Below are 56,726 nucleotides of genomic sequence, written 5' to 3' on the forward strand. Positions count from 1 at the left end.
GCCTATGCGGACAACCCGGCGCACCGCCGCGCCAAGCTCCTGGCGATGACCGATGCGGGCCGGGCCGCGATCAGGGATATCGGCACGCGCCAGCATGTCTGGGTCAACCGCATCAGCGAGGGCATCGAGCCTCGCGTGCTTGAGACCGCGCTTGATCTGCTGCGTATGTTGACGAAGCGGGTCGAGGAGGGCGGGGTCTGATCGACCGAGCGATTGTTTTTTGCGGCGGACGAAAGAAATCGTAATTCTGACATGTCACACGTTTCTAGCTTGCGCTATGAAACGCTAGGAGTGCTGGAATGCGGATATCGGCGATATGGGGTGCGGTGTTGGTGGCGCTGGCCGGTCTCGGCCTAGCGCGTGCCGATGTGAAGATGAGCGGCTCCTTCGTGGCCGATGCCGCCTGTCCAGCAACGCAGGCGATCAAGAGCGGCAAGAACCCCGGCAATATCGCGACAACGGCTGGACAGAGCTACGATCTCCTGGCCGGCAACAAGGATGCGCCGACGCATTACCTCATCCGCGTGCCGGGCGCCGATCCTGAGCGCCGTTGGGTCAAGATCAGCTGCGGCCATGTCTCAGGCGGCAGCGCGTCGACTGAGCCGGCCGCGCCCGCCGATCAGGGCAAGCCTGCGGCGCCGGCTTCAGGAAAACCCGAATATGTTTTCGCGCTTAGCTGGCAGCCGGCCTTCTGCGAAACCAAGTCGAGCAAGCCCGAGTGCCAGGCGCAGACGGCGGGCGGCTTCGACGCGTCGCATTTCACGTTGCATGGGTTCTGGCCGCAGCCGAACGGCAATTTCTATTGCCAGGTGCCGGCGAGCGACAAGGCCAATGACAATCCGGCCCATTGGGCAGACCTGCCGCCGGTCAACCTCGATGCCAATACGCGCGCCGAACTCGACCAGGTGATGCCTGGCACCGCCTCCAAGCTCGAACGGCATGAATGGATCAAGCACGGCACCTGCTACGGCAAGAGCCAGCAGGAGTATTTTGCCGAGGCGCTGAACCTGATGCGGGCGGTGAATGCCTCGCCTGTGCGCGAGCTCTTCACCAGGAATGTCGGCAAGCAGCTGACTTCGGACCAGATCCGCAGCGCCTTCGACAGCGCCTTCGGCGCCGGGTCGGGCGCGCGGGTGCGTGTCTCCTGCCTGGTCGATCCGTCGAGCGGCAGGCGGCTGATCGGCGAGCTGACGCTCGGCCTGACCGGCCCGATCGGCCCCGACAGTTCGCTGAGCACTCTCATGCTCGCCTCGGCGCCGACGACCAAGGCGGGCTGTCCGAAGGGCTCGGTCGATGCGGCCGGGTTCCAGTAGGATATCCGTCTGTCGCTTGGCAGTGACGCGGTGATATGGTCTGGATGTGTTTCATTCGGCGGGGGTGGCGATGAGTGGCATGACATCAGGCGCGCTGGCGCGGCTGGCTTTCTGGGCCAGGGGGATGACCGCCATAAAAGACGGCCGCATGGAATGGCCGGGCTTTTCCTATACCGATGCCGAGTGGGCGCGCATGCGCGTGCTTGCCGCGCCGATCGGGGCAAGCCGCTACCAGCTGTTCACTTGGGTCAATGCCGCGATCTTCATCGCCATTGCCGCGCTCGGCATCGTCTGTGTCTTCCTGCCGCTGGCGACACTTTTGTTTCCGGTGCCGGCCGACACCAGCGCGCTCAAATTCTCGGCTCTGCTGGCGGCGTGTGCCTTCCTCATAATCGGGCTCGGCTTGCCGATCTCCATGCGCCTGTCGAGCGCGTTGGCCATCTCTCGGGAGATGCGCGCCGGTCTTGTCGGCGAAGCCGGTGACGAAGCGCTGGCAGCAAAAGTGTCTTGGCAGATCAACCGCATCATGCTGGTCATGTGCGGCCTGCTGGTGCCCGGCATTCTGTTGTTCATCGCTTATGACATCGATGCCAGTCCGATCATCACCGTGCTGAAATGGCTGGCCATCGCGCTGATAGCCGTTTCAGTTGCGGTCGGCGCGTTGCAGCAGCGCAAGCGGAGCTGACAGCCTTATCCGCTGACGCCACGCGTGGGCAATGTCCACGCAGTTAGGTCTTCGGCATCGTCATGCGCTTCGCCGACGACGCGGTCACGCCCGGTGGACTTGGCCCTGTAGAGACGCTCGTCGGCAAGGGCGAAGAGATCGGCAAGCGAGCCTACGGTCTCATCGACAGTGGCGATGCCGGCGCTGACGCTGATGTCGAACCGGTTTACGCACGCTTTGACGGCCTGGCGGAGGTTTTCTCCGAGCAACCTGGCGACCGCATGCGGCTGCGAGCAAAGGATGGCGAACTCCTCGCCGCCGATCCTGAAAACCTGATCGTGTGCGCCGGCCGCCTGGGTCAGCACCTGGGCGATCGATCTCAGCACCCTGTCGCCCTCGGCATGGCCGAAGCGATCGTTGATCGACTTGAAATGGTCGACGTCGACGATCAGCAGGCTGAGCGGTTGGGCCGTGCGCAGGCTGACGGCAACCAGACGTTCGCCGTCGCTGTCAAAGCGTCCCCTGTGCAACAGGCCGGTGAGGCCGTCGCGGCCGACATGTTCGACCAGGGCTTCGTAGCGCTCGCGATAGGTCAAGGTGTTGAAGACGTCGGACAGCCCGCGCGGTGCCACGACCTGACGCGTTTCGAACCATCTGAGGTAGGCGACAAGCATGGCGCTGTAGGCAAAAGCGGCACCCATCTTCGCGAACCAGCCGCCGAAGAAGACCGCGATCGGTGCGCCGGCGACGAAATGCAGGGCGGTGAAAAATCCGGCCTGGTCGAAGGTGAGCACGCAGGCGACGCAAATCAGGATGCGGGAGAACGGCGCCTTGCGCAGATAACGCCGGAGCTTTTCGTAAAGCAGGATGATCAGGATGGCGTCGATGAAGAGCAGCGTCGTGCCCCATACCATCAACCAGCCCATCTGGTCGATGAAGCCGATATCGGGAAGCTTGCCGTCGGAAAGAGCTGAAATATCGTGCAGGCGCAGGATCAGGACCAGCCCGATCATCAAGGCGTTGCCGAGCAGCAGGCCATAGATCGGCTGGCGCACCGTGGCCGCATCTTCCTTCATGTAGAGCAGAAGCAGCATCACCAGCTTGCCGGAGAACAGCACCGCCGAGCCTGGCGAGACCATGCCGAAGGGCAGGGCGACATAGAAGACGCTGGCGAGATAGGTTTCGAGGAAATGCATGGCGCCCAGCGCGCAGACGAAGACGCCGAGGCCGATGCGATCCCTGAAGCGGAACAGCGTGACCATGACGCTGAAGTAGACGACCGCTTCGGCAAGGAGCAGGAAACTGTTCAGCACTACCTTCGGTCCGATCTTTACTTTCGATCGCGACAGGCCAGCGATCAATCCTGTTTTGACGCTGAAGGGTTAACCGGGGATTTCAACGCTCCCTACAACCGGCGGAAAACTTAACGTGCGGTGTACACCCGGCTTGAAATGGCAAAAGCGATTGCCGTTCGGCCCGGCATCGCCTACATAGCGGCCAACCTCCATTCAATCCGACATTTCGGTCAATCATCAAGGAAAGCGCGCGTGGCACGCCAGTTCATCTATCACATGGCCGGCCTCAACAAGGCCTATGGTACCAAGAAGGTGCTTGAGAATGTTCATCTCTCCTTCTATCCCGACGCCAAGATCGGCATCCTCGGCCCCAACGGCTCGGGCAAGTCGACGATCCTCAAGATCATGGCCGGGCTCGACAAGGAGTGGAACGGCGAAGCCTGGCTCGCCGAAGGCGCCACCGTCGGCTATCTCGCGCAGGAGCCGGCGCTCGATGCCAACAAGACGGTGTTCGAGAACATCATGGAAGGTGTCGCCGCCAAGACCGCCATCATCGAGCGCTACAACGAATTGATGATGAATTATTCCGACGAGACAGCTGACGAGTCGGCCAAGCTCCAGGACGAGATGGACCGGCTGAACCTGTGGGATCTCGAACAGCAGGTCGAAATGGCGATGGAAGCTCTGGGCTGCCCGCCCAAGGATTCCGAGGTCACCAAGCTTTCAGGCGGCGAGCGCCGACGCGTCGCGCTCTGCCAGTTGCTGCTGCGTCAGCCCGACCTCTTGCTGCTCGACGAACCGACCAACCATCTCGACGCCGAAACCACGGCGTGGCTGGAAAAGCATCTGCGCGCTTATCCGGGCGCCGTGATGATCATCACCCACGATCGCTACTTCCTTGACAATGTCACCGGATGGATCCTCGAGCTCGATCGCGGCCGCGGCATTCCCTATGAAGGCAACTACACCAAATATCTCGAAGCCAAGGCCAAGCGCCTCAAGCAGGAAGGCCGCGAGGACGACGCCCGCCAGCGCGCCATCGGCCGCGAACGCGAGTGGATCCAGTCCAGCCCGAAAGCCCGCCAGACCAAGTCCAAGGCGCGTATCCAGGCGTTCCAGGACCTGCTGGATGCAGCCGACAAGCGGCGTCCGAGCGATACGCAGATCGTCATTCCGCATGGCGAGCGGCTCGGCAATGTGGTGATCGAGGCGGAAGGCCTGTCGAAGGGCTTTGGCGACACGCTTTTGATCGAAGGCCTGGAATTCAAGCTGCCGCCGGGCGGCATCGTCGGTGTCATCGGCCCGAACGGCGCCGGCAAGACGACGCTGTTCCGCATGATCACCGGCCAGGAAACGCCGGATGCCGGCTCTGTGCGCGTCGGCGAAACGGTGAAGCTCGGCTATGTCGACCAGAGCCGCGATGCGCTCGATCCGTCAAAGACGGTGTGGGAGGAGATTTCCGGCGGCGCAGAAGTGGTCAAGCTCGGCAAGTTCGAGGCCAACACGCGCGCCTATTGTGCGTCGTTCAACTTCCGTGGCGGCGACCAGCAGCAGAAGGTCGGCAACCTCTCCGGCGGCCAGCGCAACCGCGTGCATCTGGCAAAAATGCTGAAGACCGGCGGCAATGTGCTGCTGCTCGACGAACCGACCAACGATCTCGACACCGAAACGCTGGCGGCGCTCGAAGACGCGCTGGAAAATTTTGGTGGCTGCGCGGTCATCATCTCGCACGATCGTATGTTCCTCGACCGTCTGGCCACCCACATCCTCGCCTTCGAGGGCGACAGCCATGTCGAATGGTTCGAGGGCAATTTCGAGGACTACGAGCAGGACAAGATCCGTCGTCTCGGCCCCGAAGCCGTCAACCCGCACAGGATGACCTACAAGAGGCTGACGCGGTAGGGCTGCGGCGATCCGTTGCAGGCGGTGTGCGTTTGACCTAGATTGATCGGATGGAGTCGTCCATGATCACAGTCAAACTGCCGCAAAAAGCCGAGAAACTGCTGGCCGAAATGGCCAAGGCCAGCGGTCGCACCGCCGACCAGGTTGCAGCCGAAGCGATCCTCGAGGCCATCGAAGATTGGCACGACGCCGCAATTGCGGACGAACGCCTGAGAGATGATGACGGTGTGCGCATTCCGCTGGATGAAGTGATCCGGAAGCTCGAACGTCGTGAAGCCGAGGAGCGTCGCAAGAAGCCTGCCGCTGAATGACCTGGCGTGTCGAGTTCACGCCGCGCGCCGAGAAAGACATCGAACGGCTTTCGACGAAAGATCAACGGCGCATCCTGGAGTTCCTGAATCAGAGAGTTTCAGCGCATCCCAATCCGAGAGCCCTTGCCAAGCGCCTGACGGGCACAAAGGAAGAAGCTTGGCGGTTTCGTGTCGGTGACCACAGGATCATTACTCAGTTCCAGGACAGCCGGCTTGTCGTGCTGGTCGTGGAGGTTGGCAACCGTCGTGAGGTTTATCGATGAACAGCACAGCCGCAAAACGTGACTGGTCCGCCGCCCAATATCTGAAATTCGAGGATGAGCGGACGCGGCCCGCGCGCGATCTTGTTGCGCAGGTGCCGGTGGATTTCCCGCGCCGGGTGGTCGACATCGGCTGCGGCCCGGGTAATTCGACCGAGCTGCTGGTCGAGCGCTGGCCGGATGCTGATATCAGCGGCTTCGACACCTCTCCCGACATGATCGAGAAGGCGAAGGCGCGCCTGCCCAGCGTCAATTTCGACCTCGCCGATGCCTCGACATGGCGACCGGCCGAGCCGGTCAACGTCATCTTCGCCAATGCCGTGTTCCAGTGGCTGCCCACCCACCCGGTAGTGTTCCAGCGGCTGATGGGCTTTCTCGCCCCCGGTGGCGCGCTCGCCGTCCAGATGCCCGACAATCTGCTTGAGCCGTCGCATCAGGTGATGCGCGAGACGGCCGCCGAAATGCCGTTCGCCGCCAAGATGGCAGGTGCTGCGCGCGGACCGCTGCCGGCGGTGTCGTTCTATTATGATCTCTTGTCGCCGCTCTCCGACCGGGTGGATATCTGGCATACGGCCTACAATCATCCGCTGACCGACGCCGAGGCGATCGTCGAATGGGTGAAGTCGACGGGGCTGAAGCCTTTCCTCGATCCGCTGGACGCCGGCGAGCGCAAGACCTTCCTCGACAGCTACACGGCCAAGATCACCGAGGCCTATCCGAAGACCGCAAACGGCAAGGTGCTGCTGCGCTTTCCGCGTATCTTCATCGTCGCCAAGCGGGCCGGCTAGCACTCCCGATGACATCCGGCCACAGCCTATGGTTTAAGCCGGCGTAAACCGGTGGGGTGAGAAAAGTGTTGTGTCGCGCCCCTTCGTCGTTCACATGAGAACGACAACGCCTGCGCATGGACGGACTGGATATGCATCGCGTCATCATCAGCGGCATTGGCGTTGAAATCCCTGAAGCCAAGATCACCAATGAAGAACTGGTCGCCAGCTTCAATGCCTGGGTCGACACCGAGAATGCACGCCGGCAAGGCACGGATGAGACGCTGCTGCAGAAATCCGACAGCGCCTTCATCGTTCATGCCTCGGGCGTCCAGACCCGGCATGTGATCGAGCGCGAAGGCATTCTCGATCCGACCCGCATGGCGCCGCGCATTCCGGCGCGGCCCGACGATGCGCTGTCGCTGCAGGCCGAGTTCGGCGTCGCCGCAGCCAGGAAGGCGCTCGACCATGCCGGCCTGAAGCCGTCCGACATCGACCTGGTGATCTGCTCGGCCTCGCACCAGCAGCGGCCCTATCCGGCGATCGCCATCGAAATGCAGGAGGCGCTGGGCACCAAGGGCGCCGGCTTCGATATGGGGCTTGGTTGTTCATCGGCCGCGGCCGCCTTGCACATTGCGGCCAATCTGGTGCGGGCGGGCGCGCACAAACGCGTGCTGGTGGTCACGCCGGAGATCATCACCGGCCATCTCAATTTCCGCGACCGGCAGACGCATTTCATCTTCGGCGATGCATCGGTGGCGATGGTGGTCGAGGGGCTGGGCGAGGGCGAGAGGCGGCCGGGGCGTTTCGAGGTGCTGGACACGCGCACCTGGACGCAGATGTCGAACAATATCCGCACCAATCTGGGCTATCACACCCGCACCGCCCAGGACGATCCTTACATGATCAACCTCGAAGGCAATCTGATCAAACAGGTCGGCAACAAGGTGTTCAAGGAAGTCACCGTCGCCGGCCACAAATTCATTGTCGAATTCCTCGCCGAGCACGGGCTGACGCCGCAAGCCATCAGGCGATTCTGGCTGCATCAGGCCAATGCGCGAATGAACGCCATGATCCTGAAACTGGCCTTCGGCCACGAGGTCGACCATGACCGCGCGCCGATGGTGCTGGAGCGGCTCGGCAACACCGCCGGCGCTGGCGCCATCATCGCGCTGTCGGAAAACCACGCCGACATGAAGCCCGGCGATTTCGGCGTGCTGTGCGCCTTCGGCGCCGGCTATTCGATCGGCGGCGCGCTTTTGCGGATGCTGTAATCAGGCCGGCATGAACGGCACCAGCATCGGTACGCTGCGGGCATAATCGTCATAGGCGTTGCCGAGTTCTCCGCGCAGAAAGCGTTCCTCCAGCCTTGCCTTCATGACGATGCCGATGGTGAGAAGAATCGCGCCGGCGATTCCCCAGACCGTGCCTTTGGCCGCCATTGTGGCAAGCATCGCCAGAAGCAGTCCGGTATAGATCGGGTGGCGGACCATTCTGTAGGGACCGGTGTCGACGACACGGTGCTCGGCCTTGGCCGTCACCGAAGCCGACCAGAGACGGCCGAGATGCAACCGCGCCCACCAGGCGAACAACAGGCCAACGGCAACAAGCCCTGCGCAGATCCACGCTTCGGCAAGGGTCGGAAACCAGAATCGCAGCCGGCCGGCATAGCCATGCGCGGGAATGAACAGCAGCACCGCGCCGATCAACCACAAAGCGCGATAGCGAAGCTCCTCCTGGATGCCGGCACGCTTTTTCGCCGGGTCGGCCCAGAAGGCGGCTAGAAACCAGGACACGACCCAGATCAGCCAAAGCAGCGCGATTGCAGTCCCGGGACGCATGGAAACCTCCGCAGACTTGTCTCACCATGAGGCCGGTGCAGCACGGCGGCAATGCGGCGCAGTACGATAGGATATGCGATCCGCGGTAAGAAGATCGTGATCGGCTGCCATCAGCCCGCTTGATCGGATCATCATTGCTTTGGACTGGACCGGGCTCATGGCTATCGCTAATGCGACCTTGCACAAGGAGTAAGCCATGCTGGATCTTTTCCCTGAGGCTCCGATCGAGATCATTTCAGCGCGAAAACTCGTAGCCAGGGTGACGGCGCTCTACGCCGCACCGTCGAATCACTTCCAGACGCGCCCGGTGGAAGCATTGCAGCTCGGTTTCGAAGGCATCGACGGCGACTTCCACGCCGGCGCCACCCGTCGTTCCGGCGGTCGCGAACCCTGGTATCCGCGCGGCACCGAAATCCGCAACGAGCGGCAGATATCAATCGTAGCAGCGAATGAACTCGGCGTCGTTGCCGAGCGGATGGGGCTGGCCGAGATCAAGCCGGAATGGATCGGCGCCAATCTGCTGATCGAAGGCGTGCCGCATCTCTCGATGCTGCCGTCAGGCACGCTGCTGTTCTTCAGAGATGGCGTGACGATCAAGGTTGATGCGCAGAACGGACCTTGCCGGCTTGCCGGACGTTCGATTGCCGAAAACGCCGGGATGGCCGATCCGGAGGCCGGCGCGCTGGCCTTCCCGAAGGCGGCGAAACGGCTGCGCGGCCTCGTTGCCTGGGTCGAGAAACCGGGTCGTATGACAACAGGGGAAGAGATCTCGGTGCGCGTGCCCGAGCAGTGGATTTATCGATCCTAGCACCGGGCTAGGGCAAGGGCTGCGCCGCCGGGGCGACGCAGCCGGATTTCAAGACGCGCTCAGGCCGCCTTGCGGTTCTTCTTGGCGCCCTGCGCCTCGACGGAAACGTAGTCCCACTTTTCCCACAGCGCGATGCGGTTGGCGTATTCCTGCTTGATCATCGGCAGGCCGCCATCGCCGAAGAAGACGCGCAGCGGCGGCTCGGCCGCGTCGACGATTTCAAGCATCGCCGGTCCGGTGGCCTCGGGGTCGCCGGCGACCGAGTTGGCGCGGCGTTCCGCCATCTTGGCTCGGGCCGGCGCGTAAGCCTCGATCGCTTTGGAGACCTTGGCCGAGGCGCCGGACCAATCGGTGGAGAAGCCGCCCGGTTCGACAAGCGTCACATGGATGCCGAATTCGGCGACCTCGATGCTGAGCGACTGGCTGAAGGCTTCGAGCGCCCATTTCGAGGCATGGTAAAGGCCGAGCGACGCAAAGGCGTTGACGCCGCCGATCGACGAGATCTGGATGATATGGCCGGAGCCCTGCGCCCGCATGATCGGCAAAGCCGCCTGGGTGACCCAGAGCGCGCCGAACACATTGGTCTCGATCTGGTCGCGAGCTTCCTGTTCGCTGACTTCCTCGATGGCGCCGAAATGGCCATAGCCGGCATTGTTGATGACGACGTCGAGCCGGCCAAAGCGCTTGTGCGCCTCGGCGATGGCCGCATCGACAGCCTTCTTGTCGGTGACGTCGAGCTTGATCGCGGCGACATTATCGCCGTATTTCGCGACGAGATCGGCGAGCGTGCCGGCATCGCGCGCGGTTGCGGCGACACGGTCGCCGCGAGCGAGTGCGGCCTCGGCCCAGACTCGGCCAAAGCCTTTCGACGATCCGGTGATGAACCAAACCTTGCTTGTCATGACGTGGAATCCTTGCCCATGCGGGCCGTGAACTGGGAAGCGGAGGCTTCTCCGCTTCCGCGATATACGGTGCGTCGAGCGATTTTCCAGAGGCGAGGGGGAATCTTTTTGGTCACGTCATCGTGTGGAGCAGGACCTTCGCCGGTCAGGGATAGCGCACCGGGCTCGACCAGGCCGGGTCGTCATGCTTTTGCCAGTAGAGCGCCATCAAGCGCTTTGTGATCCCGCCTATCTTGCCGTCGGCGACAGCAGCGCCGTCGATCACTGTCACCGGCATGATGCCGCCGGCGGTGGAAGTGATGAAGACTTCGTCGGCAGCCTTCAGCGCGGCAACGCTGACGTCGACGGCCGTGGTGGGAAGCGCTGCCTCGGCGCAGAGGTCGAAGACGGTGCGCCTGGTGATGCCGGGCAGCACGCCGGCGGCTGGCGTCGACAGCCTGCCGTCCTTGACGCAGAACACGTTGAAGCCGGGGCCTTCGGCGACATTGCCGTTGAAGTCGAGAATCAATGCGGTTTCGGCCCCACGGTCATAAGCGTCGTAGAGGCCGCGCACGAGGTCGAGCCAGTGGTAGTTCTTGATCGCCGGATCGATCGAGACCGGCGGAATGCGCACCTTGTCGCTAATGGCGACATGCAGGCCGCGCCGCAACTGCTCGGCATTGGCGACCGAGCCGAAGGGAACTGCGAAGGCCATGAAGCGGTTGACCGCCTGGCGCGGATCGCGGCTGAAGGTCGGCGAGGCGCCGCGTGTGCACAGCATTTCGACATAGGCGGCGCGATGGCCCGACAGCGCCACGCAATTGTGCAGAATCTCGGCCACACCATCGCGGTCGGACGGGATCGTCATGCGCAGTTTTTGCAAGCCGGCGAAGAAGCGGTCGAGATGCAGGTCGAGTCGGAAGAAGCTCCCGTCCCAGACATGCACGGTGTCGTAGGTGGCGTCGGAATGCAGAAAGCCCCAATCCAGCACCGAGATCTTGGCTTGCGACATCGGCAGATACTGACCATCGAGAAAGGCGATGCCGTCGGGATAGGAATGCGGATCGATATGGCGATCCGACAAAGCCGGCAATGGCACAATGCTACCGGCTGCTGCGCTTCGGTTCATGGCGATTGGTCCCTTCGGCTTGATGCGGCAGATTCAAGCTAGTGGTCCCCTGCAGGCGGCATAGGGCCACCCAACCATCGCTGTTTGTCCTAGGTAGCACATTCGATATGCCCTATGGTCCGGCTTGAAAATATCCGGCCGGGAGGGGCAAAATGGGCAGATCTTTTCGGACCATCAGCTTTGCAATTTTCCTCGTCTTCGTCACTGGCCATACCTTCGCGCAATGCGCTCGCGAGGGCGAGGCGCTGTGCCAGAACGGCCAGACCTATCGTTGCGAGAAGACGGGCAGCGAGCTGACGCCGATCTTTCAGAACGTGCCTTGCGTGGTCAACGCGGCGGGGCTCAACGGCGTCTGGACCGGCAGCGGTCATCAAAGTCCGGCCGGTGCTGCCGGCGCCGATTGGGCGATCGCCATGACCATCGGCGATGGCGCCGCGTCGATCGACTATCCGTCGCTCGGCTGCGGCGGATCGTTGACCCAGATTTCTCGCGACGACAGTTCGGCGGAATACCGGGAAAACATCAGCTACGGCCAGGACAAGTGCATCGACGGTGGCGGCATCACCGTCCGATTTTTCAAAGGGAACCTGTCCTGGACCTGGGTTGGCCAGGCCGACGGCCAGCCCTACAATGCGGTTGCCGTATTGAAGCGACGGTAGCTGAAGTTATTCCTCTTCGTCCTCTGCATCGAGCAGGCGCGTGGCGCGCCAACGGGTCAGCACCATGTTTGTTTGCTCGATGACGAAGAACCGCGCCGAGTCGCGGTCATAGCCCTCGGCCAGCAGCTTTTCATAGTCGGTATGGCCGTGCCTGATATGGGCGATCGTCGCCAGCCAGACCGCGATGCCCGGCGGCAGCGTCTTCATGTGCACGGCGCCGGCCTCGGTGCGGATTTTCTCCATATCGGCATAGGGCGCCAGGGGCAGCAGTGCGGTCAGCGCCTTGGCGATGGCGCGGCGGCGGCCGGTGGGCGCGCTCATTTTTCGTCACGCCCGGCAATGGTCGCCTCGGGAAAGGCGTCGGTCGAGGCGAAATAGGGCTTGATGTCGATCACCGGGGTGCCGTCGAGCACATCGATGGCGTCGATGGCGATGCGGCCGTTGTCGATGTCGACGGCGATCAGGCCGGCGATATGCAGCCCGACTGGGTTCGGCCGGGCAGGGGAGCGCAGTGAGAAAACGCCTTTCGGCTCAGCCGCATGGCGGGGTCTCTGGACAATCAGTGCCCGCGGCGCGTGATGCAGCCAGGACAGGATGACGATGTGGCTGGCCCGCTCCAGCGCAAGCAGGCCGTCGCGATAGGGTGGGTCGATGAGAACGGTGGCCGCCTGTCCGGTCTCGCGGGCGGCGCGCATGTTCTTCGGGCAGCTTTCGCGCGTGGTCCATGGCGAGGCGATGCGGCCGATAAACACGATATGGCCATCCGCCGGCATGTCAGCCGGGTCAGTCTGCAGGAGCTTTTCGCCGTCGCGCGTCTCGAACATGGCTTTCGCCCTAGCACAAGTTTCTAGCCGATCGTCAGGGAAAAGCGGTTCTCTCAGGCGGGGACCATGTGTGCGGCATTTTCTTGTCAGGAAGCGACATAGGCCTTGCCATGCCGCCAAAGCTGACATAAACATATGTTTATATCTTTTCAACGAGAATACGCCAATGCATGTTTCGCTCGATACGATGGTTGATACGTTGAAGGCTGCGGCCGAATCGAGCCGGCTCCGCATCCTGGCGCTGCTGTCGCGCGGCGATCTCACCGTGTCCGACCTCACCGAGATCCTCAGCCAGTCGCAACCGCGGGTGTCGCGGCATTTGAAGCTGCTGCTGGAGGCCGGGTTGATCGGCCGCTACCAGGAGGGCTCGTGGGCCTTCTTCCGGCTGTCGGATACGGATTCCGCGCGCGACTTAGTGCTGCGGCTGGTCTCCGGCATTCATGGCGCCGATCCGCAGGTCGAGCGCGATCTAGAGCGGCTGGCGTCGGTCAAGCGCAAACGGCAGGACCGCGCCGCCGAATATTTCTCCGAGAACGCCGCCAGCTGGGACCATATCCGCTCGCTGCATGTGCCGGACCGCGCGGTGGAAGCCGCACTCCTCAAGCTGGTCGGCAAGCGGCCATTCCAGTCGATGCTGGACCTCGGCACTGGTACCGGGCGGCTGCTGGAGATATTCTCACCGCTCTACCGGCGCGGCGTCGGCATCGACATGTCGCGCGAGATGCTGACGGTGGCGCGCGCCAATCTCGACAAGGCAGGCATTGCCAATGCGCAGGTCCGCCAGGGCGACATTTTCGCGCCGCCGGTTGAGCGCGACGCCTTCGACCTCGTCACCATCCATCAGGTGCTGCACTATCTCGATGACCCGGCACGCGCCATTCGCGAGGCGGCGCGGCTGCTGCGTCCGGCGGGCCGGCTGGTGATCGTCGACTTCGCGCCGCATGCGCTGGAGTTCCTGCGCGACCAGCACGCGCATGTCAGGCTGGGCTTTTCCGACCGGCAGATCTCCGAATGGTTTGCCGAGGCCGGGCTCGATCTCGAGGATGCCCAGGAATTCGAGCCGCGCGGCGGCAACGAAGCCAGGCTCACCGTCAAGCTGTGGCTTGGCCGCGACCGCCGCATGCTGATGGCCGAGCCTTCCAATGATACCCAACCCACCAAAGCGTACCCTATGGGGGAAATCGCCTGATGAACCAGTTCCGCTTTTCCCGCCGTCCCGACATTGGCGACAAGGTCCGCGTCTCCTTCGAGTTCTTCCCGCCGAAGACCGATGAGATGGAAGCCAGGCTCTGGGACACCGTCACCAGGCTGGAGCCGCTGAGGCCGAGATTCGTCTCGGTGACCTATGGCGCCGGCGGTTCGACGCGTGAGCGCACGGCCCGCACGGTCAAGCGCATCCTGAACGAGACGACGCTGACGCCGGCGGCGCACATGACCTGCGTCGACGCTGCCCGCCATGAGGTCGACGCCGTCGTCCGCGAATTCGCCGATATGGGCGTGAAGCGCTTCGTCGCCTTGCGTGGCGATCCGGCGGCCGGCGTCGGCACCGCCTACCGGCCGCATCCCGATGGCTATGCCAATGGCGCCGAACTTGTCGGAGCGCTGAAGGACGCCGGCGATTTCGACATCTCGGTCTCGGCCTATCCCGAAAAGCATCCGGAAAGTCCGGACTTTGCCACCGACTTCGACATGCTGAAGCGCAAGGCCGACAATGGCGCGACGCGGGCGATCACCCAGTTCTTCTTCGACAACGATCTCTACGAGCGTTATGTCGAGAAGGCGCGCCGTGCCGGCATCTACATCCCGATCGTGCCTGGCATCCTGCCGGTGCACAATTTCACCCAGGTCGCCAATTTCTCGGCGCGCTGCGGCGCGCTGGTGCCGGCATGGCTGGCCGAGCGTTTCGAAGGGCTGCACAACGATCCGCAGACGCATGCGCTCGTGGCGTCTGCCGTGGCGGCCGAGCAGGTGCTCGATCTCGTCGAGCGCGGCGTCAGCGACTTCCATTTCTACACCATGAACCGGGCCGACCTGGTGTTTGCCATCTGCCATATGATCGGCATCCGCTCCCACGAAACAGAGGCAGCTGGATCCGCCGCCGCCTGAGCTTCATCGTGGTATGAAATCTGAAATGCAAAAGGCCGGGCGAAACACCCGGCCTTTCGAATTTGTGGGCTATTGCTGCTGTTCTTCCGCTCCGGCGGTTACGGAAGAACACCTATGATAAGGGCGCCAATGAAGGCAAATGCAGCACAGATCATCAATGCGTTGATTGGCCTCGTAAGTCCCATGTCATAGTCTCCTCTTCAAGAGCTATGGGTGGAGTCTAGGGGCATTTGTGCCACAGGCAAGCGGAAAATATGCTGCAATGCGACGCGATTGTGGAATTTGCGACCTGCCACCTGCCGTTAAGCGTTGAAACTCTTCGGCAAAAGCCGCTGGCAGCCTGTGAATAAATTGTGACGCGGCCGTGGCGAAAGCGAGGCATGGCAGCGCTACCAGACCTAAAGCGCGTCGTTGTCCCAAAACCGCTGCGCACTTTTGGTCGACAGGCATTAGCGCCGACCAAACAACCGCCCGTCGATCGTCAACAGGCCAAGCGCGATCAGTGCCATGCCGCAGAACTCAAACAGAGCGAGCCGCTCGCCGAGGAACAGGAGGCCGAGCAGGATGGCGCTGGCCGGGACGATGAGCGTGACCAGCGAGGCGTTGGTGGCGCCGGCCGAGGCGACGACGTTGAAATAGAGGATGTAGGCGAAGGCGGTGGAGAGCAGCGCCAGCGCCAGCACCGCCGTCCAGACCGGCGGCGAGGCCGAGAACAGGCCGGCCGGGCCATAGGTGAGCAGCACCACCGGGATCATGATGATGGTCGACGCCGTCAATTGTCCGGTGGCGATGACCGGCGAGGGCACGCCCTTGAAGCGGCGGGCAATCATCAGCGCGACGGCGTATGACAGCGAGGCGCCGATCAGCGCGAATTTCGCCCAGACCGGGCCGCCGAGCCCGGCCAGCAGGCCGGGGCCGATCATGACAGCGGTGCCGGCGATGCCGAGCCCGATGCCGGCAAGCTTGTTCCAGGAGAGCTTTTCGTCCGCTGTCAGCGCGTTGGCGAGGATCAGCGTCCAGAACGGCGTCGTCGCATTGAGCACCGAGGCGACGCCGGCGCCAAGCGCGGTCTGGCCGGCAAAGATCAGCGAGAACGGGACGACATTGTTGGCGAGCGCCAAAAGGAAAAACAGGCCGGCATGCGGGAAGGCGAGGCGGAAGGACGGACCGCGAATGCCGAGATAGAGCTGCAGTGCAATGGCCGCAATGGCAACGCGAAACAGCACCAGCACCAGCGGGTGCATTTCGGCAACGGCGATGCGGGCAAAGAAGAACGAGCCGCCCCAGATGGCGCCGAGCAGCAGAAGCTGTCCCCAGTCCCTCAGCGTCATCGGTCCGCGCTGCACGGCTGTCGTGGCTATTGCCATCGTGAACGTCCTTCCCCGCGGCATCAATGCCAGCCACTCAGGCAGAAGGCATATCGGGTCCGGCGACAAGAGCCACCCGAAACCTGATTGCTGGCAACAGTGCTGCCAGGAGGATGCGCCGCTGGGTCAGTGCCCGCCAGACACAGAATTGTTTTCTTTGGCCGCTAGCTTGGATTAATTGTGCGCAGCCGAGAAGTCAGGGGATTCGTCCATGCAGCGATTCGAGAATGCCCGCGAGGCGGCGCTGGCGCTTCGGCCGGACGATCCGGTCTACTGCTTTCGCCCGCAGGTGCTGAAGGCGGATGCCAAACAGTTCATGGGCATGTTTCCCGGCAAGACCGCCTACGCAGTCAAGACCAATGGCGAGCAGATCGTGCTCAAGGCGCTGGTCGAAGCCGGCGTCACCGCCTTCGATGTGGCCTCGCCCGGCGAGTTCGCCGCGGTGCGCGCCGTCTCACCCGACGCCGAGATGCTCTACATGCATCCGGTCAAGGCGCAGTCGGACATCAAGCTTGCGCTGGAAAAATACGCCATCCGGGTCATTTCGCTCGACCATGAGGACGAGATCACCAAGCTGACGCGGGTGGTGCGGGCGCTTGACATCGATCCGGGCTCCATCAGCGTGTTCGTGCGAATCCAGACCAAGGGTTCGGCGGCCTATGAACTGTCGAAGAAATTCGGCGCCGGGCCGGCCTATGCGGTGGAACTCGCCGAGCGGCTCAACCGCACCGGCTACAAGGTCGGCCTGTGCTTCCATGTCGGCAGCCAGATCGAGGATCCCGACACCTATGAACGGGCGCTGGCCTCCGCCGATTGGGTGCGCAACCGGCTGACCTTCGACATTGCGGGCCTCGATGTCGGCGGCGGCTTTCCCGCCGAGTACGGCCATGACCCCAATCGCAAGCAGATCGAGATGCCGTCGCTCGGCCAGATCATGTCGCGGCTGTCGGGCGACCTGAGGGAATACCAGTTCGACCAGATCCCGTTGGTGGCCGAGCCCGGCCGGGTGATCGTGGCGCGCTGCCTGTCGCTGATCGTGCGGGTGCTGCTGCGCAAGGGCAAGCGGCTCTACATCAATGACGGCATCTGGGCGTCGCTGTCGGATTCTTGGACCGGCAAGATCACACTGCCGGCCCGCTTCATCCCCGATCCGGCGATCCGCTCGCGCAATGGCGAGGAGAAGAACATCGTGCCGTTCAAGGTCTGCGGCGCGACCTGCGATTCCGTCGACATCCTGTCGCGGCCGTTCTGGCTGCCGGAAACCGTCGACACCGGCGACTGGATCGAGATCGGCCATATCGGCGCCTATTCGCTGTCGCTAAGAACCCGCTTCAACGGCTTTTATCCCGATACCTTCGTCGAGGTGACGACACCCTTCGATGAAGGCGATGCGCCGCAGGGATTCGCCAGCCTAGAGACGATGGCGGACTAAGCGACCCCGCCACCGGCCTGGATATTCTCGCCGGTCAGCCAGCGGGCCTCGTCGCTGGCCAGGAAGACCGCGACATCGGCAACGTCGCGGGGCGCGCCGATCCTGCCAAATGGAGACATGCCGGCCGCCACGGCGCGATCGCGCTCGGGAAGCAGGTCCGTGTCGGTGAAGCCAGGCGACAGCGCATTCACGGTGATGCCGCGCGGTCCGAGTTCACGCGAGAGCACACGGACGAATTGTTCGACGGCGCCCTTGCTGCCGAGATAGAGCGCCGTTTGCGTGAAGAACATCTTGGTGCCGCCGGTGGAGACCGCGATGATGCGGCCGCCGTTTCGCACACGGCGCGCTGCTTCCTGAAGCACGAAGAACGTGCCCTTGGCATTGGTGCCGAAGACATGGTCGAAATCGGCTTCGGTTGCCTCGGTCAGAGGCTTGATGACGGCGACGCCGACATTGGCAACCACGATGTCGATCGCGCCGAACTCACTCTCAGCCTCGTCAAACAGGCGATGAATATCCGAGACGCTTGATATGTCGGCCTGGACCGCCATCGCCTTTCCTCCCTTGCCGGCGATGGCGGCCACGACCTCGTCAGCGGCTTCGTGGTTGCCGACATAGTTGACGACGACGGCAGCGCCCTTGGAGGCGAGGCCTTCGGCGATGGCTCGCCCAATGCCGCGCGAACTGCCGGTGACGAGTGCGGTTTTGCCTTGCAAGGACTTGGGCATGATACGTTTCCTTCAATCATTCAGGCCCGTGCCGGTTTCATCCGACGGGTCCGCTAGTCGAGAAATAGGGCCATGCAACTGATCAGATAATGGCCTATTATCTGACTAGCTTGTTAATCTAGGGATACACAATGCGCGGTTCTGAATTCGCCGAGCTCAAGGCATTTGCCGCAATCGTGGAAGAGCGTAGTTTCGTCCGCGCCGCCGCCCGGCTGCGTGTTTCCCCGCCGGCGCTCAGCCAGTCGATCCGGCAACTGGAGGCTCGCATCGGCGTCAGGTTGCTGAATCGCACGACGCGTAGTGTTTCACCCACTGGTGCCGGCGAGACGCTGTTTGCGCGCCTTGCCGTTGCGTTCGAAGAGCTAGAGGGCGCCGTAGCGGACATTCATGCCGCGCGTGATCGACCGGCGGGTTCGCTACGAATAAACGTGCCGCGTGTTGCCGCGGTGCGGTTCATCGGCCCGATCCTTGGCGACTTCCAACGCGCCTATCCTGATATCGCGCTGACCGTCATCGTCGACGATACGCTGACCGACATTGTTCGAGGACGGTTCGATGCCGGAATCAGGCTTGGCGAGCGGCTGGAGAAGGACATGGTGGCAGTGAAACTGAGCGGGGATTTGCAGATGGCGGCGGTGGCCGCTCCCGTCTATCTCGAAAATCGGGCCATACCGCGCCATCCGCAGGAGTTGCATCAGCACCAATGCATAAAATTCCAGTGGCCTGGTGGCGGCAACCTCTATCGATGGGAGTTCGCGCGCGGCAAACGGTCTCTGGAAATCGCCGTCGAGGGCAGCCTGACTGTCAACGACACCGAGCTGATGCTGAACGCGGCGCTGGGTGGAGCAGGCGTTGCCTACATGATCGACTATCAGGTCCAGTCCTGGATCGATGCGGGCAGGCTGATGAGATTTCTAGAGCCCTGGTCGCCCAGCTTTCCAGGCTTCTTCCTGTATCACCCGAGTTCGAGGCACGTCCCCCCGGCTTTGCGGGCATTTATCGACTTCGTCCGGGCAAGGAGTAGGGAATAAGGAACCCAGCTTGGGCAGATTCTACTCACAGTTTCCCCAAAAGCTCCGGCGTCGGCCAGCCGTCTACCGGCATGCCGAGCCGCATCTGTTCCTTGCGGATGGCTTCGCGGGTGTTGGTGCCCAGAATGCCGTCGACGGTGCCGACGTCATAGCCCCTGGCTTCGAGCTTGGTCTGCAATTCCTTCATCTGGTCGCCATTGAGCCCGGTTTCGGGATTGCGCGGGTCGAACTGCTTTGCCCCGGCCAGCCGGCTGGCGAAGTTGGCGGCGGTCAGCGCGTAGGTGAAGGACTGGTTCCATTCGAGATAGACGTCGAAATTGTCGTAGGCGAGGAAGGCCGGACCTTTGCGGCCCATCGGCAGCGCCAGGCCGGCCTTCAGGCCATTGTCGATCAGCGGCGTGCCATCGGGATTGGTGACGCCCCAGGCGGCCCATTGCGACAGCGGCAACTTGTTGGTGCGGCCGGTCTGCTCCCAGGGCATGTCCTCGGGCACGCGCACTTCCTCGATCCAGGGCTGGTCGCGTTTCCAGCCGCGCGACAGCACCTTGTTGGCCGTGGTCATGATTACGTCGGGTACGCTGCGCCTGAGGTCGACGATGCCGTCGCCGTCGCCGTCGACTCCGCGCGCGAGATAATCGGAAGGCAGGATCTGCGTCTGGCCGATCTCGCCGGCCCAGGCGCCGGTGACGTCGGCCGGAACGACGCCGCGATCGATCAGCGTCAACAGCGGCACCAGTTGCGGCCGAAACAGCTGCGGGCGGCGGCAGTCATGCGACAGCGTCACCAAGGCGCTCAGCGTGTGGAAATCGCCCTGTACGGCGCCGAAATCGGTCTCCAGCCCCCAGAAGGCGGTGATGATCGGCGCCTGGACACCGAACTGCTGGTCGGCGCGCGCAAAGATTTCGGCGTATTTCTTCAGATTGGCCGCGCCCTGCTTCAGCCGGTAGGCCGAGATCATGCGGTTGGAGAACTGGATGAAGGTCTGGGCGAAGACGCCCTGGGCGCGGTCACGCGCCAGCACCTTGTCGTCGATGGTGGCGGCTTCCAGCGCGTCAAGGCCGACAGCGCCGACACCGGCTGCCTTGGCTTCCGCCGCCACGCCTTGCTTCCAGGTTTCGAAGTCGCCGCCGCATTCCTGCGCCGCCGCCGGCATCGCCGCAGCGCCGAGCAGCAGGGCCGCGAGCAGCCCGGAGCGCAGTCGGCTCCTCGACTGTTTCCGGCGTGGATATCCCAGTGGTTGCAGGTAGGTGCGCATGGGACGTCGAAAAGCAGGCGGCAGAGCCGGTGTCAACGGGTGTTCTGCCGCAGCCACTTTTTCCAGGCTGCCTCAGTGCCGTTGAAGACGTTGATATCGGACTTGCCGGTCATGCCGGGAACGATACCGGTTCCGGTGTATTGCCAGAAGGTGAAGGGGTGGCTGCCGTACTTCTGGCGGGGGTGGCCGGCGACCGAGCGCAGCCAGTAGGGATAGCCGCGGAAGGTCGAAAGGTCGTTATCGTCGAAGAAGTCGACCGAGGTGTAGATGATCGGCTTCTTGCCATAGTGCCGCTCGATCATCTCGAGAAAGGTGGTCATTTCGGCCCGCACCGTCGCTGAATCCGGGCGCAGCCGGCAGGTCGGCGATTGCGGGTTCCACTCCATGTCGAGCACCGGCGGCATGGCCGAGCGGTCGACGGGCACGTTCTGGATGAACCAGCGCGCCTGGGTGGCGGCAGGCGTGCAGAAATAGAAGAAATGGTAGGCCGCGCGCGGAATGCCATTGGCCTTGGTGCGCGACCAATGCTCGTTGAAATACTCGTCGAAACGGTCGCCGCCCTCGGTCGCCTTGATGAAGGCGAAGGAGATGCCGCTGGCCTTGGCCGTCGGCCAGTCGACCGAGGTCTGGTATTTGGAGACGTCGGTGCCGTGAACGGCATAGTTCCAAGGCGCGCCGCTATCCCATTCATGCGGCTTGGAGTCTTCGAAACGCGGTGCGCGCACGGCAACCGTCGGGCTGCTGGATGGCGACATCGAGGGCACGAGATCGCCGGCGGTCGAGCAGGCGGCCAGCAGCGTCAACGTGATGAGGGCCGCGAAACGGCGCATCGCATTTCCCGAGCCGGAATCAGCCGGTCGCTGTTGGGTTGTCGTTGCAGGTGCCCCTCAGGCGATCGCCCCACAGCATCGCCTGATACGCTATTTTCGTGCATGTCGTTGTTCCAAAACCGCTGCGCACTTTTGGGCGACATGCACCAGTGATCGCCGATCATGGTTGATAACAGGTTGACGGCGCTCGACAAGAACACCGATTTTGCGGAAGCAATGGCGGCAAATCGATGACATAAATCGGGCCGCAAGCCACGGGCAGCGGAAAAGCAGGGACGGAAAGATGCGGATCGCCGTGAAGATCATCAAATGGCTGCTCGGCCTGGTCGTGTTGGCCATAGCCGCCCTGTTTACCTGGCTCTACGTCGCGCCGCCCGAACTGATCCGCGTCGGTTCCGGCTATTCCGCCAAGATTGTCTGCTCGAATGTTTTTATCGCCGGCCGTGATCCCAATGAGGTGCTTGCCATCGACGTGCAGGCGCCCGGCCATCCGCTTCTCAGGCTGATGAAGGTGTCGGTCGACAAGAACAGGGGGACCGTCTCGGCCGGGCTGCTTGGCTTCCTCGGCAAGAGCGTTGCCGTTGCGCGCGCCGGCCTGGGTTGCGCCTCGGTTCCCGATGGCGACGTCGGCAAGGCACGGCGCACGTCAATCCCTGCCGAGGCGTCGGCGGCCACCAAGGGCGATCTGTGGCCCGGGGGAGATCGAGTCGACGCCTCGCAAAATCCCGAAATCAACAAGATCCTCGACGGTGCGGCGATGACCGGCATCGGCATGCGCGCCGTGGTGGTGGTCAAAAATGGCCGCATTGTTGCCGAGCGTTATGGCGAGGGCTTTTCGGCGAAAACGCCGCTGCTCGGCTGGTCGATGACCAAGACGGTCAACGCCGCGCTCGTCGGCACGCTGGTCAAGGACGGCAAGATGGCGGTGACCAATCAGGGTCTGTTCGGCTCATGGAAGGCGGACGGCCGCGCCGCCATCAGCCTTGCCGATATGATGGCGATGTCGAGCGGACTCGAGTTCAACGAGGATTATGGCGACGTCGCCGATGTGACGCGCATGCTCTATCTCGAACCCGATATGGCGGGCTTCGCCGAGGCCAAGCCGCTGACCGGCGACGTCGGCAAGGTCTTTTCCTATTCGAGCGGCACGGCGGTGATGCTGTCGCGGCTGTGGCAGGATGCTATCGGCGACAAGGACAAGGCGCTGATGTGGCCAAGGGCAGCGCTGTTCGGGCCGCTCGGCATGCAAAGCGCGGTGCTCGAAACCGACGAGGAGGGTACCTTTGTCGGCTCATCCTACCTCTATGCCACGGGGCATGACTGGGCGCGGTTCGGCCAATTCCTGCTGCAGGGCGGCGTCTGGAACGGCAACCAGATCCTGCCGGCCGGTTTCGTCGACTGGATGCGCGAACCGGCACCGGCCTCGAAAGTCTACGGCAAGGGGCAACTTTGGATCGAAGCCCCGGGGGACGAAGGAAATCCCGGCGCCGGCGTCGCCGCCGGCCTGCCCAACGATACCTACTGGATGGAGGGCCATGACGGCCAGACGGTCGCCATCATCCCGTCGGAGCAACTGGTGGTGGTGCGGCTGGGGTTGACGCCGGCCAAGCTCGGCTACCGGCCGCAGGTGATGGTCGGCGCGCTGATGAAGGCACTGCGCTAGCTCCCTTTACCCTCCCCTTGATGGAGAGGGTCGGCGCGTAGCGCCGGGGCGGGGTGCCTGGCACTTCACCCCCACCCGCGCCTTCGGCGCGACCTCCCCCATCGAGGGGGAGGTAAGAGTGCGCGATCTTGACGACCGCCAGCCAGGCATAGCCGCGATAAAGCGCGCGGAAACAGAAGCTTGCGCCGGTTCGCCGAGATTCCGATTCCAAGACTTCGCGCAATGATTCACGTGGCGTGACATGGAATTTCTTGAGCCAGCCGCGCAGCAATGTCCGGAACCAGTTGGGCAAGCCTTCCTGCTGGCCGAAATCGACGACATGCAGCGAGCCGCCGGGCGCGAGTGCCGCAAGGGCTGCTGAAACCGTCTTTTCCCAGCCGGGGATCATCGACAGCGAATAGGACACGAAGATGCGGTCGAAGCGCTCGATGCCGAACAGCGTCTTGGCGTCGAAATCGGTGGCGTCGCCGCGCGCCAGCACGATGCGGCCGGACAGGCCGTCGCGGCCGATCGCCTTGCCGGCGGTCTCCAGCATCTCAGCCGAGATGTCGAGGCCGTAGAGGCGGGCGTCGGGATAGTGGCGGGCTACAAGCGCGATGTTGCGGCCGGTGCCGCAGCCAAGTTCGAGCACTCTGCCATTCGCCGGCACATCCAGCCCGGATATCATCTGGTCGCGGCCAAGCAGATAGTATTTGCGGGTCAGGTCGTAGATGTGGCGCTGCCAGCGGTAGACGCCGTCCATCAGTTCGGCATGATCGGCCGGCAGCCGGCTCGCGCTCATGCCGCGCGCTTCACATAGAGGTGGAAGCCGCCATAGATGGCAGAGCGGTCGCGGGCCGAACAGTCGCGCGAGGCCTCGTCCTCGTAGGTCCACTGGTCGAGCAGCGAGATCGAGACGCGGCCCGGCAGCAGGCTGGGCTCGGCGGCGGTGCGGAAGATGACTCGGGCGCCGACCGAGGCGGTGCGGGTGATCTCCGACCAAAGGGCATTGAGCTGGTCGTCCGTCATCCAGTCCTGCGCGTCGAGCAGGACGAAACGGTCGACGGTGCCTGCGTCCTTGCCGGCCAGAAATTCGATCAGATTGGCGTGGTGGATGCCGACGCGATCGACATTGTTGCGGATCGCCTTGTAGTTGGCCTCTTCTAGATAGGCGGGCAGGGCGGCCTCGCCCGGATTGGGATAGCGACGGGCGAAGGCTTGCCAAGCGAAGTAGTTGTTCTTCAGCGGAAAATCGCAAGCGAGCTTTTCCAGCCGGGCCTTCAGCACGCTGGCCATCGAACCATCGCCCGAGGTGATCAGCGAATCGTACTGCGCCGGCGGAATGCCGAGGCCGAACAGCGAAGCCTTGCGCGAGGTAGCCCAGCGCAACAGCTTCTTGTCGAAGACCGGCGCCAGCTCTTCATTGAAGAAGCGGCGCTGGTCGGCGAGGCTCTTCGACGCCATGAGACCGGCGGGATCGACGCCGAAGAATTTGGCGATGCGGTGGCCCATGGCGATGAACAGGCCGAGCAGGCCGGTCTGGTAGAAATTGCGGTCGAAGACGGTGATGCGCCGGCGGCCGCGCCAGCTGCGACGCTCCCAATAGTGGCGGCTGACCGGGTCGAGATGCGGCGCGATGAAGCGGTCATAGGCTTGCGAATTGTGGTTGGTGCCGGCGGCGCCGAAGAAACGGAACAGATCGCCCTGCGAGGGCAGATGCCGCACCGCCTCCAGCTTCATCCGGTTCAAGGCGATGTGGGCGGCGTTGAGGTCGACCGCATCGACGCGTTCAGGCGAGCGGGTGAGGTAGGCGAGGATGTTGCAGCCGCCCGACGCTATGGTGACGACGCGGTGACCCTGGCCAAGCTGCATGGCCTCCATGTCGACTTCAGGGTCTTCCCAGATCTGCGGATAGACGAGACCGGAAAACAAGAGGGCGAACAGCCGCTCCGAGATGCCGGCCTTCGACAGCGGGCGGTTCTGGTAGACGGCTTTTCCAACTTCCTTGCCGCGGCGAAAAACGAGATCCGAGGAGACGTCCGTCATGGCAAAGTGATTCCCCATTTGCTTTGCCGCAAGCGGGTAACTCAGGGGCATGACAGGCGGGTGACAGCCTGTTGACGCGAGTTCAGGCCTTGCCAAATCCCCCGGGTGTCGGCGTCGTCAGGATGACGGCGTCGCCGGCGTCGAGCACGGTCTGGTCGCAGGCCTTCAGCGTCTCGACGCTGCCGTCCTGGCGGCGGACCTTGGTCGAGCCGACCTCGCCGTCACCGCCGCCGTCGAGGCCTTGCGGCGGGCGGTTGCGGTGCGAGGACAGGATGGCGCATTCCATCTTTTCGAGGAAACGGATCGTCCGCCTGGTGCCGTCACCGGCATCCCATTTGCCTTTGCCGCCGGAGCCTTCGCGGATGTGGAAATCCTCGAGCATGACGGGAAAGCGCAGTTCCAGCACCTCCGGATCGGTGAGGCGCGAATTGGTCATGTGGGTGTGGACGCCGGATGTGCCGGCAAAGCCGCGGCCGGAGTTCATCCGGCCTGCCGGCGAACCGGAGCAGATGGTCTCGTAATACTGGTACTGCTTGTTGCCGAAGGTCAGGTTGTTCATCGTGCCTTGCGCGTTGGCCATGGCACCCATGGCGCCGAACAGGGCGTTTGTGACATGCTGCGAGGTCTCGACATTGCCGGCGACGACGGCGGCGGGGTAGGCGGGCTTCAGCATCGAGCCGTCGGGAATGATGATGTTGATCGGCCGCAGGCAGCCGGCATTCATCGGGATCATGTCCTCGACCATGACACGGAAGGCATAGAGCACGGCGGCGCGGGCGACGGGCTCGGGCGCGTTGAAATTGTTCTTCTCGACCTTCGAGGTGCCGGTGAAGTCCACGGTCGCCTCGCGCTTTTGCCGATCGACGGTAATCTTCACCTTGATCACCTGGCCGGTGTCGGTCGGGTATTCGTACTCGGAACTATCGGGCAGCCGCTCCAGCACGCGGCGCACGCTTTCGGCGGCGTTGTCCTGGACATGGCCCATATAGGCTTCGACGACATCGAGGCCGAAATGGCCGACCATCTTGCGCAGTTCGGCCACGCCCTTTTCATTGGCGGCGATCTGCGCCTTTAGGTCGGCGATGTTCTGATGCGGGTTGCGGGCGGGGTAGGGATGGTCGGTGAGCAGCGTCTGCAGCTCCGCCTCGCGGAATTTTCCGCGATCGACGACGCGGAAATTGTCAAATAGCACGCCTTCCTCATCGACAGTGGTGGCGAGCGGCGTCATCGAGCCGGGCGCGGTGCCGCCAATATCGGCGTGATGGCCGCGTGAGGCTACGTAGAAGATTACTTCCTCCCCCCTTGAGGGGGAGGTGGCGGCGGAGCCGCCGGAGGGGGTTGTTGCGGCAGTGCTCGACGCTCTTGTGGTGCCTTCTGAGAGGACCCCACCCGGCCGCTGCGCGGCCACCCTCCCCTCAAGGGGGAGGGAAAACACCGGCGTCACCACGGTGATATCAGGCAAATGCGTGCCGCCATTGTAGGGGGCGTTCAGCGCAAAGACGTCGCCGGGATGGATGTCGCCGGAGTTCAGCCGGATGATGGTTTCGACCGAGCGGTCCATGGAGCCGAGATGCACCGGCATGTGCGGCGCGTTGGCGACCAGCGCTCCATGACGGTCGAAGACGGCGCAGGAAAAGTCCAGCCTTTCCTTGATGTTGACGGAATAGGCGGTGTTCTGCAGCGTGACGCCCATCTGCTCGGCGATCGACATGAAGAGGTTGTTGAAGACCTCCAGCATCACCGGATCGGCTTCGGTGCCGAGGGCAGCCGTGCGCACTTTCCGTTCGGTGCGGCGGATGACGACGTGATTGAGGTTGGTGATTTCGGCCCGCCAGCCCGGCTCGACGACGATGGTCTGNGGTGCGGCGGATGACGACGTGATTGAGGTTGGTGATTTCGGCCCGCCAGCCCGGCTCGACGACGATGGTCTGGTTCGGCTCGATGATCAAAGCGGGGCCTGCGACCAGGTTGGATGGGCGCAGATTTTCGCGACGATGGATGCCGGCTTCGTGCCACCGGCCCTCGGTGTAGATGCGCCGCGTTCCGGAAGCGCCGGCTTCAACCCGTGCCGGTCCGGCCGGCGCAACGGCCTCGGCCCTGGTCTCGGCGATTTCGCTGCCTTCGACACTGAGCGTCTCGACGATCATCGGCTTGTCGTCATAGACGAAACCGAACTGCGCCTTGTGGGCGATCTCGAAATCGCGCCTGGCCTGGAAGATCGAGTCCTGCTCAAAATTCACCGGCAGCGTGGTGTCGGTGCCGTCATAGCGGATGTGCAGCACCGGCTTTGCGGCAACCTTGTCCTGCGCAATGCCTTGCGCTGCCAATTCGGCGATGACGGCTTTTTTCAACGTGCCGATGAGGCTGGCGATCTCGGTCCTGGATTCTTCGGCAAGCGGCTTCAGGAGTGCCTGCTGGCGCGACGCGAAAACCGACGACAGCCCGATACCATAGGCTGAGAGCAGACCGGAAAAGGGGTGGATCAGTACCGCCTCCATGCCGAGCGCGTCGGCAACCAGGCAGGCATGCTGGCCGCCGGCGCCGCCAAAACAGTTCAAGAGATATTCGGTGACGTCGTAGCCGCGCTGCACGGAGATCTTCTTGATGGCATTGGCCATGTTTTCCACCGCGATGGTAACGAAGCCTTCGGCGACGGCTTCCGGCGTGCGGCCGTCGCCGATTTCGGCGGCGAGCGCAGCGAATTTTTTACGCACGGCGGCGACGTCCAGCGGCTGGTCCTGGCCGGGTCCGAAAATCGCCGGGAAGAAATCGGGCTGCAGCTTGCCCAGCATGACATTGGCGTCGGTGACGGCAAGCGGGCCGCCGCGCCGGTAGGCGGCGGGGCCGGGATTGGCGCCGGCGGAATCCGGCCCGGCGCGGAAGCGGCCGGCTTCGTAATGCAGGATCGAGCCGCCGCCGGCAGCGACGGTATGGATGCGCATCATCGGCGCACGGATGCGCACGCCGGCAACCTCGGTGTCGAAAGCGCGCTCATACTCGCCGTCAAAATGGGCGACATCGGTGGAGGTGCCGCCCATGTCGAAGCCGATGACTTTCTCGAAACCGGCGAGTTTCGCCGTTTCGACCATGCCGACGACACCGCCGGCCGGGCCGGACAGCAGCGCGTCCTTGCCCTGAAACATGTCGGCGGCGGTGAGCCCGCCCGACGACATCATGAACATCAGGCGAGGGTTTTCCCTCCCCCTCGAGGGGAGGGTGGCGGCGGAGCCGCCGGGTGGGGTCGCCGCGGCAGTGCTCGACGCTTTGGTGGTGCCTCCTGAGAGAACCCCCTCTGTCGGCTTTGCCGACTGCCCTTCGCTATGGCTCCGGGCGTTCGTCGCTGAAAAAGCCAAATCGTCGGCTTTTTCTCGGCCTTTGGCCGACCGCTCCTCACCCTCCACAAGTGGGGAGATTGGCATCGCGCCCAGTTCTCCCGCCACCCTTTGCACATAGCGCGACAGGATCGGCGACAGATAAGCATCGACCACGGTGGTGTCGCCGCGGCCGACCAGCTTGATCAGCGGCGAGACCTCATGGCTGACCGAGACTTGGCTGAACCCGATCTTGCGGCAGACTTTCGCCACCGCCTTCTCGTGGTCGGGATATTTCCAGGCATGCATGAAGACGATGGCCACCGCATCGATGCCGTCAGCCTTCGCCTGTTCGATGGCGGGGCGGCAGGCGGCGATGTCGAGCAAGCGCTCGACCTCGCCATTGGCGCGCACGCGTTCGTCGATCTCGATGACCCGCTCGTAGAGCTGTTCCGGAAGGATGATCTCCTTGGCGAAGATGTCCGGCCGGGCCTGATAGGCGATCTTCAGCGCATCGCGAAAGCCCTTGGTGATGAGCAAAAGCACACGGTCGCCCTTGCGCTCCAGCAGCGCATTCGTGGCAACGGTGGTACCCATCTTGACGTCACCGACCAGGCCCGGAGGAATAGCGGTGCCGGATTTCAGCCCCAAAAGCTCGCGGATGCCGGCTAGGGCCGCATCGGGATAGGCTTCGGGATTTTCCGACAGGAATTTCCTGGGATGCAAACCGCCTTGCGGATCACGTCCGATCACGTCGGTGAAGGTGCCGCCGCGGTCGATCCAAAAATCCCATTTCTTGTCCACGCAGAACTCCGGCATTGCATTTGGGTCCAGACTGTTAGTTCGGCATCGCCCGGCCCGCAATCGGTAGTGCGCGGATGTTACATCAGGAAACGCAACGTTACGAAACTCATGACCGTTTGATGCATTTTGCCTTCGACCGTTCACCGCAACGTGAGCGTGTGTTGAAGGAGAGATGTCATGAAAAAGCTGATTCTTGCTTCCGTTTCCGCCCTGGCCCTGTTCGGCGTTGCCGCCTGCAGCGACAGCGGTACGGATAACACCACCACCCAGAGCACCAATCCGCCAGCCGCCGAGCCCATGAAGCCGGCGACGCCGGATGCACCGAAGCCTGCAGAACCGGCTCCGGCAACACCTGCTCCTGCCCCCGCGCAGTAGCAGCAGTCTCGGTCACTTTGACGTGACGAGAGAGGAGGCCGGCTTCGCGCCGGCCTTCCTGCGTTTAGGCGATTCGGGGGCTCAAGGGCCTTGAACCGGCTCTTTCCTACGGTTTGGGATCTGGCGCGTCGGTTGCTTGCGTAAATCGATCCACTCTGCGGCGCTGTCTTGGCTTGATAGCAATGGCCGGCGGCCCTAATAAGCGCTCATGTCGATTTGGGATCGCCTCGGCGACTTCATCACCCGCGTTTCATCTTCAGCCACGTCCGGCGTAGCCGATGTGGTCGAGGCCGTGCGCACGGTTTTCTCCGGTGACGCTGATCTGCGCCGGCGTGTCGCCTTCTCTGTGGCGATGATTGCGCTGTCAGCCAAGATGGCCAAGGCCGATGGCATCGTCACCCAGGACGAGGTTCGCGCGTTCCAGGAAATATTCGAGGTGCCGCGAGAACAGACCCGCAATGTGGCGCGGCTTTACGATCTGGCCAAGCGCGACGTCGCCGGGTTCGAGACCTATGCCGAGAGTATGGCGCAGATGTGCGGCTCGGGCCATTCGAACTGCGTCATGCTGGAAGACATACTCGACGGTCTGTTCCATATCGCCAAGGCGGACGGGCTGGTGCATGAGCGCGAAGGGATTTTCCTGCACCGTATTGCCGAGATTTTCCGCATCGACGAGGTGCACTACGAGGCCATTATGGCCAGGCACGTCAATCTCGGGGCCGGCGATCCCTATATCGTGCTCGGCATTGAGCGCGGCAAGCCGTTCGAGGAGGTCAGGAAGCGGTACCGCAAGCTGGTCTCCGACAATCATCCGGACCGGCTGATCGCGCGCGGCCTGCCGCAGGAATTCATCAAGATTGCAACGACCAGAGTCGCGGCGATCAACGCGGCCTATGAAATGATCGAGCGGGGCCTCAGGCACGCATGACCGGCTTCTCGCCCGACGAGCCAAGCGCGGAGGTCAGGGTATCGCCGAATTTCGGCCCGCGGCGCGAAACGCTCAGGCCCGACATGATCGTGCTGCACTATACCGGCATGGCGACGGGTGCTGCCGCGGAAGCCTGGCTGTGCGACCCCGCAAGCGAAGTCTCGTCCCACTACCTCGTCCATGAGAACGGTCGCATCATCCAGATGGTGCGCGAAAGCGACCGCGCCTGGCACGCCGGTGCAAGTTCCTGGTTCGGTCGTCGCGACATCAACTCCTGTTCGGTCGGCATCGAAATCGTCAATCCCGGCCATTCGCTCGGCTATTCGGCCTTTCCCAAGCGGCAGGTGGAAGCGGTGATCGGTCTTTGCCTTGGTGTCATCGAACGCCATTCCATTACGGCGCAAAGGGTGCTTGCCCATTCCGACATCGCGCCGGGGCGCAAGATCGACCCGGGCGAGAAATTCCCCTGGAAGGCGCTGTTTGCGGCCGGGGTCGGCCATCTCGTGCCTGCGGCGCCGGTCCGGCGCGGCGCGGTGCTGAAAGCCGGCGATACCGGCGCCGAGGTCGAGGCACTGCAGTCGATGCTGGCGCTCTATGGCTATGGCGTCGAGATATCAGGTGTCTTCGACCGCCAGACCGAAATCGTCGTCGAAGCTTTTCAGCGGCATTTCCGACCACGCCTGGTGGATGGCGTCGCCGACGGCTCTACGTCTAGCACGCTGCAAAGCCTGCTGACTTCCCTTAGGTCAGTTGCGTCTAAATAATCTTTTCCTGATATCCAAGTTACAGCCTGTCACTGAAAGTGAATTGCCTCGCCTTGTTCGACACAAATTCCGCCCTCAAAGGCAGTTCGTGCAAGTTATCGGACCTCCAGCCCCCCGGATGCTCCGATATTGATTAGGCGTTGCTGCGTGAAGATCTTCGCGCGGCCAAACAGAACAGGACCACATGCAGAAATTGACCGTTGTAACGGCAGCTATTGCTGCCGGAGTAATGACTTTTGCCTTCAGCACGGCCGATGCCGCACCAGTGAGCCAGAGGGCAGACCAGGGCTTCATCGCCGCACCCGCCAAGGCCACCATGACGAAGGCAAACCCGAAAGCAAAAAGGGCAACCACCGCGAAAGTGCGCAAAGCAGCCGTGGTGAAGGCCAGAAAAGCCACGGCCAAGAGGCATTTTAAGCGCAACAGGAAGAGCGTCGACCTGACGACGACCGCATCGATCCGCCCAAGCACCGCTGCGGAGTCGACTGCGGCAGCCGCGCTTGGCGGCCAGTATTCGGCAATCATTGCCCGCTATGCTGCGGCCGAAGGCGTGCCGGTGTCGCTGGCCCAGGCGGTCATCAAGATCGAGAGCAACTACCGGCCGAACATCGTCGGCGGCGCGGGTGAAATCGGCCTGATGCAGATCAAGCCGGCAACGGCGCGGATGATGGGTTATAGCGGCTCCGCCAAGGGTCTGTTCGATCCCGACACCAACATCAAATACGGCATGAAGTACCTTGCCATGGCGCGCAATCTCGGCGGCGGCACCACCTGCGGCACGATCCTGAAATACAATGCCGGCCATGCCGCGACGAGGATGAACCCGGTGTCGGCGGCCTATTGCGGCAAGGTCAAGGTGCAGTTGGCGGCATTGGGATCGCCGGCATAAGTCTGCTTTTTCATTTGCGTTTTGGAACGTGAACCCCTTTATACGCTCTGCCAGCTGGCCGGGCGGCCGCACCCGCAAAGCCGAAAGGCTGCGGGTGAGGAAAGTCCGGGCTCCATGGAAACACGGTGCCGGTTAATGGCCGGCGGGGGCGACCCCAGGGAAAGTGCCACAGAAAGCAAACCGCCACGATTTATCGGGCAAGGGTGAAAGGGTGGGGTAAGAGCCCACCGCGCGACTGGCAACAGGAGCGGCACGGTAAACCCCACCGGGAGCAAAACCGAATAGGGACGGTGCGAGGGGAAACCTTCGAGGGCTGTTTCCGGCTCACCGTCCGGGTAGGTTGCGTGAGGCGCATGGCAACATGCGCCCAAGATGAATGGCCGCCACGTTCTCGCCCCGAAAGGGGCGAGGGCCATACAAAACCCGGCTTACAGGCCAGCTGGCAATTTCTCCCCCATATCGCGATTAATCCTTTGGATCAGCAGTCTGCGCCTTCGGGCGCAGCTGGCGATTCAGGTGCTTGAGCGATTGAATCAAGTACGCATGCTGGGGTCGAGACAAACGCATCCTTGAAGCTGGTACGATTTAATCGTACCATGATTGTCATGGTTTGATCAGGAGCGCATCATGGGTCACGTCGACAAACGCAGCATCACGCTTTCGCCGGAACTGGCGGCGGCGGTCGACGATGTCGTGGCCGCCGGCGAATATGCCTCGGCCAGCGAAGTCATCCGTGATGCGCTGCGGCAATGGAAAGACCGCCGCGATCTTCTCGGCTACACGGTCGAGGAATTGCGCAGGCTGGTTCAGGAGGGGATCGACAGCGGACCGGCGGTGGACGGCCAGCCCTTCATGGACCGGCTGCGAGCCAAATATCACAGGATGTCGGAAGCTGCAGGCTCGGAAGAGTGAAATATCGGCTGCTTCCTCAGGCGATATCAGATGTCGAAGGCATCGGTGACTACATTGCGGAACATAGCCCAAAGGGAGCCATGCGCCTTGTGGACGCTTTGGAGAGGCGCTGGACACTGCTCACCTTGCACCCGTTCTCAGGTGCGCCGCGCGATGATATCGCGCCCGGCATTCGTCATCTGATCGTCGGCGAATATGTCACTCTGTATCGCATGGGCGAAGACGCGATCGAGATCGTCCGCGTTTTGCACGGCAGGCGCGATATTGGCGCCGACGACTTGGTGACCTAACCGCCAGCTCAGATGCCGATCTTGTCCAGCGATGCCTCGATCGCCTGCCAGAGTTCTTCCACCGGCTCGCAGCCCACCGACAGGCGCACGAAGCCGGGCGGAACCGAATCTCCTCGCTTGGCCCGCCGCTCGGCGGAGGTGTGGACACCCCCGAACGACGTTGCCGCCTGCATCAGCGTGCAGTTGTTGATGAAATCCTCGGCCTTCTCCTGGGAAGCGAGTTCGAAGGACACGAGGAAGCCGAAGCGCTCCATCTGCGCCCGGGCGAGGTTGTGCGACGGGTCGCCCTCCAGCCCGGGGTAGCGCAAGCCGCTAACGGCGCGATGGTTTTTCAGGCGCTTCGCGATCACCTCGGCAGAAGAACACATGCGGTCGAAGCGTACCTCCAGCGTCTCCAGGCCGCGATGCACCAGCCAAGCCTCGAACGGGCCGGGAATGCCGCCCGCGGTCTCGCGCCAGCCGGTGACGTCCGCGATGATGTCTGGATTGCGGCTGGCGACGTGGCCGAACAGCACGTCGGAATGCCCGTTGGCCGCCTTGGTGTCGGCAGCAACGACGATGTCGGCGCCGAGATCGAGCGGACGCTGGCCGAACGGCGTCATCGTGGTGTTGTCGACGACGACGATCGCGCCCGCTTGGTGCGCGGCCTCGGCGACCGCTGTGATGTCGCAAATGTCCAATCGCGGATTTGACGGGGTTTCAACGGAGACAAGGCGGTAGCCCTCGAACCCGCCATCGAGAAAGGTCGATGTCGGCCGCAGATCATAGGCGACGCCGAAGGGCTTGAGGAAACGGTCGGCCAGCGCGCGTGTGGCATGGTAGCCGTCCGAAGGCAAAAGCACGCGGTCGCCGGATTTCAACAGGCCGAAAAACACCGCCGAGATTGCCGCCATTCCAGAGGGGAAGCCGACGCATGGCGCGTCTTCGAGATGCGCCAGCATGTGCTCGACCGCATCCCAGGTGGCGTTGCTGTAACGGCCGTACTGACTGTAGCCGGCGCCGTCGCCCGGGTTGTGGAAAATAGCGGCCATGGTCAGCGGCAATGGGATGGGGTCGCCTTTGGCAAGTCCGTCGCGACGCAGATGGGCAAGGGAGGCCGCGCGGAACCTGGCTGTTTCGGACATGGATTTCTGACCTTGTTGCTCAGCGAAAAGACTGACGACGCTATTCGCGGCAGTGATGCGCGGCAAGCCGCTTCCGCTTGGGCCAGCCCGCTCTAAACGGTTCGTTAGGCTTAATGGGAGATAAAGACGGGAGTGTTGTCAGAGCTGCTCTCACCGGTTGTGGCGCGCGTTTGTGAAGCCTGTTCCCGTTGACGCCCATAGTGCCCCATGATATCCCATTTCGATACCAAAGCCTTCGTTCCGCGTCAGGGTAAAGCGTACGCCAATCGGGCAGCCGCGGCGGCTGTGCGTTTGCGGGGTTTTGCCGCTGGGATCGAAGCGGATTTTCGGCAGGGGACGCGCTTCGGCGCGGACGAAAACATGGAGAGGGGTGCGGCGGCGGAAGCGGCTGCAGCGTGTCATGGACCGGTTTCTGTCAAGCGCGGTGAACAGGATCGATGCGAAGGGGCGGGTCTCCGTTCCGGCGCATTTCCGCGGGGTCGTGCAGAAACGCGGCTATTCGGAACTCTATGCGCTGCGCGGCCTGGACGTGCCTGCGATGGATGTCGGCGGGCTCGATCTGCTCGACCGCTACGAGCAGCGCATCGCGCTGGAAGACCCTTTTTTGCAGACGGCGGACGATATGTCGTTCTTCTGCCATGGCGACGGGACGTTCCTGAAGCTCGATCAGGATGGCCGCATCACGATGAGCGATTTCATCCGCGAGCATACGGGCATCACGAGCGAAGTGGCCTTTGTCGGCCGTGGCAATTTCTTTCAAGTTTGGGAGCCGGGACGGCTGGCCGCCTATGGGGCGCAGGCGCGCGCTCGGCTTTTGCAGCTTCGGCAGGGGACGAAGGCTCACGAGGCCAAGGCTGGGGAGCGGCCGGAATGATGGCGGATCACGGCGATGATCTCAGCGCCGTTGGCGGACCGGTCCGCCACATTCCGGTCCTCCTTGCCGAAGTGCTGGAAGCGCTCTCGCCCAAAGAAGGCGATGTGATCGTCGACGGCACGTTCGGCGCCGGCGGCTACACCAAGGCGATCCTGGCGAGCGGCGCCTCGGTGGTGGCGATCGATCGCGATCCCGATGCGATTGCCGCCGGGCGCGGCCTGGAACAGCAATCCGGCGGCAGGCTGAGGCTGGTGCAGGCGCCGTTCTCGACGCTGGACGAACAGGTCGAAAGCGCCGACGGCGTTGTCCTCGACATCGGCATTTCCTCCATGCAGGTCGACCAGCCCGAGCGCGGCTTTTCGTTCCGCACGGACGGGCCGCTCGACATGCGCATGGCGCAGGCGGGTTTGAGTGCTGCCGACGTCGTCAATTCGTTCAAGATAGGCGACCTTGCCCGCATCTTCGGCTTCCTCGGCGAAGAGCGGAATGCCGGGCGCATCGCCCGCATGATCGAGTCACGCCGCGAAAAACGGTTGTTTGAGCGTACGCTTGATCTCGCCGACGCCATCGAGACGCATATCGGCCGCGCGCCGAAAGACAAGATCCATCCGGCCACCCGCGTCTTCCAGGCGCTGCGCATTTTCGTCAATGACGAGCTGGGCGAATTGGCCAAAGCCCTAATGGCATCCGAGCGGGTATTGAAGCCCGGCGGGCGGCTTGCCGTGGTGACGTTCCACTCGCTGGAAGACCGCATCGTCAAGCGCTTCATCGCCGACCGCGCCGATGTCGCCACCGGCTCACGTCATTTGCCTGAGGCGCACGTGCGCACCGCGACCTTCAGCAAGGCCGGTGGCGGCGTGACGGCAGGCGATGCCGAAGTCGCTGCCAATCCGCGGGCGCGCTCGGCCAGGCTGCGTGCCGCCATCCGCACCGAGGCGCCGGCGCGCGCCGGTGATCTCACCGTTTTCGGACTTCCAAAACTTCCCGGCATCCAGGCGCCGCGAGAGAGGTGAATACGTGTTTCGAACCAGCGACATAGTCCTGATCGCCGTCATGGTCTCGGCCGCGGCCCTAACCTACAAGGCCAAGCGCGAGGCCGAGGAACAGCTGGCTTCGGTGCAGAAGATCGAGGCGCAGATCCGCTATGAGGAGGACACGATCGACCTGCTCAAGGCCGACTGGAGCCTGCTGACCCAGCCGTCGCGCCTGCAGAAGCTGGCTGAAATCTACAAAGCGCAGCTCGCACTCGAGCCGGTCAATGCGCGGCAGATCGTCGGGCTCGACGACCTGCCGGCAAAACCGCTCAACATCGAGGACTTGTCGTCGCAACGGCTTGGCGGCATGGCCGACAATTCCGGCAAAGGACCAGCCGATAAGGATCCCGTGGTCACCGGAGCCATCGTCCAATGATCGCTGGATTTCCAATGCGCGCCAAACTTCCGTCGGTCGGCAAATTGCTGAAGCGCCGCGCACGGACCGGCGAGGACGGCTCCATCGTGGTCGAAGGCGCGCGCAAGGCGACCGGCGGCAAGGCCAAGACCCGCATCGTGATGACGATGGCGGTGTTCTTCGGCATCTATTCGACCATCGCCGGGCGGCTGGTCTATCTCGGTTTCCAGTCCCCCGACATGTCGAATGGGCCGCAAAGCCGGGTGACGGCGTCGCGTCCCGACATCGTCGACCGCAACGGCGAGGTGCTGGCGACCGACATCAAGACGGCATCGCTGTTTGCCGAGCCGCGCCGCATCGTCGATGCCGACGAGGCGATCGAAAAGCTGTCGACCATTCTGCCAGATATCGACCCCGAGCAGACCTATCACAAGCTGAAGAGCGGCGCCGGCTTCGTCTGGCTGCAGCGGCAGCTGACGCCCAAGCAGCAGGCCGACATCATGCAGCTCGGCATTCCCGGAATCGGCTTTCGCACCGAAAAGCGCCGCTTCTATCCGGCCGGCGTGACCTCGTCCTACATTGTCGGCCTCACCAACATCGACAATCAGGGCATCTCCGGCATGGAGAAATACATTGACGAGCAGGGCTTAAGCGACCTGCAGGCCTCAGGCCTTGCGATCGCCAGGGATCTGAAGCCGGTTCAGCTGTCGATCGACCTGCGCGTCCAGCATGTGGTGCGCGACGAGATTGCCGCCGGCCTCGAGCGCTATCGCGCCATGGGCGCCGGCGCCGTCGTGCTCAACATCAAGACCGGCGAAGTGGTGGCGATGGCCTCGGTGCCGGATTTCGATCCGAACAATCCCTTCAATGCGCAGGACAAGGATCGGCTGAACCGCATGTCGGCCGGCCTCTACGAGATGGGCTCGACCTTCAAGAGCTTCACCTCGGCCATGGCGCTCGATTCCGGCAAGGCGAACATGAACAGCCGTTTCGACGCCTCGCACCCAATCCGGGTCGGCCATCAGGCGATCCACGATTTCCACGGCAAGAACCGCGTGCTGTCATTGCCGGAGGTGTTCCTTTACTCCTCCAACATCGGATCGGCGCGTGAGGCCGAAATGGTCGGCATCGAGGGGCACCGCGAATTCCTGCATCGCCTTGGCCTTCTGGACAGGATGCAGACCGAACTGCCTGAGGTCGCGCGCCCGACCGAACCGAAGGTCTGGAAACAGGTCAACTCCTTCACCATCGCCTTCGGCCATGGCGTGTCGACGACGCCGCTGCAGGCGGCCGTCGGCTGCGCGGCGCTGATGCAGGGCTACCTGATCCCGCCGACTTTCCTGGTCCGCAGCGAGCAGGATGCCATGGCGGTGGCCAAGAGAGTGGTCAGCGAAAAGACTGTGGAGGGCATGCGCTACCTCTACACGCTCAATGCTGAGAAAGGCTCGGCCAGAAACGCCAGGGCCCCCGGCTACCGCGTTGGCGGCAAGACCGGAACCGCCGAGAAGGTGATCAATGGCCGCTACTCGAAGGAACTGAATTTCAACACCTTCGTCGCTGCCTTCCCGATGGACGATCCGCAATATCTGGTGTTTACGATCGCTGACGCTCCGCACCCGGAAAAGCCCGGGATGACCGACGTCGCCGCCAACAATGCGGGTGTCATGGCCGGAAACATCATCAGGCGGGCAGCCGCCATGCTTGGCGTGAAGCCAGATTTCAGCCATGAAAATGGCGCAACGCTGGTTTCCTATCAGTGATTCTTAGGGCGCGCCGGCAACTGCGCGCCATTTTGTTGAGATAAACGGGGTTCGATGCACCTGAGAGATTTAGCCGGTATCCTGCCTGTCGAGGGAACATCTTCCCGCGATGTGGAGGTAACCGGGATTTCGTCGGATTCCCGCACGGTCAAGACCGGCGTGGTCTTTTTCGCGCTCGCCGGCAGCAAGGCGGATGGTTCGGCCTATGCCGCCGATGCGGCAAAGCGCGGCGCAGCGGCGGTTGTCGTGGGCAAGGCCAGCGCCGTTTCCGGCCTGTCCGTCCCGGTGCTCAGCGTCGACGACCCACGCCTGGCGCTGGCGCTGAGCGCGGCACGTTTCTTCGGCAGCCAGCCGGAGACCATGGTCGCGGTTACCGGCACCGCAGGCAAGACCTCGGTCGCCGCCTTCACCAGGCAGATCTGGGAGCAGGCCGGCTTTGCCGCCGCGTCCATCGGCACCACCGGCGTGGTGGCGCCGGGCCGCAACGATTACGGTTCGTTGACCACACCCGATCCAGTGGCTTTGCACCAGTTGCTCAAGGAATTGGCGGAGGCCGGCGTCACACACGCCTCGATGGAGGCTTCCAGCCATGGTCTCGACCAGCGCCGTCTCGATGGCGTCAAGCTCGCCGCTGGCGGTTTCACCAATCTCGGCCGCGACCATATGGACTATCATTCGACGGTCGAGGACTACCATCGCGCCAAATTGCGCCTGTTCGACACGCTGCTGCCGAAAGGCGCGCCGGCGGTCATCTTTGCCGACGATCCGTGGTCGGCGCCGACCATCCAGGCTGCGCAGGCCGCGGGGCTCAATGTGCTGACCGTCGGCCGCCATGGCGATTTCCTGCGCCTGAAGCGGGTCGAGCACGAGCGCCACCGCCAGCGCGCCGAGGTCGAAGCTGACGGCGTGCTCTACGAGATCGACCTGCCGCTCGCCGGCGACTTCCAGATCGCCAATGCCCTGGTTTCGGCCGGGCTGGCCATTTCCACCGGAACGCCGGTCGCCAAAGCTTTGATGGCGTTGGAGAAACTTCAGGGGGCACCGGGACGGCTCGACCTTGTCGGCGCCACCGCCAATGGCGCGCCCGTCTATGTCGACTATGCCCACAAGCCGGATGCGCTGGAAAATGTGCTGGCCGCGGTGCGCCCATTCACCACCGGCCGCGTCATCGTCGTGTTCGGCTGCGGCGGCAACCGCGACCGGGGCAAGCGGCCGATCATGGGCGAGATCGCCACGCGGCTCGCCGATGTCGTCATCGTCACCGACGACAATCCGCGCTCGGAAGTGCCGGAAACGATCCGTGCCGCGATCCTGGCGGCCGCGCCCGGCGCCATTGAAATCGGCGACCGCCGCAAGGCGATCCACGAAGCGGTCGCCATGCTGAAAGCGGGCGATACGCTGATCGTTGCCGGCAAGGGCCATGAAGAGGGCCAGACCATCGGCGCCGAGACTTTTCCGTTCTCCGACCAGGAAGAAGTCCGGTCGGCGCTGCGGGAGCGGGCCGCATGAGCGTGCTCTGGACTTCCGAGGCGCTGGTCGACGCCATGGGCGGTCGGCCGCTCGGGCCGATGCCGGAGGGAATTTCGGGGATCTCGATCGACAGCCGCAGCCTGCAGCCGGGCGACGCCTTCTTCGCCATCAAGGGCGAGGCGATGGACGGCCATGACTTCGCGACCGCGGCGATCAAGGCCGGCGCCGGCGTGCTGGTCGTTGCCGAAGGCAAGTTGCCGTCGCTCGGGCGGCTGACGGCGCCGATGATCGTCGTGCAGGATGTGCTGGCAGCACTGGAGAAACTCGGTGTTGCCGCCCGCGCCCGTTCCAACGCAAAAATCATCGCGGTGACCGGATCGGCCGGCAAGACCACCACCAAGGAGGCGCTGCGTCATGTGCTGTCGGCCGTCGGCACTGTGCATGCCTCGGCGCAGTCCTTCAACAATCATTGGGGCGTTCCGCTGACGCTGGCGCGCATGCCGGATGATTGCGACTATGCGGTGTTCGAGATCGGCATGAACCATCCCGGCGAGATCCGGCCGCTGGTCAAGATGGTCCGGCCACATGTGGCCATCGTCACGATGATCGCCGCGGCGCATCTCGGCTTCTTTAGAAATCTCGACGAGATCGCCAAGGCCAAGGCCGAGATTTTTGAAGGCATCGAGCCCGGCGGTGCGGCCTTGCTCAACCGCGACGATGCGCGATGGAAGCTGCTCGACAAGATGGCGCGAGCCGCCGGCGTCGAACATGTCTTTGGCTTCGGCGAGAATGCACGGTCGACCTACAAGCTGACCAAATGCGAGCTGCATGCCGATCATTCCGACATCACCGCCAGGATCGGCGGGCAGGATGTGACGGCGCGCATCGGCGCGCCCGGCCGCCACATGGTACAGAACGTCCTGGCGGTGCTCGGCGCCGCGCATTTGGTTGAAGCCGACATCGGCAAGGTGGCCTTGGCACTGGCCGATCTGTCGGCCGAGCGTGGCCGTGGGAAGCGCCATATGCTTCGCCACCCCAAGGGACCGATCACACTGATCGACGAGAGCTACAACGCCAATCCGGCCTCGATGGCTGCTGCCATGGCGCTGCTCAACGCGACGCCTGTCACGGGCGAGGGCCGGCGCATCGCCGTGCTCGGCGACATGCTCGAGCTCGGCGACCATTCGGCCAAGCTCCATGCAGCCCTTGCCGAGTTGATCGTCGGCACCGGCACAAACACGGTCTTTCTCGGCGGTCCGGAAATGCAGGCGCTGGCAGACATCCTGCCCGACGAGATCAAAACGGAATACCGCGCCGGCGCCGAGGAATTGAAGCCGCTGCTGTTGTCGACGCTGAAGGCCGGCGACGTGGTGATGATCAAATCGTCGAAAGGCATCGGCTTTTCAAAGCTGGTCAAGGCCTTGCTCGGCAAATATCCGGCGGAAGCCGCAGGCACGAAACAGAACTAGTCCGGGGAACGGAATCGTATGTTTACATTGCTCGTCGATTTTGCGGACAAGGTCTCGGTCTTCAATGTCTTCCGCTACATAACTTTCCGCACCGGCGGTGCGCTGATCACCTCGGCGCTGATCGTCTTCATCTTCGGGCCGACCATCATCAATTCGCTTAGGCTGCGGCAAGGCAAGGGCCAGCCGATCCGCGCCGATGGCCCGCAGACGCATTTCAAGAAGGCCGGCACGCCGACGATGGGCGGGCTGATGATCCTGTGCGGCATCGTCGGCTCGTCGCTTCTATGGGCGAACCTCTCCTCGATCTATGTCTGGGTGGTGCTCTTGGTGACGCTGGGCTTCGGTTCGATCGGCTTTTACGACGACTATCTCAAGGTAACCAAGCAGTCGCATCTCGGCTTTTCCGGCAAGGCGCGGCTGGCGCTGGAATTCGTCATCGCCGGCATCGCCGCCTGGGCGATCATGCATAATGGCCAGGCGCCGTTCTCGTCGTCGCTGACCTTCCCCTTCGCCAAGGAATTCATCATCAATCTCGGCTGGTTCTTCGTGCCGTTCTCCTGCTTCGTCATTGTCGGCGCCGGCAATGCGGTGAATTTGACCGATGGCCTCGACGGGCTGGCGATCGTGCCGATCATGATAGCGGCGGCATCCTTTGGCGTCATCGCCTACCTCTCCGGCAATGCGGTGTTCGCCGAATATCTGCAGATCCATTTCGTGCCCGGCACCGGCGAGCTGGCTGTCGTGCTTGGCGCCGTCATCGGCGCCGGCCTCGGCTTCCTCTGGTTCAACGCGCCACCGGCGGCGATCTTCATGGGCGACACCGGTTCGCTGGCCATGGGTGGCCTGATCGGTACGGTCGCGGTCGCCACCAAGCACGAGATCGTGCTGGTCATTGTCGGCGGATTGTTTGTCGTGGAAATCCTGTCGGTCATCATTCAGGTCGGCTACTTCAAGATGACCGGCAAGCGCGTGTTCCTGATGGCGCCGATCCATCATCATTTCGAAAAGCTCGGCTGGACCGAAAGCCAGGTGGTGATCCGCTTCTGGATCATCGCCGTCATCCTGGCGCTGGTCGGCCTGTCGACCCTCAAGCTGAGATAGGAACCCGCTTGATCCCCGCCGCATCCTTTTCGGGCAAACGCGTTTCGCTCTTCGGGCTCGGTGGCTCGGGGATCGCCACGGCGCGCGCGCTGATCGAGGGCGGCGCCGACGTGCTTGCCTGGGACGACAATCCCGATAGCGTCGCCAAGGCTGCTGACCAAGGCATTGCGACCGCCGATCTGCGCGGCGCCGACTGGTCGAAATTCTCGGCCTTCGTGCTCTCGCCCGGCGTGCCGCTGACGCATCCCAAGCCGCACTGGACGGTGGAGTTGGCGCGTGGCTCCGGCGTCGAGGTGATCGGCGATATCGAATTGTTCTGCCGCGAGCGGATTGCGCGCGCGCCTGATGCGCCGTTCATCGCTATCACCGGCACCAACGGCAAGTCGACGACCACGGCGCTGACCGCGCATATCCTCAAATCGGCAGCGCGCGACACGCAGATGGGCGGCAATATCGGCCGGGCCATCATGACGCTCGATCCACCGCAGGCTGACCGGGACTATGTCGTCGAGTGTTCGTCCTACCAGATCGATCTCGCGCCCTCGATCAACCCGACGGCCGGCATCCTGCTCAACCTGACGCCCGACCATCTCGACCGCCACGGCACCATGCAGCACTACGCTTCGATCAAGGAGCGGCTGGTTGCCGGCAGCGAGACGGCGATCGTCGGCGTTGACGATTCCTGGTGCGCGCAGATCGCTGACCGGCTGGAGAGGGCGGGCCGGGAGGTGATCCGCATCTCCAAGCGGCTGCCGCTGACCGATGGTTATTTCGCCGACGGCACCGATCTGATGGAAGCCGTGCATGGCCGCTACAGCCGCGTCGCCTTCCTCGAAGGCATCGGTTCGCTACGTGGCCAGCACAATGCGCAGAACGCGCTTGCCGCTGTCGCCGCCTGTCTCAAGGTGGGCTTGAGCCTGGGCGAGATCCAGGCAGGACTTGAGAGCTTCCCGGGCCTCGCGCATCGCATGGAGCAGGTCGGGCGGAAGGACCACGTGCTGTTCGTCAACGATTCCAAGGCGACCAATGCCGATGCGGCGGCACCGGCGCTGTCGAGTTTTTCGCGCATTTACTGGATCGCCGGCGGACTGCCCAAGGAAGGCGGGATCGAGCCGCTGCGCGGTTTCTTCCCGCGCATCGCCAAGGCCTATCTGATCGGCGAGGCGGCGCCCGCGTTCTCGGCGACGCTCGGCGAAGCCGTGCCCTATGAAATCTCGGGCACCCTGGCCGCCGCGGTCGACCATGCCGCGAAAGACGCGGCCAAGGATGACAGCGGCGAGGCGGTGGTGCTGCTGTCGCCGGCCTGCGCCAGTTTCGACCAGTTCAAGAATTTCGAAGTTCGCGGCGAAGCCTTCAGGCAAGCTGCGAATGCTATCGAGGGCGTGAAACCCATCGGAGGGGCACGATAATGCAAAGCCGTCTCGACAAAAGCCCGGTTGCAACCTGGTGGTGGACGATCGATCGCTGGTTCCTGGCGGCGTTCCTGTCGCTGATGGGGCTTGGCATCGTCTTGTCCTTTGCGGCAAGCCCGGCGGTGGCCGAACGCATCGGCCTCGACAGTTTCCACTTTGCCACCAGGCAGATCATCTTCACCGTGCCGGCGCTCGGCGTGATGCTGGCAGTGTCCTTCCTGGAATCGCGGCAGATCCGGCGCATGGCGCTGATCATCCTGGGCATCATGCTGGTGCTGATGGTCGCCGTGCTCTATATCGGCGTCGAGGTGAAGGGCGCGCGGCGCTGGGTGTCGTTTGTCGGCATGTCGATCCAGCCGTCGGAATTTCTGAAACCCGCCTTCGTCATCGTCTGCGCCTGGTTGTTCGCCGAACACAAGCGCCAGCCCGACATCCCCGGCAATTTGTTTGCCATGCTGCTGCTGATCCTGGTCATCTCGCTCCTGGTGGCCCAGCCCGATCTCGGCCAGACCATGCTGGTGACCGGCACCTGGGGCGTCATGTTCTTCATGGCCGGCCTGCCCTGGCTATGGATCATCGCGCTTGGCGCCACCGGCGCCGGCGGCCTGTTTGCCGCTTACACTGTGTTCCCGCACGTTGCCGCCCGCATCGACAAATTCCTGACCGGCGAAGGCGACACGTTCCAGGTCGACATGGGCCGCGAGGCGCTGATCAACGGCCACTGGTTCGGCGTCGGGCCGGGCGAGGGCACGGTCAAGCGGGTCATTCCCGACGCGCATGCCGATTTCGTGTTTTCGGTCGCCGGCGAAGAGTTCGGGTTGATCATGTGCTTCTTCATCATGTCGATCTTCGCCTTCATCGTGCTGCGCGGCTTGAGCACGGCATTGAAGGAACATGATGATTTCACCCGCTATGCCGTCGGCGGTCTGGTCACCGTGTTCGGCCTGCAGTCGGTCATCAACATGTGCGTCAACCTGCAGCTGATGCCGGCCAAGGGCATGACGCTGCCTTTCATCTCCTATGGCGGCTCCTCGCAGATCGCCATTGCCATCTCGATGGGCATGGTGCTGGCGCTGACGCGCAAGCGACCGGAAAAGCGCAAGCAGATGGGCTTTGCCCTGTCGCAGCGCGCCCTGCCGGCGGAGTGATATGGCGCGGGGTGTCATCCTTCTCGCGGCTGGCGGAACCGGCGGACATCTGTTTCCGGCCGAGGCGCTGGCGCATGAGCTGATCGAGCGCGGCTGGGGCGTGCATCTGGCGACGGACGACCGCGCCGAGCGCTTTGCCGGCCATTTCCCGGCCGCCGCCATCCATCCGATCCAGTCGGCGACGATGGGCTCGAAAAACCCCGTCGCTCTGCTCGGAGCGTTCTGGAAGATCTGGCGCGGCGTGCGCCAGGCCTCCGCCGTCATCGCCAGGATCAAGCCTGATGCGGTCGTCGGCTTTGGCGGTTATCCGACCTTGCCACCGCTCTATGCGGCGACGCGGCGCAAGCTGCCGACGCTGATCCATGAGCAGAACGCAGTCATGGGCCGCGCCAACCGGGCGCTGTCCGGGCGCGTCGATGCCATTGCCGGCGGCTTCCTGCCGCAAGATGAAAGTGCCACAGGCGCCAAGACGGTGACGACAGGCAATCCGGTCAGGCCGCCAATCCTGGAGGCGGCCAAGACGCCCTACACCGCATCCAAAGGGGCGGATCCGTTCAGGCTCCTGGTGTTCGGCGGCAGCCAGGGCGCGCAGTTCTTTTCCGACGCCATGCCGACGGCGATCGCACTTCTGCCGGAGGCGCAGCGCAAGCGGCTGGTGATCACCCAGCAGGCCCGCGCCGACGACGTGGCGCGGGTGAAGGCCGGCTATGCGGCACTCGGCGTCCATGTCGAGGTCTCGCCCTTCTTCACCGATATGGCACAGCGCATGGGCGCGGCGCATCTGGTGATCTCGCGCTCCGGCGCCTCGACGGTTTCGGAGATCGCCGTCATCGGCCGGCCGGCGCTGCTGGTGCCTTATCCCTATGCGCTGGATCATGATCAGGCGGCGAACGCAGCCGCCCTTGCCGCGGCGGGCGGCGGCGAGGTGCATCCGCAATCGTCACTGTCGCCGGAGCGCATCGCGGCTCTCATTGGCGGGCTGATGGACACTCCCGAGCGGCTGACGGCCATGGCTGCCGGAGCGAAGTCGGCTGGCCGGCCGAACGCGGCACGGTTGCTCGCTGATCTCACAGAGGCTATTGCGTCCAGAAAAACCGTTTCGGATTTCAGGAAAGGGACGCATTGATGAAGATGCCGCAGACCATCGGCCTTGTGCATTTCATCGGCATTGGCGGCATCGGCATGAGCGGCATCGCCGAGGTTCTGCACAATCTCGGCTACAAGGTGCAGGGTTCGGACCAGGCCGACAGCGCCAATGTCCAGCGGCTGCGCGACAAGGGCATCGAATGCTTTGTCGGCCACAAGGCCGAGAATATCGGCGCGGCCGAAGTGGTGGTCGTCTCCACCGCGATCAAGAAATCCAATCCCGAGCTGAAGGCCGCGCGGGAGAAGTTGCTCCCAATTGTCCGCCGGGCCGAGATGCTGGCCGAACTGATGCGCTTCCGCCAGGCGGTCGCGATCGGTGGCACGCATGGCAAGACCACAACCACGTCGATGGTGGCGACGCTGCTCGATGCCGGCGGGCTCGACCCGACGGTGATCAATGGCGGCATCATCAATGCCTATGGCACCAATGCCCGTATGGGCGATGGCGAGTGGATGGTGGTCGAAGCCGACGAAAGCGACGGCACCTTCCTCAAGCTGCCGGCCGAGATCGCCGTCGTCACCAACATCGATCCCGAGCATCTCGACCATTACGGCAGTTTCGACAAGGTGCGCGAGGCCTTCCGGCAATTCGTCGAGAACGTGCCGTTCTACGGTTTTGGCGTGATGTGCACCGACCATCCGGAAGTACAGGCGCTGGTCAGCCGCATCGAGGACCGCCGCGTCATCACCTATGGCGAGAACGCGCAGGCCGATGTGCGTTTCACCAACCACCGCATGGCCGGTGCCGTCTCGGCATTCGACGTGGTGATCCGCGACCGCAAGACCGGCGGCCAGACGACGATATCGGATCTGCGGCTGCCGATGCCCGGCCGCCACAACGTCTCCAACGCCACCGCCGCAATTGCGGTCGCGCATGAACTCGGCCTGTCGGCCGAAGCGATCAAGAAGGGGCTGTCGTCCTTTGCCGGCGTCAAGCGGCGCTTCACCCACACCGGCTCGTGGAACGGCGTCGACATCTTCGACGATTACGGCCACCACCCGGTCGAGATCACGGCGGTGTTGAAAGCGGCGCGCAGCGCCACCAAGGGCCGCGTCATCGCCATTGCGCAGCCGCACCGCTTCACCCGGCTGCACGATCTGTTCGACGAATTTTCGGTCTGTTTCAACGATGCCGACACGGTGATGGTGGCGCCGGTCTATGCGGCGGGCGAGGAGCCGATCGACGGCGTGACCTCGGAGGCGCTGGTGTCGCGCATCCGCTCCGGGGGCCATCGCGATGCGCGCTACGTCGAAACCCCTGCCGCGATTTCGCCCGTCATCCGCGCGTTGGCGAAACCGGGCGACTTCGTCATCTTCCTGGGCGCCGGCAACATCACCCAATGGGCCTATGCGCTGCCTGGGGAACTCGGCGGTACCGTCTCATGATGCGCGGCCAGGACCTGCTCGACAAACTTGGCGACGGGCTTGCCGGCCTGCGCGGCCGCATCACGCCCAATGCCGAGATGGACAAGATCACCTGGTTCCGCGCCGGCGGTCTGGCGGACGCCCTGTTCCAGCCGGCCGACGAGGAGGATCTGGCTGCCTTCCTGCGCGCCGTGCCGGAGGACATCCCGCTCACCATCGTCGGTGTCGGCTCCAACCTCCTGGTGCGCGACGGCGGCATTCCAGGGTTCGTCATCCGGCTTTCGGCCAAGGGCTTTGGCGAGGCCGAGGTGGTTTCGCCGACCGTCATCAAGGCCGGTGCTGCGACGCCCGACAAGCGCGTCGCGGCCGTCGCTTATGAGGCCGGTATTGGCGGCTTTCATTTCTATCACGGCATTCCCGGCGCCATCGGCGGGGCGCTGAGGATGAATGCCGGCGCCAATGGCGTCGAGACGCGGGAACGTGTCGTCGAGGTTCGGGCGCTCGACCGCAAGGGCAATCTCCACACCCTCAGCAATGAAGACATGGGCTATGCCTATCGTCACTCGGCCGCACCTGCCGGGCTGATCTTCACCTCCGCGGTTTTCGAAGGTGTTCTGGAAGACCAGGAGGCGATCAAGGCGGCTATGGACGCCGTCCAGACGCATCGCGAGACGGTGCAGCCGATCCGCGAGAAGACCGGCGGCTCGACCTTCAAGAATCCGGAAGGCACCTCGGCCTGGAAGGAAATCGACAAGGCCGGCTGCCGCGGGCTGATGATCGGCGGCGCGCAGATGTCGCCGATGCACTGCAACTTCATGATCAACACCGGAACAGCGACCGGATACGACCTCGAATATCTCGGCGAGACGGTGCGCGCCCGCGTGCTTGAAAATTCAGGCATCCGCCTGCAGTGGGAAATCAAGCGGCTCGGCAATTTCCGCCCCGGCCATGCCGTGCAGGAATTCCTCGGACAGCTTCTTTAGCGCAAGCTGAAGTTCATGTGATGCTTGAACTTCAAACGGTCTGAAACAACAGCGCCACCGTTGCTCCAAAGACTCACAACACGCTTTTTCCGGCCGTTTTCGCGGAAAGTGAATCTGTCGGAATCATAAGCACTTGCCAGCGAATCAACTCTCTGATTCTCTGCCTTAAAGCGTTTCCTGATTTGAGTCGTTCGACGCGTCGACCGCGTTTTCCGTCTGGGGGGCAACCTGCCGGGAGACTCGGACTCAATCTGATCGCTGAATGCGTGGTTGCGGGCCCGCCGTGAGAGGGATGACGGGATATGAAGAACAAGCATGTGGCTGTCCTCCTGGGCGGATTCTCGTCCGAGCGGCCCGTGTCTCTGTCTTCGGGAAAGGCGTGTGCGGATGCGCTTGAGAATGAAGGCTACCAGGTTACCCGCGTCGATGTTGCGCGCGATGTCGGCGCCGTGCTCACCGAACTCAAGCCCGATGTCGTCTTCAACGCACTGCACGGCCCGTTCGGTGAAGACGGCACCATCCAGGGCATCCTCGAATATCTGGCCATTCCCTACACCCATTCGGGCGTGCTCGCCTCGGCGCTCGCCATGAACAAGGAGCAAGCCAAGAAGGTCGCCAAGGCTGCCGGCATCGCGGTGGCGGAATCGAAGGTTGCCAGCCGCTTTGCCATCCAGAACAAGCATCCGATGAAGCCGCCCTACGTGGTCAAGCCGGTCAATGAAGGCTCAAGCTTCGGCGTCGTCATCGTGCATGAAGGGCAGTCGCATCCGCCGCAGGTCATCGGCTCGTCCGAATGGAAATATGGCGAGACCGTCATGGTCGAGCGCTACATCCATGGGCGCGAGTTGACCTGCGCCGTCATGGGCGACGTGGCGCTCGGCGTCTGCGAGATCATTCCGACCGGCCATTCCTTCTACGACTATGATTCAAAATACGTCGCCGGCGGATCAAAACACGAAATCCCTGCTAAAATTTCATCAAATATTTACCAAAAAATACAGACACTGGCGCTCAAGGCACATCTGGCTATCGGCTGCCGGGGCGTTTCCCGATCGGACTTCCGCTATGACGACCGTCACTCCGAAAACGGCGAGATTGTCTGGCTCGAGATCAACACTCAGCCGGGCATGACGCCGACGTCTTTGGTGCCTGAAATCGCCGCCCAGGCCGGGCACTCGTTTGGCGAATTGTTGAGTTGGATGGTGGAGGACGCTTCGTGTCTGCGTTGAAATGGGGACAGGACAAGGGCAGGGGCGGCGCCGGGCCGGCGCTGTTCGGCATGTCGTTGTCGTTCGACCATTTCGTGCTGCCGCGCGTGCTGCGCCGGCCGGTGCGCGTGCTGGCGCGCCTGGGCGGCGGCGACTTCGTCGCGCCGCGCTTTTCCGCGGCCATCCTGTCGGCTTCGCTCATTGCATCAAGCAGCCTCTATGGCGCCATTCTCGGCGGTCATGCCGACGACATCGTCCAGAGCATCACCGCCCGGACCGGCTTTGCCGTCGACCAGATCAAGGTGGTCGGCAACCGCCAGACTTCGGAGATCGACATACTGGACCGGCTCGAGCTCGACGGCTGGACGTCACTGATCGGCTTCGATGCCGAGGCCGCGCGTGAACGTATTGATACCTTGCCCTGGGTCGAAGTGGCGGCGGTGCGCAAGGTCTATCCACATACGCTGGAAGTGCGTGTCGAGGAGCGCGAGCCCTTCGCGCTCTGGCAGCAGGGCGCGGAGCTTTCGGTCATCGAACGCTCCGGCGCGGTGATCGCGCCGTTCTCCGGCGGCAAGCAGGCGCTGCTGCCGCTGATCATCGGCACCGGCGCGCCGGCCAAGGCCCCCGACTTCGTGGCCAAGATCAACAAATTTCCCGAGCTCGCGGCTCGGGTCAAAGGCTATATCCGCATCGGCGAACGGCGCTGGGACCTTAAGCTGGAAAACGGCATCACGATCAAGCTGCCCGAGGATGGCGAGGATCAGGCGATCGCCGAGCTGGTTCGGATGGACCACGACAACGGGCTTCTGACGCGGGACATCGCCGCCGTCGACATGCGCATCTCCGATCGCCTGGTGGTGCAGCTGACGCCGGAAGCGGCGACACAGCGCCAGGCCGCGCTCAATGAAAAGCCGCAAAATCTGAAGCGCAAGTCGGGGACGAAGATATGAGCTGGCTTGGCGGCAAGAGCGATGCCTCTTCGCGGCGTTCCGGCACGCTCACCGTGCTGGATGTCGGCTCAAGCAAGGTTTGCTGCGTGGTGGCGAAACTGAAGCCGCGCGAGGACGGCAAGCTGTTGCGCGGCCGCTCGCACCGCATCCAGGTGATCGGCATCGGCCACCAGAAATCGCAAGGCGTGAAGTCGGGCGTGGTCGTCGATCTCGACCGCGCGGAGCACGCCATTCGCCTGTCCGTCGACGCAGCCGAACGCATGGCGGGACTGACCGTGGATTCGCTGATCGTCAACATGACGGCGGGCCGGCTGAAGAGCGAAACCTATTCGGCCACGATCAATCTCGGTGGCCATCAGGCCGACGAAGCCGACATCAAGCGCGTGCTTGCCGCCGGCGCCAAGCAGGCGCTCAAGGCCGAACGCGACGTGATCCATTCGCTGCCCGTCGGCTTTTCGCTGGACGCTGAGCGCGGCGTGCGCGATCCGCGCGGCATGGTCGGCGACCAGCTCGGCGTCGATATGCATGTGCTGACGGGCGATGCCGCGCCGCTGCGCAATCTGGAGCTCTGCATCAACCGCTCGCATCTTTCGGTCGAGCGCATGGTGGCGACGCCCTATGCCAGCGGGCTTGCGGCCCTGGTCGACGACGAACTGGAAATGGGTGCGGCCTGCATCGACATGGGCGGCGGCACGACGACCATCTCGGTGTTTTCGGAAGGCAAATTCGTCCACGCCGATGCCATTGCCATCGGCGGCAATCATGTGACGCTCGATATGGCCAAGGGCCTGTCGACCTCGCTCGACGCCGCGGAGCGGCTGAAGGTGATGCATGGTTCGGCGCTGCCTGGCAGTGCCGACGATCGCGACCTGGTCTCGATCCAGCCGATCGGCGAAGACGGCGAGATGCCGCTGCAGATCCCGCGCTCGGTGATGACGCGCGTCATCCGCGCCCGCATCGACGAGACGCTGGAACTGTTGCGCGACCGGCTGAACAAGTCGGGCTACGGCAATGCCGTGGGAAAACGCGTCGTGCTGACCGGCGGCGCCAGCCAGCTTGCGGGTCTCCCCGAGGCGGCGCGCCGCATTCTGGGACGCAATGTGCGCATCGGACGCCCGCTCGGCGTGGCGGGCCTGCCGGAAGCTGCCAAGGGGCCGGCTTTCTCGACGGCGGTCGGGCTGCTGATCTATCCGCAGATGGCGAGCTTCGAGAGCCATCCGGCTAAAGGAATTTCCGGTCTCAGGATGACCGGGACGGGCGGAAAACTGCATCGCATGAGTCAGTGGTTGAGAGACAGTTTCTAATTGACGGGGACAGCCCCATAGGCGGCCGCGGCGGCGAAGCGGCGGGAAAGGCAAAGGACGGAGACAATGACGATCAATCTGCAAAAGCCGGACATCACCGAGCTCAAGCCGCGGATCACCGTATTCGGTGTCGGCGGCGGCGGCGGCAATGCCGTCAACAACATGATCACCGCGGGCTTGCGCGGTGTCGAGTTCGTCGTGGCCAACACCGATGCACAGGCGCTGACCATGTCGAAGGCCGAGCGGCTGATCCAGCTCGGCGCGCATGTCACCGAGGGGCTCGGCGCCGGCTCGCAGCCTGAAGTGGGCCGTGCGGCGGCGGAAGAGTGCATCGATGAGATTATCGATCATCTCTCCAACACCCATATGTGCTTCGTCACCGCCGGTATGGGTGGCGGCACCGGAACCGGTGCGGCTCCCGTCGTTGCCCGCGCGGCGCGCGAACGGGGTATCCTCACCGTCGGCGTCGTCACCAAGCCGTTCCATTTCGAAGGCCAGCGCCGCATGAAGACGGCGGATCTCGGCATCGAGGAGCTGCAGAAATGTGTCGATACCCTGATCGTCATCCCCAACCAGAACCNGAAGACGGCGGATCTCGGCATCGAGGAGCTGCAGAAATGTGTCGATACCCTGATCGTCATCCCCAACCAGAACCTGTTCCGGCTGGCCAATGACAAGACCACCTTTGCCGACGCCTTCGCCATGGCCGACCAAGTGCTCTACTCCGGTGTTGCCTGCATCACCGACCTGATGGTCAAGGAAGGCCTGATCAATCTCGACTTCGCCGACGTGCGTTCGGTGATGCGCGAAATGGGCAAGGCGATGATGGGCACCGGCGAAGCTTCGGGCGAGGGCCGCGCGATGGCCGCCGCCGAGGCGGCGATCGCCAATCCGTTGCTCGACGAGACCTCGATGAGGGGCGCCAAGGGCCTGCTGATCTCGATCACCGGCGGCCGCGACCTAACCCTGTTCGAAGTCGACGAGGCCGCGACCCGCATCCGCGAGGAAGTCGATCAGGACGCCAACATCATCCTCGGCGCCACCTTCGACGAGGAACTCGAAGGCGTCATCCGCGTCTCCGTGGTCGCCACCGGCATCGACAAATCGGCAGCTGAAATTGCCGCGGCGCCGATCTCGATCCGGGCGGTGCCGCCGCAGCAGAAGCCGGTCAGCCGCCCAGCGGCTCCGGGGGCGGAAGGCCGTCCGGCACCCGTCCAGCAGCAGACCTATGAGCAGCGCGCGGCCGATCCGGTGGCCGAGGCGATCCAGCTTGCCGAGGCCAATGCGGCGGCAATGGCTCGTCCGGCGCCGATGGCCCAGGCGGAAGATTTCCGCCCGCAGAGCAAGATCTTCCAGGCCCCGCCTGCCCAGCCGCAGCCTGTCGTGCAGCAGGTGATGCAACCGGCGCCGATGCGGGAAATGCCGCAGCCGGTGGCTGCCGCACCGCAGCGCATGCCGCGGNGCATGCCGCGGGTGGAGGATTTTCCGCCGGTGGTGCGGGCCGAGGTGGAAGCCAAGGGCCGTCCGGCCGACCATGAAAACAGCGGGCCGATGGGGCTGCTCAAGCGGCTGACCAACGGGCTGACGCGCCGCGAAGAAGAGCCGGCCCGGTTGCAGCCGGCACAGCCGCGCGAACCGAAACTGCGCCAGGCGGCGCCGGAAATGCGCCGCCTTGCCAGCCAGGATCCGCAGCTTTACGCGCCGCGCCGCGGCCAGCTCGACGATCAGGGCCGGTTGACGCCGCAGACCAGGTCGACCCAGGAAGACGACCAGCTGGAGATACCGGCTTTCCTGCGCCGCCAGGCCAACTGAGCCGTTAACGATATGTAACACTTGTTAACAGGCAGACGAGAGATTGTCTGCCTGTTAACGTTTAAAGTGGTTTAATAACAAGGCGTTACGATGTGAGGCTCAAGGTCTGTCGCGGTTACACAGAGTAAGAAACCGTGATTTGGAGTCTCCCTGACAGACCATTATCTTTGCCGCAGCACTTTCGGTGTGCTGGGATTCGGGGAAGTGGCCCTGCCTGCCGATAAAAAAGAGCCGCGCCTTTTGGGTTAAAGCGGACTTAGGCGTTTGGGCTATGGGGTTTGTCTTGCAAGACTATCAGACGACACTGAAATCGCGTGCAACGCTGACCGGTACCGGCGTTCACAGCGGCAAACCGGTCACCGTCAATTTCCTCCCTGCGGACGCCGACACCGGCGTGCTCTTCCACCTTTCGAACGGAAGCGAGAGCCGCGAGTTCCGCGCGCTGGTTGCCGAAGTCGGCGCGACCGATCTCTGCACCATGCTCGGCGATCCGGCAGGCGAGCATATCGCCACCGTCGAACATCTGATGGCGACGCTTTTCGGGCTCGGCATCGACAACATCGTCATCGAGATCGACGGTCATGAGGTTCCGATCCTCGATGGCAGTGCGGTGGCGTTCGTGGAAGCCATCGACCAAGCCGGCATCGAGACGCTGGCGGTCAAGCGCCGCTACATCAGGGTGGTCAAGCCCGTCCGCATCGAGAATGGCGCCTCCTGGGCCGAGTTCAGGCCCTATAGCGGCACGCGCTTCGAGGTCGAGATCGATTTCGAAAGCCCGGCGATCGGCCGCCAGCTATTCGCCTCCGACATCAACCCCGACATCTTTCGCCAGGATATCGCGCGCGCCCGCACCTTCGGCTTCATGAAGGATGTCGAGCGGCTGTGGGCGGCCGGCTATGCGCTGGGCTCCTCGCTGGAGAACTCGCTGGTGATCGGCGACGACAACCGGGTGATCAACATGGGTGGCCTGCGCTATCCCAATGAGTTCGCTCGCCACAAGACGATGGACGCCATGGGCGATCTGGCGCTGGCCGGCGCCCGTTTCATCGGTTGCTTCCGCTCCTATCGCGGCGGACACCGGATGAATGCGGCCGCTTTGCGGCGGCTTCTGTCCGACCGTTCGGCCTTCGAGGTCGTCGAGACCACGCGGCGCGAGCGCGGCCGCACCGCCGAGATGAGCGCCGTCACCGGCCCTGTCTTTGCACCCTGGGTGATCTGATTCTTAACGTATTTCTGGCTTTCTGAACGCTGGCCGGTGTTGCACGGATGCATCATCGGCCGTGAAAGTGCATAGCTTTCCGGGCAACGCCAAGCCGCCACAAAAATGTGCGATTGGCTAGACATAGCGTTGCTGGGCAAGGCAGTTATGGTTTATGGCTGCTGCCGTCTGTTAGGCGCATGTCGCTCAAAAGTGGGGATCAGTTTTGAGGGAACGCCATGCGAAAGGCATTGAACTAACGCCGAAAGGGCGCAATCCAATCATGTTCTTCAAGCGAGTTGGTCAATCGAAAGCGCCGTATCGGGCTGTTTTCCTGGCGCTTTCGGTGGTTGTGCCATCGCTGTTCCTCTCGGCCTGCATGTCGTCCGAGAAAGACGTCGACCTGTCGACCTATGTCGACCAGACCGAACCGGCCGACGTCCTTTACAATCAAGGCCTTGCCAATCTCAATGCCGGCCGCCTGGATGAGGCGAGCAAGAAGTTCGACGCCGTCGACCGCCAGCACCCGTATTCGGAATTCGCCCGCAAGTCGATGGTGATGGGCGCCTTCGCCGACTATCGCGCCGGCCGTTATGACGAAGCAATCGGCTCGGCCAAGCGCTATCTGACGCTCTATCCGTCGACCGACGACGCGGCTTACGCCCAGTATATTATCGGGCTGAGCTACTACAAGCAGATCAAGGACGTCACCCAGGATCAGAAGGAAGCACGCCAGACCGTGCAGACGATGCAGGATCTGGTGACGCGCTGGCCGACGTCGGAATATGTCGACGACGCCAAGGAAAAGATCCGTTTCGCCAATGACCAGCTGGCCGGCAAAGAGATGCAGATCGGCCGCTATTATCTCGAGCGGCGCGAATACATTGCTGCCGTCAAGCGCTTCCGCAACGTGGTCGAGAACTATTCCAACACCCGCCATGTCGAAGAGGCGCTGGCGCGTCTGGCCGAAAGCTACTACGCGATGGGCTTGACCTCGGAAGCGCAAACCGCCGCTGCGGTGCTCGGCACCAATTATCCCGACAGCCAATGGTACAAGGATACCTACAAGCTGTTGCAGAGCAACGGGCTTGAGCCGCGCGAGAATGCCGGATCGTGGATATCCAAGGCCGGCAAGCTGATCACCGGCGCCTGACGCCCGAGCATCGACTGAGGCGGAACGCGCTTTTCGGATTGATCCGACGCTCAAACAAAAAGATAGTGCGGCGCTGCGACTCCATCGGTCGCATGCCGCTTCACAGCGGTTCAGTGGTTTGATTGAGGCGCTGAACCGTCCTAACTTTTTGTTCTACGCAATTCCGGACGGAAAACCGCTACGCACTTTTCCTGGAATTGCTTGAGGTCCGGGTTCTGATGCTTTCCAGACTGTCGATCCGCGATATCGTCCTGATCGAGAAGCTGGATATCGACTTCCAGCCCGGCCTTTCCGTGCTGACCGGTGAAACCGGCGCCGGCAAATCCATCCTTCTCGACGCGCTGTCGCTGGCGCTTGGCGCGCGCGGCGACGCCTCGCTGGTGCGGCACGGTGCTGCCCAGGGCCAGGTCATTGCCGTCTTCGATGTGCCGCGCAACCACCCGGTGCGCGCGCTGCTGGCCGAAAACGCCATCGAGGATGACGGCGACATCATCCT

General features: G+C 63.3%; 53 protein-coding genes, 1 other RNA gene and 2 pseudogenes (2 of these 56 cut by a window edge). 41 read left to right on the plus strand and 15 right to left on the minus strand.

From position 1 onward, the window contains the following. The 3 genes from X726_RS162825 to X726_RS162815 all read left to right on the plus strand — a co-directional run. Positions 1-201, plus strand: partial view of a MarR family transcriptional regulator gene (locus X726_RS162825; RefSeq protein ID WP_023668231.1) — the end only. The gene continues 249 nt to the left of window position 1, outside the view; the window shows 201 of its 450 coding nt (coding positions 250-450); its start codon lies beyond the left edge, outside the window; its stop codon occupies positions 199-201. 98 nt (positions 202-299) lie between these two features. Further along, on the plus strand, positions 300-1,313 hold the full coding sequence (locus tag X726_RS162820; protein ID WP_023668232.1) for a ribonuclease: 1,014 nt from the start codon (positions 300-302) through the stop codon (positions 1,311-1,313). A gap of 70 nt (positions 1,314-1,383) precedes the next feature. Next, positions 1,384-1,998 carry a hypothetical protein gene (locus X726_RS162815; RefSeq protein WP_031194875.1) on the plus strand — a complete coding sequence of 205 codons (615 nt, stop codon included), beginning with the start codon at positions 1,384-1,386 and terminating at the stop codon, positions 1,996-1,998. 5 nt (positions 1,999-2,003) lie between these two features. Here X726_RS162815 and X726_RS162810 read toward each other — a convergent pair whose 3' ends face one another. Beyond that, positions 2,004-3,290, minus strand: coding sequence for a GGDEF domain-containing protein (locus X726_RS162810; protein ID WP_023668234.1), 1,287 nt, complete (start codon positions 3,288-3,290; stop codon positions 2,004-2,006). A 234-nt stretch (positions 3,291-3,524) separates the two neighbouring features. Here X726_RS162810 and ettA point away from each other — a divergent pair, with 234 nt between their 5' ends. From ettA to X726_RS162785, 5 genes are all read left to right on the plus strand, one after another. Then, positions 3,525-5,174 (plus strand): energy-dependent translational throttle protein EttA, encoded by a 1,650-nt coding sequence (gene ettA / locus X726_RS162805; protein WP_023668235.1) that lies wholly within the window; start codon positions 3,525-3,527, stop codon positions 5,172-5,174. A gap of 62 nt (positions 5,175-5,236) precedes the next feature. After that, positions 5,237-5,485, plus strand: coding sequence for a DUF6290 family protein (locus tag X726_RS162800; protein WP_023668236.1), 249 nt, complete (start codon positions 5,237-5,239; stop codon positions 5,483-5,485). Further along, positions 5,482-5,748: a type II toxin-antitoxin system RelE/ParE family toxin gene (locus X726_RS162795; protein ID WP_023668237.1), complete on the plus strand. Its 267-nt coding sequence runs from the start codon at positions 5,482-5,484 to the stop codon at positions 5,746-5,748. Before X726_RS162800 ends, X726_RS162795 begins: the two co-directional genes overlap by 4 nt. After that, entirely contained in the window at positions 5,745-6,533 is a 789-nt protein-coding gene (tam, locus tag X726_RS162790) for a trans-aconitate 2-methyltransferase (protein ID WP_023668238.1), read from the plus strand. Before X726_RS162795 ends, tam begins: the two co-directional genes overlap by 4 nt. A gap of 131 nt (positions 6,534-6,664) precedes the next feature. Then, positions 6,665-7,786, plus strand: a complete 1,122-nt coding sequence (locus X726_RS162785) for a beta-ketoacyl-ACP synthase III (RefSeq protein ID WP_023668239.1) — start codon at positions 6,665-6,667, stop codon at positions 7,784-7,786. Here X726_RS162785 and X726_RS162780 read toward each other — a convergent pair whose 3' ends face one another. After that, complete coding sequence (locus X726_RS162780) at positions 7,787-8,353, minus strand: isoprenylcysteine carboxylmethyltransferase family protein (RefSeq protein WP_023668240.1); 567 nt, start codon at positions 8,351-8,353, stop codon at positions 7,787-7,789. Between the two features lie 196 nt (positions 8,354-8,549). Between X726_RS162780 and X726_RS162775 the strand changes: the two genes are divergently transcribed. Further along, complete coding sequence (locus X726_RS162775; RefSeq protein ID WP_023668241.1) at positions 8,550-9,161, plus strand: molybdenum cofactor sulfurase; 612 nt, start codon at positions 8,550-8,552, stop codon at positions 9,159-9,161. A 59-nt stretch (positions 9,162-9,220) separates the two neighbouring features. Here the strand turns inward: X726_RS162775 and X726_RS162770 are convergent, their stop codons facing one another. Beyond that, a complete protein-coding gene (locus tag X726_RS162770; RefSeq protein WP_023668242.1) occupies positions 9,221-10,063 on the minus strand; it encodes an SDR family oxidoreductase in 843 nt (280 codons plus the stop codon). A 145-nt stretch (positions 10,064-10,208) separates the two neighbouring features. After that, complete coding sequence (locus X726_RS162765) at positions 10,209-11,171, minus strand: D-amino acid aminotransferase (protein ID WP_023668243.1); 963 nt, start codon at positions 11,169-11,171, stop codon at positions 10,209-10,211. Between the two features lie 152 nt (positions 11,172-11,323). Here X726_RS162765 and X726_RS162760 point away from each other — a divergent pair, with 152 nt between their 5' ends. Beyond that, positions 11,324-11,830, plus strand: a complete 507-nt coding sequence (locus tag X726_RS162760) for a hypothetical protein (protein WP_023668244.1) — start codon at positions 11,324-11,326, stop codon at positions 11,828-11,830. Positions 11,831-11,836: 6 nt separating this feature from the next. On the opposite strand, the gene X726_RS162755 is transcribed toward X726_RS162760, so the two are convergent. After that, positions 11,837-12,151 (minus strand): DUF2293 domain-containing protein, encoded by a 315-nt coding sequence (locus tag X726_RS162755; RefSeq protein ID WP_023668245.1) that lies wholly within the window; start codon positions 12,149-12,151, stop codon positions 11,837-11,839. Continuing rightward, positions 12,148-12,654, minus strand: coding sequence for a tRNA (N6-threonylcarbamoyladenosine(37)-N6)-methyltransferase TrmO (gene tsaA / locus X726_RS162750; RefSeq protein ID WP_023668246.1), 507 nt, complete (start codon positions 12,652-12,654; stop codon positions 12,148-12,150). The genes X726_RS162755 and tsaA overlap by 4 nt, the downstream gene beginning before the upstream one ends. 166 nt (positions 12,655-12,820) lie before the next feature. Between tsaA and X726_RS162745 the strand changes: the two genes are divergently transcribed. After that, the gene (locus tag X726_RS162745) at positions 12,821-13,843 is read left to right on the plus strand and encodes a metalloregulator ArsR/SmtB family transcription factor (RefSeq protein WP_023668247.1); all 1,023 of its coding nucleotides are present in this window, start codon (positions 12,821-12,823) and stop codon (positions 13,841-13,843) included. After that, positions 13,843-14,760 (plus strand): methylenetetrahydrofolate reductase [NAD(P)H], encoded by a 918-nt coding sequence (gene metF, locus X726_RS162740; RefSeq protein ID WP_023668248.1) that lies wholly within the window; start codon positions 13,843-13,845, stop codon positions 14,758-14,760. Before X726_RS162745 ends, metF begins: the two co-directional genes overlap by 1 nt. 449 nt (positions 14,761-15,209) lie before the next feature. On the opposite strand, the gene X726_RS162735 is transcribed toward metF, so the two are convergent. Further along, complete coding sequence (locus X726_RS162735) at positions 15,210-16,127, minus strand: DMT family transporter (RefSeq protein WP_023668249.1); 918 nt, start codon at positions 16,125-16,127, stop codon at positions 15,210-15,212. A gap of 211 nt (positions 16,128-16,338) precedes the next feature. Between X726_RS162735 and X726_RS162730 the strand changes: the two genes are divergently transcribed. Then, positions 16,339-17,559 (plus strand): alanine racemase, encoded by a 1,221-nt coding sequence (locus X726_RS162730; RefSeq protein ID WP_023668250.1) that lies wholly within the window; start codon positions 16,339-16,341, stop codon positions 17,557-17,559. Here X726_RS162730 and X726_RS162725 read toward each other — a convergent pair. Beyond that, a complete protein-coding gene (locus X726_RS162725; RefSeq protein ID WP_023668251.1) occupies positions 17,556-18,287 on the minus strand; it encodes an SDR family oxidoreductase in 732 nt (243 codons plus the stop codon). The two genes, X726_RS162730 and X726_RS162725, sit on opposite strands and share 4 nt — an antisense overlap. Positions 18,288-18,418: 131 nt before the next feature. Between X726_RS162725 and X726_RS162720 the strand changes: the two genes are divergently transcribed. Beyond that, on the plus strand, positions 18,419-19,318 hold the full coding sequence (locus X726_RS162720) for a LysR family transcriptional regulator (protein ID WP_023668252.1): 900 nt from the start codon (positions 18,419-18,421) through the stop codon (positions 19,316-19,318). Positions 19,319-19,343: 25 nt separating this feature from the next. Here the strand turns inward: X726_RS162720 and X726_RS162715 are convergent, their stop codons facing one another. Next, positions 19,344-20,573 carry a lytic murein transglycosylase gene (locus tag X726_RS162715; RefSeq protein ID WP_023668253.1) on the minus strand — a complete coding sequence of 410 codons (1,230 nt, stop codon included), beginning with the start codon at positions 20,571-20,573 and terminating at the stop codon, positions 19,344-19,346. Between the two features lie 32 nt (positions 20,574-20,605). Further along, positions 20,606-21,328, minus strand: coding sequence for a glycoside hydrolase family 25 protein (locus X726_RS162710; protein ID WP_245259982.1), 723 nt, complete (start codon positions 21,326-21,328; stop codon positions 20,606-20,608). A gap of 358 nt (positions 21,329-21,686) precedes the next feature. On the opposite strand from X726_RS162710, the gene X726_RS162705 reads away from it, so the two are divergent. After that, positions 21,687-23,066, plus strand: a complete 1,380-nt coding sequence (locus X726_RS162705) for a serine hydrolase (RefSeq protein ID WP_023668255.1) — start codon at positions 21,687-21,689, stop codon at positions 23,064-23,066. A 124-nt stretch (positions 23,067-23,190) separates the two neighbouring features. Here the strand turns inward: X726_RS162705 and X726_RS1000000168505 are convergent. The 4 genes and pseudogenes from X726_RS1000000168505 to X726_RS1000000171495 form a co-directional block, all read right to left on the minus strand. After that, positions 23,191-23,847, minus strand: a pseudogene (locus tag X726_RS1000000168505) (methyltransferase domain-containing protein); the annotation flags it as partial. Beyond that, positions 23,844-25,142, minus strand: a complete 1,299-nt coding sequence (locus X726_RS162695; protein ID WP_031199088.1) for a DUF3419 family protein — start codon at positions 25,140-25,142, stop codon at positions 23,844-23,846. The gene X726_RS162695 and the pseudogene X726_RS1000000168505, both read right to left, overlap by 4 nt. Before the next feature lie 31 nt (positions 25,143-25,173). Further along, on the minus strand, positions 25,174-26,829 hold the full coding sequence (locus X726_RS1000000171490) for a hydantoinase B/oxoprolinase family protein (RefSeq protein WP_348626747.1): 1,656 nt from the start codon (positions 26,827-26,829) through the stop codon (positions 25,174-25,176). Between the two features lie 214 nt (positions 26,830-27,043). After that, a pseudogene (locus tag X726_RS1000000171495) lies at positions 27,044-29,221 on the minus strand (hydantoinase/oxoprolinase family protein); the annotation flags it as partial. 162 nt (positions 29,222-29,383) lie between these two features. Between X726_RS1000000171495 and X726_RS162690 the strand changes: the two are divergent. The 7 genes from X726_RS162690 to X726_RS162665 all read left to right on the plus strand — a co-directional run bounded on the left by X726_RS162690 (position 29,384) and on the right by X726_RS162665 (position 33,364). Beyond that, positions 29,384-29,581, plus strand: a complete 198-nt coding sequence (locus X726_RS162690) for a hypothetical protein (protein WP_023668260.1) — start codon at positions 29,384-29,386, stop codon at positions 29,579-29,581. Between the two features lie 208 nt (positions 29,582-29,789). Then, positions 29,790-30,509, plus strand: coding sequence for a DnaJ family molecular chaperone (locus X726_RS162685; protein ID WP_023668261.1), 720 nt, complete (start codon positions 29,790-29,792; stop codon positions 30,507-30,509). Next, on the plus strand, positions 30,506-31,273 hold the full coding sequence (locus tag X726_RS162680; RefSeq protein ID WP_023668262.1) for an N-acetylmuramoyl-L-alanine amidase: 768 nt from the start codon (positions 30,506-30,508) through the stop codon (positions 31,271-31,273). Before X726_RS162685 ends, X726_RS162680 begins: the two co-directional genes overlap by 4 nt. Positions 31,274-31,457: 184 nt before the next feature. After that, entirely contained in the window at positions 31,458-32,162 is a 705-nt protein-coding gene (locus X726_RS162675; protein WP_023668263.1) for a transglycosylase SLT domain-containing protein, read from the plus strand. 50 nt (positions 32,163-32,212) lie between these two features. Further along, positions 32,213-32,609: RNase P RNA component class A (rnpB, locus tag X726_RS1000000167935), an RNA gene on the plus strand. 180 nt (positions 32,610-32,789) lie between these two features. Then, on the plus strand, positions 32,790-33,074 hold the full coding sequence (locus X726_RS162670) for a type II toxin-antitoxin system ParD family antitoxin (RefSeq protein ID WP_023668264.1): 285 nt from the start codon (positions 32,790-32,792) through the stop codon (positions 33,072-33,074). Then, complete coding sequence (locus X726_RS162665; protein ID WP_023668265.1) at positions 33,071-33,364, plus strand: type II toxin-antitoxin system RelE/ParE family toxin; 294 nt, start codon at positions 33,071-33,073, stop codon at positions 33,362-33,364. Before X726_RS162670 ends, X726_RS162665 begins: the two co-directional genes overlap by 4 nt. Before the next feature lie 8 nt (positions 33,365-33,372). Here the strand turns inward: X726_RS162665 and X726_RS162660 are convergent, their stop codons facing one another. After that, a complete protein-coding gene (locus tag X726_RS162660; protein ID WP_023668266.1) occupies positions 33,373-34,488 on the minus strand; it encodes a cystathionine gamma-lyase in 1,116 nt (371 codons plus the stop codon). A 400-nt stretch (positions 34,489-34,888) separates the two neighbouring features. On the opposite strand from X726_RS162660, the gene mraZ reads away from it, so the two are divergent. The 19 genes from mraZ to recN all read left to right on the plus strand — a co-directional run. Further along, positions 34,889-35,362: a division/cell wall cluster transcriptional repressor MraZ gene (gene mraZ / locus X726_RS162655; protein ID WP_023668267.1), complete on the plus strand. Its 474-nt coding sequence runs from the start codon at positions 34,889-34,891 to the stop codon at positions 35,360-35,362. After that, entirely contained in the window at positions 35,359-36,375 is a 1,017-nt protein-coding gene (gene rsmH, locus X726_RS162650) for a 16S rRNA (cytosine(1402)-N(4))-methyltransferase RsmH (protein WP_023668268.1), read from the plus strand. The genes mraZ and rsmH overlap by 4 nt, the downstream gene beginning before the upstream one ends. A gap of 4 nt (positions 36,376-36,379) precedes the next feature. Continuing rightward, on the plus strand, positions 36,380-36,772 hold the full coding sequence (locus X726_RS162645; protein WP_023668269.1) for a hypothetical protein: 393 nt from the start codon (positions 36,380-36,382) through the stop codon (positions 36,770-36,772). A gap of 14 nt (positions 36,773-36,786) precedes the next feature. Continuing rightward, positions 36,787-38,511 carry a penicillin-binding protein 2 gene (locus tag X726_RS162640; protein ID WP_023668270.1) on the plus strand — a complete coding sequence of 575 codons (1,725 nt, stop codon included), beginning with the start codon at positions 36,787-36,789 and terminating at the stop codon, positions 38,509-38,511. A 54-nt stretch (positions 38,512-38,565) separates the two neighbouring features. Next, positions 38,566-40,020, plus strand: coding sequence for a UDP-N-acetylmuramoyl-L-alanyl-D-glutamate--2,6-diaminopimelate ligase (locus tag X726_RS162635; protein WP_023668271.1), 1,455 nt, complete (start codon positions 38,566-38,568; stop codon positions 40,018-40,020). After that, positions 40,017-41,450 carry a UDP-N-acetylmuramoylalanyl-D-glutamyl-2,6-diaminopimelate--D-alanyl-D-alanine ligase gene (locus X726_RS162630; protein WP_023668272.1) on the plus strand — a complete coding sequence of 478 codons (1,434 nt, stop codon included), beginning with the start codon at positions 40,017-40,019 and terminating at the stop codon, positions 41,448-41,450. Before X726_RS162635 ends, X726_RS162630 begins: the two co-directional genes overlap by 4 nt. Before the next feature lie 18 nt (positions 41,451-41,468). Further along, on the plus strand, positions 41,469-42,551 hold the full coding sequence (gene mraY / locus X726_RS162625) for a phospho-N-acetylmuramoyl-pentapeptide-transferase (protein ID WP_023668273.1): 1,083 nt from the start codon (positions 41,469-41,471) through the stop codon (positions 42,549-42,551). Between the two features lie 8 nt (positions 42,552-42,559). Beyond that, complete coding sequence (gene murD, locus X726_RS162620; RefSeq protein ID WP_023668274.1) at positions 42,560-43,960, plus strand: UDP-N-acetylmuramoyl-L-alanine--D-glutamate ligase; 1,401 nt, start codon at positions 42,560-42,562, stop codon at positions 43,958-43,960. Continuing rightward, positions 43,960-45,111: a putative lipid II flippase FtsW gene (ftsW, locus tag X726_RS162615; protein WP_023668275.1), complete on the plus strand. Its 1,152-nt coding sequence runs from the start codon at positions 43,960-43,962 to the stop codon at positions 45,109-45,111. The genes murD and ftsW overlap by 1 nt, the downstream gene beginning before the upstream one ends. 1 nt (position 45,112) lies before the next feature. Beyond that, on the plus strand, positions 45,113-46,237 hold the full coding sequence (gene murG, locus X726_RS162610; protein ID WP_023668276.1) for an undecaprenyldiphospho-muramoylpentapeptide beta-N-acetylglucosaminyltransferase: 1,125 nt from the start codon (positions 45,113-45,115) through the stop codon (positions 46,235-46,237). Next, entirely contained in the window at positions 46,237-47,643 is a 1,407-nt protein-coding gene (gene murC, locus X726_RS162605; RefSeq protein WP_023668277.1) for a UDP-N-acetylmuramate--L-alanine ligase, read from the plus strand. The genes murG and murC overlap by 1 nt, the downstream gene beginning before the upstream one ends. Continuing rightward, on the plus strand, positions 47,640-48,605 hold the full coding sequence (gene murB, locus X726_RS162600; protein ID WP_031214653.1) for a UDP-N-acetylmuramate dehydrogenase: 966 nt from the start codon (positions 47,640-47,642) through the stop codon (positions 48,603-48,605). Before murC ends, murB begins: the two co-directional genes overlap by 4 nt. A 302-nt stretch (positions 48,606-48,907) precedes the next feature. Then, positions 48,908-49,834, plus strand: a complete 927-nt coding sequence (locus X726_RS162595; RefSeq protein ID WP_023668279.1) for a D-alanine--D-alanine ligase — start codon at positions 48,908-48,910, stop codon at positions 49,832-49,834. After that, entirely contained in the window at positions 49,822-50,763 is a 942-nt protein-coding gene (locus X726_RS162590) for a cell division protein FtsQ/DivIB (protein ID WP_023668280.1), read from the plus strand. Before X726_RS162595 ends, X726_RS162590 begins: the two co-directional genes overlap by 13 nt. Then, positions 50,760-52,067, plus strand: a complete 1,308-nt coding sequence (ftsA, locus tag X726_RS162585; RefSeq protein ID WP_023668281.1) for a cell division protein FtsA — start codon at positions 50,760-50,762, stop codon at positions 52,065-52,067. Before X726_RS162590 ends, ftsA begins: the two co-directional genes overlap by 4 nt. A gap of 66 nt (positions 52,068-52,133) precedes the next feature. After that, positions 52,134-53,879: a hypothetical protein gene (locus X726_RS162580; protein WP_023668282.1), complete on the plus strand. Its 1,746-nt coding sequence runs from the start codon at positions 52,134-52,136 to the stop codon at positions 53,877-53,879. A 271-nt stretch (positions 53,880-54,150) separates the two neighbouring features. After that, positions 54,151-55,098, plus strand: a complete 948-nt coding sequence (gene lpxC, locus X726_RS162575; protein WP_023668283.1) for a UDP-3-O-acyl-N-acetylglucosamine deacetylase — start codon at positions 54,151-54,153, stop codon at positions 55,096-55,098. Between the two features lie 262 nt (positions 55,099-55,360). Then, positions 55,361-56,230, plus strand: a complete 870-nt coding sequence (locus X726_RS162570) for an outer membrane protein assembly factor BamD (RefSeq protein ID WP_023668284.1) — start codon at positions 55,361-55,363, stop codon at positions 56,228-56,230. 218 nt (positions 56,231-56,448) lie between these two features. Beyond that, positions 56,449-56,726, plus strand: partial view of a DNA repair protein RecN gene (gene recN, locus X726_RS162565; RefSeq protein WP_023668285.1) — the 5' portion only. Its footprint extends 1,396 nt past the window's final position; 278 of the gene's 1,674 nt are visible here — the first part of the coding sequence; its start codon is at positions 56,449-56,451; its stop codon lies off the right edge, out of view.

This window comes from Mesorhizobium sp. LSJC285A00 (assembly GCF_000503155.1).
In the GTDB taxonomy this organism is placed as follows: Bacteria; Pseudomonadota; Alphaproteobacteria; order Rhizobiales; family Rhizobiaceae; genus Mesorhizobium.

Coding starts and splice junctions, on each gene's coding strand:
- murB (WP_031214653.1), top strand. CDS start 47,640: ATGATGCGCGGCCAGGACCTGCTCGACAAACTTGGCGACGGGCTTGCC.
- X726_RS162820 (WP_023668232.1), top strand. CDS start 300: ATGCGGATATCGGCGATATGGGGTGCGGTGTTGGTGGCGCTGGCCGGT.
- X726_RS162815 (WP_031194875.1), top strand. CDS start 1,384: ATGAGTGGCATGACATCAGGCGCGCTGGCGCGGCTGGCTTTCTGGGCC.
- X726_RS162720 (WP_023668252.1), top strand. CDS start 18,419: ATGCGCGGTTCTGAATTCGCCGAGCTCAAGGCATTTGCCGCAATCGTG.
- mraZ (WP_023668267.1), top strand. CDS start 34,889: ATGGACCGGTTTCTGTCAAGCGCGGTGAACAGGATCGATGCGAAGGGG.
- X726_RS162795 (WP_023668237.1), top strand. CDS start 5,482: ATGACCTGGCGTGTCGAGTTCACGCCGCGCGCCGAGAAAGACATCGAA.
- X726_RS162705 (WP_023668255.1), top strand. CDS start 21,687: ATGCGGATCGCCGTGAAGATCATCAAATGGCTGCTCGGCCTGGTCGTG.
- lpxC (WP_023668283.1), top strand. CDS start 54,151: ATGGGGTTTGTCTTGCAAGACTATCAGACGACACTGAAATCGCGTGCA.
- X726_RS162735 (WP_023668249.1), bottom strand. CDS start 16,127: ATGGCAATAGCCACGACAGCCGTGCAGCGCGGACCGATGACGCTGAGG.
- X726_RS162780 (WP_023668240.1), bottom strand. CDS start 8,353: ATGCGTCCCGGGACTGCAATCGCGCTGCTTTGGCTGATCTGGGTCGTG.
- X726_RS162595 (WP_023668279.1), top strand. CDS start 48,908: ATGAAGAACAAGCATGTGGCTGTCCTCCTGGGCGGATTCTCGTCCGAG.
- X726_RS162670 (WP_023668264.1), top strand. CDS start 32,790: ATGGGTCACGTCGACAAACGCAGCATCACGCTTTCGCCGGAACTGGCG.
- X726_RS162775 (WP_023668241.1), top strand. CDS start 8,550: ATGCTGGATCTTTTCCCTGAGGCTCCGATCGAGATCATTTCAGCGCGA.
- X726_RS162800 (WP_023668236.1), top strand. CDS start 5,237: ATGATCACAGTCAAACTGCCGCAAAAAGCCGAGAAACTGCTGGCCGAA.
- X726_RS162710 (WP_245259982.1), bottom strand. CDS start 21,328: ATGTCGCCATCCAGCAGCCCGACGGTTGCCGTGCGCGCACCGCGTTTC.
- X726_RS162715 (WP_023668253.1), bottom strand. CDS start 20,573: ATGCGCACCTACCTGCAACCACTGGGATATCCACGCCGGAAACAGTCG.
- X726_RS162785 (WP_023668239.1), top strand. CDS start 6,665: ATGCATCGCGTCATCATCAGCGGCATTGGCGTTGAAATCCCTGAAGCC.
- X726_RS162570 (WP_023668284.1), top strand. CDS start 55,361: ATGTTCTTCAAGCGAGTTGGTCAATCGAAAGCGCCGTATCGGGCTGTT.
- rsmH (WP_023668268.1), top strand. CDS start 35,359: ATGATGGCGGATCACGGCGATGATCTCAGCGCCGTTGGCGGACCGGTC.
- X726_RS162765 (WP_023668243.1), bottom strand. CDS start 11,171: ATGAACCGAAGCGCAGCAGCCGGTAGCATTGTGCCATTGCCGGCTTTG.
- X726_RS162685 (WP_023668261.1), top strand. CDS start 29,790: ATGTCGATTTGGGATCGCCTCGGCGACTTCATCACCCGCGTTTCATCT.
- X726_RS162730 (WP_023668250.1), top strand. CDS start 16,339: ATGCAGCGATTCGAGAATGCCCGCGAGGCGGCGCTGGCGCTTCGGCCG.
- X726_RS162690 (WP_023668260.1), top strand. CDS start 29,384: ATGAAAAAGCTGATTCTTGCTTCCGTTTCCGCCCTGGCCCTGTTCGGC.
- tam (WP_023668238.1), top strand. CDS start 5,745: ATGAACAGCACAGCCGCAAAACGTGACTGGTCCGCCGCCCAATATCTG.
- X726_RS162680 (WP_023668262.1), top strand. CDS start 30,506: ATGACCGGCTTCTCGCCCGACGAGCCAAGCGCGGAGGTCAGGGTATCG.
- X726_RS162760 (WP_023668244.1), top strand. CDS start 11,324: ATGGGCAGATCTTTTCGGACCATCAGCTTTGCAATTTTCCTCGTCTTC.
- X726_RS162695 (WP_031199088.1), bottom strand. CDS start 25,142: ATGCCCCTGAGTTACCCGCTTGCGGCAAAGCAAATGGGGAATCACTTT.
- X726_RS162725 (WP_023668251.1), bottom strand. CDS start 18,287: ATGCCCAAGTCCTTGCAAGGCAAAACCGCACTCGTCACCGGCAGTTCG.
- X726_RS162640 (WP_023668270.1), top strand. CDS start 36,787: ATGCGCGCCAAACTTCCGTCGGTCGGCAAATTGCTGAAGCGCCGCGCA.
- X726_RS162635 (WP_023668271.1), top strand. CDS start 38,566: ATGCACCTGAGAGATTTAGCCGGTATCCTGCCTGTCGAGGGAACATCT.
- X726_RS1000000171490 (WP_348626747.1), bottom strand. CDS start 26,829: ATGCTGGAGGTCTTCAACAACCTCTTCATGTCGATCGCCGAGCAGATG.
- X726_RS162660 (WP_023668266.1), bottom strand. CDS start 34,488: ATGTCCGAAACAGCCAGGTTCCGCGCGGCCTCCCTTGCCCATCTGCGT.
- X726_RS162675 (WP_023668263.1), top strand. CDS start 31,458: ATGCAGAAATTGACCGTTGTAACGGCAGCTATTGCTGCCGGAGTAATG.
- ftsW (WP_023668275.1), top strand. CDS start 43,960: ATGCAAAGCCGTCTCGACAAAAGCCCGGTTGCAACCTGGTGGTGGACG.
- X726_RS162770 (WP_023668242.1), bottom strand. CDS start 10,063: ATGACAAGCAAGGTTTGGTTCATCACCGGATCGTCGAAAGGCTTTGGC.
- tsaA (WP_023668246.1), bottom strand. CDS start 12,654: ATGTTCGAGACGCGCGACGGCGAAAAGCTCCTGCAGACTGACCCGGCT.
- murG (WP_023668276.1), top strand. CDS start 45,113: ATGGCGCGGGGTGTCATCCTTCTCGCGGCTGGCGGAACCGGCGGACAT.
- metF (WP_023668248.1), top strand. CDS start 13,843: ATGAACCAGTTCCGCTTTTCCCGCCGTCCCGACATTGGCGACAAGGTC.
- X726_RS162755 (WP_023668245.1), bottom strand. CDS start 12,151: ATGAGCGCGCCCACCGGCCGCCGCCGCGCCATCGCCAAGGCGCTGACC.
- X726_RS162630 (WP_023668272.1), top strand. CDS start 40,017: ATGAGCGTGCTCTGGACTTCCGAGGCGCTGGTCGACGCCATGGGCGGT.
- mraY (WP_023668273.1), top strand. CDS start 41,469: ATGTTTACATTGCTCGTCGATTTTGCGGACAAGGTCTCGGTCTTCAAT.
- X726_RS162745 (WP_023668247.1), top strand. CDS start 12,821: ATGCATGTTTCGCTCGATACGATGGTTGATACGTTGAAGGCTGCGGCC.
- murC (WP_023668277.1), top strand. CDS start 46,237: ATGAAGATGCCGCAGACCATCGGCCTTGTGCATTTCATCGGCATTGGC.
- ftsA (WP_023668281.1), top strand. CDS start 50,760: ATGAGCTGGCTTGGCGGCAAGAGCGATGCCTCTTCGCGGCGTTCCGGC.